The following is a 56,348-nucleotide window of genomic DNA, read 5'->3' on the forward strand; positions in this document are numbered from 1 at the left end:
GCAGGCAGATTCCTCGGAACCCGCCCACCGCATCGCGCATCAAGCGCCCACACTTATCGGCTGTTAGTTTTTAAAGATCGATCCGCCTCACGTGGCGCAGCACCTGCTTCGACTACCCGGCACTGCGTTCCGTTCTGCGTCGCTGCATCTGCAGCAGAGAAGCGGGATTATGGAGAATTTCCGCTACGCCGTCAACAGGTTTTTTTACGTTTCCTGACCTGCCCGACGCGCTGGAAGCCTCGCCACTGCTGGCTTTCCCGCCTCTTCGTGCCCCGAGGTCCGGCGCACGAAAGAGCGAGATTCTAGCGAGCCCGAAGGCGACTTGCAAGCGCTATTTTGACAAGCCTATTAACGGTGCTTGAAAACCGGTTTTCGCTTCTCCACGAACGCGGCCATGCCCTCTTTCTGATCTTCAGTTGCGAACAGCGAATGGAACAGGCGGCGCTCGAAATGTACGCCTTCGGCGAGCGTCGTTTCATATGCACGGTTGACCGATTCCTTCACCATCATCACGGCCGGAAGCGGGAACTCGGCAATGGTCGCTGCCGCGGCGACCGCTTCGTCCAGTAGTGAACCAGCGGGAAGGACACGGGAAACCAATCCCGCACGCTCGGCTTCGTTCGCGTCCATGAAGCGGGCGGTCAGGCACAGATCCATTGCCTTCGCCTTCGAAACCGCACGCGGCAGCCGCTGCGTGCCGCCAGCGCCCGGCATGATGCCGAGCTTGATTTCCGGCTGGCCGAATTTGGCGGTGTCAGCAGCGAAAATTATGTCGCACATCATCGCCAGCTCGCAGCCGCCACCCAGGGCAAAACCCGCGACTGCTGCAATGATCGGCTTGCGAATCGAGCGAACCGCTTCCCAGTTGCGCGTGATGTAGTCGCCCTTGTAGACATCCATATAGGTATAGGTCGACATCATGCCGATGTCGGCACCGGCGGCGAACGCCTTTTCGCTGCCTGTCAGCACTATCGCGCCGATCGCGTCGTCGGCGTCGAACGCGTGCAGCGCACTGCCCAGTTCGTCCATCAACGCGTCGTTCAATGCGTTTAACGCCTTCGGACGATTCAACGTAACCAAACCGACCCGCCCACGTGTCTCAACCAGAATGTTCTCGTATGCCATGGCGCCTCCTATCTCCTAAGGGGTAATCACACGCGAAAACGTTTCGCGTGGCTCTCTTAATGATGCTAACATTCACCAACCAACCGGTCGGTCAATTATTCGACAGTCTTTTCCCCAACGCACAGCCAAGCCCCTCTGCCATGACACATCTGCTATTCACCAAGCACGAAGACACGCTGCAAAAGGCACTTACCGCGATCCAAACGCGCGGCTACTGGACTCCGTTTGCCGAAATGCCGAGTCCTAAAGTGTACGGGGAAACAGCTAATGCCGATGGCGAAGCCGCCTTTAAAGCACTGCTCAACGCGAACTTCGAACTGGACCAGCCCTCGACGGGCGAAACGGTCGGCGCCGAAGTCTCGCCGTTTGGCTTTCTTCTGGGCGTTCGCTATCCAAAAGCCGACCCCCATGCACTGATCGCGGCCGCGGCCGCCGCCCAACGCGACTGGCGCGCGGCAGGCCCGCAGGCATGGATCGGCGTGAGCCTGGAAATCCTCGCGCGACTGAACCGCGCCAGCTTCGAAATCGGTTACAGCGTCATGCACACCACCGGCCAGGCATTCATGATGGCTTTTCAGGCCGGCGGCCCACACGCACAAGATCGCGCGCTCGAAGCGGTGGCGTACGCGTGGGACCAGTTGCGCCGCATCCCAGCCGACGCTCACTGGGAAAAACCGCAAGGCAAAAATCCGCCGCTCGCGATGTATAAGCGCTACACCGTCGTACCGCGCGGCACTGGCCTCGTGCTCGGCTGCTGCACATTCCCGACGTGGAATGGCTACCCCGGCCTGTTCGCCGATCTGGCGACTGGCAACACGGTCATAGTCAAGCCACATCCCGGCGCCATCCTGCCGCTCGCGCTGACGGTGCGAATCGCGCGCGACGTCTTGCGCGAAGCGGGTTTTGATCCAAACGTCGTCACGTTGCTGGCCACAGAACCCGACGACGGCGCACTCGTTCAGGATCTGGCTCTGCGCCCGGAGATCAAACTCATCGACTTCACCGGCAGCACGCAAAACGGCACGTGGCTCGAGCGTCACGCCCACCAGGCTCAGGTTTACACCGAAAAGGCCGGCGTGAACCAGATTGTGATCGACTCGGTCGATGACATCAAAGCCGCCGCCCGTAACATTGCCTTTTCGCTTGCGCTCTACTCGGGCCAGATGTGTACCGCGCCGCAGAATATCTACGTGCCGCGCGGCGGCATTCGCACCTCCGAGGGCACGCTCAGTTTCGATGAAGTCGCGCAGACTATCGCAGGCGCCGTGCAAAAGCTCGTTTCCGACCCCGCGCGCGCGGTAGAACTGCTCGGCGCGATTCAGAACGAAGGCGTCTCGCAGCGCATCGAGGAAGCCGCGAAGCTCGGCCACGTCCTTGTGGAAAGCCGTACGCTGGAACATCCGGTCTTCGCCGGCGCTCGCGTGCGCACACCGCTCATGCTGCAGCTGGACGCCGCCACGGATCACGCGCAGTTCGCCAAAGAATGGTTCGGCCCGATCTCATTCGTGATCGCGACCGACTCGACCGCTCAGTCGCTCGATCTCGCCGGCGCGATGGCCGCCGAGCACGGCGCGCTGACGCTTTCGGTGTACAGCACGGACGAAGCCGTGCTCGACGCGGCGCACGAGGCGTCGATCCGCGGCGGAGTCGCGCTGTCGATCAATCTGACGGGCGCGGTATTCGTCAACCAGTCCGCAGCCTTCTCCGATTTCCATGGCACGGGCGCGAACCCGGCTGCCAATGCCGCGCTAGCCGACGCCGCGTTCGTCGCCAATCGCTTCCGTGTCGTTCAAAGCCGCGTTCATGTTGAACCGAAAGCGGCGCCCGCGGTAGCTGGCTGAATGTTATAGGACGGCGGCATTGGAAAAGCACGGCCTCATTCCTATGCCGTTCGGCCGAATGGACCGGGTCGTGCGCCCGAACTAACATCCAACATCGGATCGGCACTCCTCGCCGCTCCAACAGCAGGAATGCCCATGAACGACGCCTTCATCTGCGACGCGATTCGCACCCCTATCGGCCGCTACGGCGGCGCCCTCAAAGACGTGCGCGCCGACGACCTCGGCGCCGTACCAATCAGGGCGCTCGTCGAGCGCAATGGAGGGGTCGACTGGCGAGCCCTCGACGACGTTATCTACGGCTGCGCCAACCAGGCCGGTGAGGACAATCGCAACGTCGCACGTATGTCAGCGTTATTGGCCGGCCTCCCCACGGACGCCCCGGGCGCAACCATCAATCGGCTGTGCGGCTCGGGCATGGACGCGGTCGGCACCGCCGCACGCGCGATCAAGGCTGGCGAAGCGCGTCTGGTGATTGCTGGCGGCGTCGAAAGCATGACGCGCGCGCCGTTCGTGATGGGCAAGGCAAGCAGCGCGTTTTCGCGTCAAGCGGACATTTACGATACGACCATCGGCTGGCGTTTTGTGAACTCGCTGATGAAGCGCCAATACGGCGTCGACTCGATGCCGGAGACGGCGGAAAACGTCGCCGTCCAGTTCGGGGTGAGCCGCGCGGATCAGGACGCGTTCGCGCTCGCGAGTCAGCAAAAAGCGGCGCGCGCGCAACGTGACGGCACGCTCGCGGAGGAAATTGTCGGCGTCGATGTCGCACAGAAAAAAGGCGACCCCGTTCGCATCGTGCTGGATGAGCATCCGCGCGAAACGTCGCTCGCAAGTCTGGGCAAGCTCAAGGGCGTGGTTCGCCCGGACGGCAGCGTGACGGCCGGCAACGCGTCCGGTGTAAACGACGGCGCGTGCGCACTGTTGCTCGCGAATCAGCAGGCGGCCGAGCAGTATGGGCTGCGCTGCCGCGCACGCGTGCTGGGCATGGCGACCGCGGGCGTCGAGCCGCGCATCATGGGCATCGGACCGGCGCCGGCGACGCAAAAGCTGCTCCTGCAACTCGGCATGACGCTCGAACAATTCGACGCGATCGAACTGAACGAAGCATTCGCGTCCCAAGGGCTCGCGGTGCTGCGGACCCTCGGTTTGCGCGATGACGATCCGCGCGTCAATCCAAACGGCGGCGCCATCGCGCTCGGCCATCCGCTCGGCGCTTCGGGCGCGCGTCTGATTACGACCGCGCTGTACCAGTTGGAGCGGATCAACGGACGGTTTGCTTTGTGCACGATGTGCATCGGTGTCGGGCAAGGCATTGCCCTCGCCATCGAGCGTCTTGCATAGCAACCGCAGAAGCGGCCATCCGCAAAAGAGACTTCGAGGAGACACCCAATGTCATATGAAGCGATTCGCCTGGACATCGACGCATCGAGCCATGTAGCAACCATCACGCTGAACCGGCCGGACAAGCTCAACAGTTTCACGCGTGCAATGCATCAGGAACTGAGCGCCGCGCTCGATGAAGTCGAAGCCTCCGGTGCCCGCGCTCTGGTGCTCACGGGTGCGGGCCGCGGCTTCTGCGCCGGCCAGGACCTCGCCGATCTGGACTTCACGCCCGGCGCCTCGACGGATCTGGGCGATCTGATCGACAAACATTTCAACCCGCTGATTCGCCGTCTGCAAGCGCTGGCTTTGCCGGTGATCGCTGCCGTCAACGGCACGGCCGCCGGCGCCGGCGCCAATCTGGCGCTGGCTTGCGACCTCGTGCTTGCAGCCCGCTCAGCAAGCTTCATCCAGGCGTTCGTGAAGATCGGCCTCGTACCGGACTCCGGCGGCACGTGGTTTCTGCCGCAGCGCGTCGGCATGGCGCGCGCGCTGGGACTCGCCATTACCGGCGACAAGCTCGGCGCTGAACGAGCGGAAAGCTGGGGCATGATCTGGCAGGTGGTCGACGACGCGGAGCTCTCGTTAGCCGCCGCCAAACTCGCTTCCCAGCTCGCGCAGCAACCCACGCGCGCCATCGCCGCGATCAAGCAGGCCATGCGCGCGGGCGCGACGCAAACACTCGATCAGCAGCTCGATCTCGAACGCGATCTGCAACGGGAACTCGGTGCTTCGCACGACTACACCGAAGGTGTGCAAGCGTTTGTGGCAAAACGCGCGCCGCGCTTCGAGGGCCGCTGATATGTCCACTCATGCCAAGAACGCTAACCAGATGACGCCCGACGAACTCGCCCGCGCGACCGCCGCGGCGATGTACGAGAGCGATGCCTGCAGCCGGGCACTCGGGCTCGAAATCCTGGCAGTGCGTGCGGGTTATGCGCGCCTGCGCATGGCGGTGCGCGACGACTTTCTGAACGGCCACCAGATCTGCCATGGCGGCCTGATCTTCACACTCGCCGATTCGGCGTTTGCATTCGCCTGCAACACGTATAACGTCAACACCGTTGCGGCGGGTTGTTCTATCGAGTTCCTGAAGCCCGTGCGAGGCGGCGATGTGCTGACGGCTGAAGCGGTCGAGCAAACGCTGAGCGGCCGCACTGGCATCTACGATATTCGCGTCACCAATCGCGCAGACGAAACCGTCGCCATGTTTCGCGGCAAATCGGCGCAAATCAAAGGCACGCTGATTCCCACGGGCGATTGACAGGCAAACGCGCGGCGAGCCGGTGGCAACGCAGCGGTAAAACCCGCAGCTGCGCGGCGGCAGATGCACGAACCCGTGGCCGCTCACCGGCGCGACATTGCGTATAGCAGCCAGTTTTGTTTTGCGCACCAGCGCACCGTACATCAGACTCACGCATTGAGGCAGCAAGGAGACATTCAATGACGACCGCCCTTCCGCTCGATCCGATCGAGACCGCCAGCCGCGACGAGCTCGCCGCACTTCAACTTGAACGGCTCAAATGGTCGCTGAACCATGCCTATGAGAATTCGCCGGTATATCGGCGCAAGTTCGATGAAGCCGGTGTGCACCCCAGTGAAGTCAAGGCGCTGGCGGACCTCGCGCGCTTTCCCTTCACCACCAAGAAAGATCTGCGCGACAGCTACCCGTTCGGGATGTTCGCCGTGCCGCAGGACCGCATTTCGCGCATTCACGCGTCCTCTGGTACGACGGGTAAGCCGACCGTCGTGGGCTACACCGCGCGCGATATCGACACGTGGGCCAATCTCGTCGCGCGCTCGATCCGCGCCGCTGGCGCGAGGCGCGGCGACAAGGTTCACGTGAGCTACGGCTACGGGCTGTTTACCGGCGGCCTTGGCGCACATTACGGCGCCGAGCGCGCGGGCCTCACGGTGATCCCGTTCGGCGGCGGCCAGACCGAAAAGCAGGTGCAGCTGATTCAGGACTTCCGGCCGGACATCATCATGGTGACGCCGAGCTACATGCTCTCCATTGCCGACGAACTCGAACGCCAGGGCGTCGACCCGGCCAGTTGCTCGCTGCGCATCGGCATCTTCGGTGCGGAGCCATGGACCAACGAGATGCGTCACGCGATCGAAAAGCGCATGGGCATCGATGCAGTCGACATCTACGGCCTGTCCGAGGTGATGGGGCCTGGCGTCGCGTCCGAGTGCGTGGAGACGAAGGACGGCCCGACCATCTGGGAAGACCATTTCTATCCGGAGATCATCGACCCCGAGACCGGCGAAGTGCTGCCCGACGGCGAACTCGGGGAGCTGGTGTTCACGTCGCTGACCAAGGAAGCGCTGCCCATCGTCCGCTACCGCACGCGCGATCTCACGCGCCTCTTGCCGGGCAGTGCCCGCACGATGCGTCGGATGGAAAAGATCACCGGCCGCTCGGACGACATGATGATCGTGCGCGGCGTGAACGTGTTCCCGACGCAAATTGAAGAACTGCTGCTCAAGCAGCATGCTCTCGCGCCGCACTATCAGATCGTGCTGACAAGGGAAGGCCCGCTCGACGTCCTGACGCTGAACGTCGAGCCCTGTCCGGAAACCTCGCCGGATACGGCAGCGTTGAATGCGGCCAAGCAGGCTTTGGCCTATGACATCAAGGCGCTCATCGGCGTGAGCGCGGTGGTGAACGTGCTGGCAGTGAACGGCATAGAGCGTTCGGTGGGCAAGGCGCGGCGGGTGGTGGACAAGCGCAAGTCGGGGCTTTAACCCGCGCGAAAAAAGCGGTCGCAGGTCCAGGCTTACAACCTGGACCTGCGACCGTTTGCAGCAACGCAGCGAAGCTCGCCGTGAGCACAACGGTCGATTCCGTCGGGCACTGCGCGTGTGCAGGCTTCGATCTGCAAATCACGCAGCGGCGGATGCGATCCGAAGGCCACCTTTTCACCACTGCAGCCCCGTTCGATCACGAATTCGGCAGCAACAACCACATCCGGCCACCCTGCTTCATCTTGCCCGCCAGGTCGCCGGCGTCGTCGCCTAGTCCCCAAAAGTAATCTGCACGCACACCGCCTTTGATCGCGGTACCGGTGTCCTGCGCAAACACCAGGCGATTCATCGGCGAGTTCGTCAATGGACGCGTGGTCTGCAAAAACACCGGCGTGCCCAAAGGAATGGCACTCGGGTCGACCGCGATCGACCGCTCCGGTGTCAACGGCACACCGAGTGCGCCGATTGGACCGTCCGCGCCGCCGCTCGCCATGCTTTCGGCGGAAGGCATCTCACGGAAGAACACGAAGCGCGGATTCGTATCGAGCAGTGCATCGACGCGAGTCGGATTGGCGCGCGCCCATGCCTTGATGCCCTGCATGGTCGCCTGCGCCGGCGTGAGCTCGCCCCGATCCAGCAGCCAGCGCCCGATCGACTTGTACGGCTGGTTGTTGGTGCCGCCAAAGCCGACCCGGAGCACGCTGCCATCTTCCATCACGATGCGACCGGAACCCTGCACCTGCAGGAAGAACGCCTCGATCGGATCGTCGACCCACACCAGTTCGTTGCCGTTGAGCACGCCGCTGCGCTCCAGTTGCGCACGCGCGGGCAGCGGCGCACCCCCGCGGTAAGCGCTCGGCCACCGATATAGCGCGGTCTGATACACGCCGTGGCGCGTGCGCGAGCCGCGCAGCAAAGGCTCGTAGTAACCGGTGACGAGACCGTCGAGCGTGCCGTCGTTATTGGCTAGCTGGAAAGGCGTGAAATACGTTTCGAAAAACGCGCGCGCGCTCGTGACATCCAGATCGTCGATTTGCGCGGCGGCCGCACACGCACGCGACCAGTTCGGCTGGCGCGCGAGCCTGACGCAGTTCTGCCGCAGCGCGGCAGTCGCGCCGATCAGCGAGTCGTCCTGCCAGCCCGGCACCTGCCGCCAAGCCACTGCCGTGAGTCGCGTCGCGGCAATCTGACCGGGTATGATCGCCGCACCCGTGGGCGGCGAAACCGACGGCCGCAGCGCACCGCCACCACCGCAGGACGCCAGCAGCACCGCAACTGAAAGTGCCCCGAGCCAGGCTCCGGCCATGCGGACAAAACGCATACAATGTTCGTTCTTGATGGAAACCGCCATGTCTGATCTGTTCGACGAATACCCGATGCTCATCTTCGCGCTGGAGTCGCTCGTCGCGCTCTTTCTGCTCGTCTTCATCGTTGTGTGGACGTCGTCCGGGAAGAAGAAAGCAAATCGCGCCAATGCGAGCGAACACTCCAGGCAGCAAAAACCGCACTAGCGTGCCGCGTCAAAGCGCGCGTTGCAGCGCGTGCTGAACTGGCGACCCACGCGCTCAGCACGCGCTCGACTGTGCTTACAGACCGCGGGCCCGCTCCCCGGTTCAATGCAACGTGCGCGGCATGCGCAGAATGAATTCCGGCACCGGCGCGTCGAAACGCTCGCCGTCTTCCGCGACGCAGAAATAGTCGCCGCGCATGGTGCCGACCGGCGTGGCGATGACCGCCCAGCTCGTATATTCGAAGTGCTCGCCCGGTTTGAGCAGCGGCTGGTGCCCGACCACGCCGAGGCCCTTCACTTCCTGCACGTGGTCCTCACTGTCCGTAATCACCCAATGACGGGCAATCAACTGCGCGGGCACCTGGCCGGTGTTGCGGATGGTCAGCGTGTATGCGAATGCATACTGGCGGCGCTCCGGGTCCGACTCTTCAGGCAGGTATTGCACCTGCGCCGAGACGCTGAATTGATACTGGCTCATCCTGATTCCGGTGTACGAAACGCTGTGGGAAAAACGCGCGAAGCCCCGAATGCCAATGCTTTGCGGCGTATTGGCGAAGCCAGGGCATGGATTGGCATTCTGCTTGATGCGCGGCACGCCCGCAACCCGCCATTACCTTTAGCCAGGGCTCATCAGGCGTTGCGTCACCTGCGCGGCGCCTGGGCGCGGCCGTGAAAACCCAAGCTGCGGTCGGGACCTGCGCGAAACGGTAAAATGGCGCTTTCCTGCTTGCATCCGCTCCCCGCCATGACGCAATTTCGCATCGCCCCCAGCATTTTGTCCGCCGACTTCGCCCGTTTGGGCGAAGAAGTCCGCAACGTCGTCGCCGCCGGCGCCGACTGGATTCACTTCGACGTGATGGACAACCACTACGTGCCGAATCTGACCATCGGCCCGCTCGTGTGCGAAGCGATCCGCCCGCACGTGAACGTGCCGATCGACGTGCATTTGATGGTGCGTCCGGTCGACCGCATCGTGCCGGACTTCGCCAAGGCCGGCGCGAACCTGATCAGCTTCCATCCGGAAGGCTCGGACCATATCGACCGCACGCTGTCGCTGATTCGCGAGCACGGCTGCAAGGCCGGCCTCGTGTTCAACCCCGCCACGTCGCTGAACTACCTCGACCATGTAATGGACAAGCTCGATCTCGTGCTGATCATGTCGGTCAACCCGGGCTTCGGCGGCCAGTCGTTCATTCCCGAGGCGCTGAACAAGCTGCGCGAGGCCCGCAAGCGGATCGACGCGTACAAGGAACGGACCGGCCGCGAGATTCATCTCGAAGTGGACGGCGGCGTGAAGGTCGACAACATCGCCGAAATCGCGGCGGCTGGCGCGGACACGTTCGTGGCCGGTTCGGCGATCTTCGGCCAGCCGGACCACAAAGTCGTGATCGACAAGATGCGCGCGGCGCTCGCCCACATTCAGCACTGAACCGGCAGGCTCCATGACCACTTCCTTCCCCGCTCCAAAGTTCACCGGCCCGCGTCTGGAAGCGGCGATCATCGACCTCGACGGCACGATGATCGACACCGCCGACGATTTCACCGCCGGCCTGAACGGCATGCTTGCGCAGCTCGATGCGCTGGAAACGTCGCGCGAGGAAGTGGTCGGCTATGTCGGCAAAGGCTCGGAGCATCTGATCCGCAGCGTGCTCGCGCCGCGCTTCGAAGCGGATCATGCGCAAGACCGCTTCGACGAAGCGCTCGCCATCTATCAGGCGGAATACGCGAAGATCAACGGTCTGCACACGCGACTTTATCCGGATGTGGAAGCGGGTCTGCGCGCGTTGCGCGATGCCGGCCTGAAGCTCGCGTGCGTGACCAACAAGCCGCATCGGTTCGCGCTGGAACTGCTGCAACAGTACGGGCTCGCGCAGTATTTCAGTGTCGTGCTCGGCGGCGACAGCCTCGCGAGAAAGAAGCCGGACCCGTTGCCGATGCTCACCGCCGCGGCGCAACTCGGCGTCGAACCGCGCAGCACCGTCGCGATCGGCGATTCGGAAAACGATGCGCTCGCGGGCCGCGCGGCCGGCATGGCGACGCTCACGGTGCCCTACGGCTACAACCATGGGCAAGCTATACAAACGATAAAATCCGATGGTATAGTTGCCTCGCTGCTGGACGCCGCCAAGGTGATCGCAGCACATCGATCCACGACTTGAAAAGTCCCTCATCCTCATGTTTCTGAATAAAAAACGGAGTCTGATTAGCATCGACCGGGGAGCCTGGCCCTGGCGTCGCTGGTCGCGCTAACCTCGCCTGAGGTACGCTGAAGCTCGTCTTCGGCAACCGTTTTTTACTTCGCTGCGCTCACGCGTTTTTCCATCGTCTGGTTTTGCGGCATCGGTTGATTCAGCCTGCGTGTACCCGCACACTGAAACCCGCTGCTCGCGCCGATGGGAAACTCGCGCCGGTCGGTATCATCATGTCGACATGTCGACGAACGCGCCGACCGATCGCGCAACGCCCCGCTTTGTCCGACGCACGCCGCGGCCGGACCACCGTACAGGATCGGAACATGACCGAACTCGAATTCCAGTCCCTCGCCAACGAGGGCTTCAACCGCATTCCGCTGATCGCCGAAGCGCTCGCCGACCTGGAAACGCCGCTCTCGCTGTACCTCAAACTCGCGCAGAGCGAGCGCAACGGCGCAAACTCGTTTCTGCTGGAATCGGTGGTGGGCGGCGAACGCTTCGGCCGTTATTCGTTCATCGGGCTGCCGGCGCGCACACTGCTGCGTACCCGCAACGGCGTCTCTGAAGTGGTGCGCGACGGCACGGTTGTCGAAACGCACGAGGGCGATCCGCTCGAATTCATCCAGCAATTCCAGAGCCGCTTCAAAGTGGCGCAGCGCCCCGGGCTGCCGCGTTTCGCGGGCGGCCTCGCCGGTTACTTCGGCTATGACGCGGTGCGCTATATCGAGAAAAAGCTGGCGCACACCGCGCCGCAAGACGATCTGAATCTGCCGGACATCCAGTTGCTGCTCACCGAAGAAGTCGCGGTGATCGACAACCTTGCGGGCAAGCTCTATCTGGTGGTGTACGCCGATCCGACCCAGGCCGAGGCCTACACGAAAGCCAAACAGCGTCTGCGTGAACTGCGCCAGCGTTTGCGCACGACCGTGCAGCCGCCAGTCACCTCGGCCAGCGTGCGCACGGACATCTATCGCGAATTCGCAAAAGACGACTATCTGGCCGCCGTGCGGAAAGCGAAGGAATATATCGCCGCCGGCGAACTGATGCAGGTGCAGGTCGGCCAGCGTCTGACCAAGCCGTACCGCGACAATCCCCTGTCGCTGTATCGCGCGCTGCGTTCGCTGAATCCGTCGCCGTACATGTACTACTACAACTTGGGTGACTTTCACGTGGTCGGCGCGTCGCCGGAAATTCTGGTGCGCCAGGAAAAACGCGGCGACGATCGCATCGTGACGATTCGTCCGCTCGCCGGCACCCGTCCGCGCGGCAACACGCCGGAACGCGACGCGGAACTTGCGACCGAACTGCTGAACGATCCGAAGGAGATCGCCGAACACGTGATGCTGATCGACCTCGCGCGCAACGACGTAGGCCGCATCGCGCAGATCGGCTCGGTAGTCGTGACCGACAAGATGGTGATCGAAAAGTACTCGCACGTGCAGCACATCGTGAGTTCGGTCGAAGGCAAGCTCAAGCCCGGCACCACCAATTTCGACGTGCTGCGCGCGACGTTCCCGGCCGGCACGCTGTCGGGTGCGCCGAAGGTCCGCGCGATGGAGTTGATCGACGAACTGGAGCCGGTCAAGCGCGGGCTGTACGGCGGTGCGGTCGGCTATCTGTCGTTCACCGGTGAAATGGATCTGGCCATCACGATCCGCACCGGCGTGATCGCCAATGGCAATCTGTATGTGCAGGCGGCCGCGGGCGTGGTCGCGGATTCGGTGCCGGAATCCGAATGGCAAGAGACCGAGAACAAGGCGCGCGCGGTCCTGCGCGCCGCCGAACAGGTTCAAGACGGCCTCGATAGCGACTTCTGACCGGAGACACACCATGCTGCTCATGATCGACAATTACGACTCGTTCACCTACAACCTGGTGCAGTACTTCGGCGAACTGGGCGAAGACGTGCGCACCTACCGGAACGACGAAATCACGCTGGACGACATCGCCAGGCTCAACCCCGAGCGCATCTGTCTGTCGCCCGGTCCGAGCAATCCGCAGCACGCCGGCATCACACTCGACGTGTTGCGCGAATTCGCCGGCAAGACGCCGATTCTCGGCGTGTGCCTCGGCCATCAGGCGATCGGCGAAGCCTTCGGCGGCCGCGTGGTGCGCGCGCAGACCATCATGCACGGCAAGGTGAGCACCATCGAAACGGACTGCAAAGGCGTGTTCGCCGATCTGCCGAAGCATTTCGTCGTCACCCGCTATCATTCGCTCGCGATCGAACGGGAATCACTGCCGGATTGCCTGGAAATCTCGGCATGGACCGAGGACGGTGAGATCATGGGCGTGCGCCATAAGGAACTGGCCGTCGAAGGCGTCCAGTTCCATCCGGAATCGATCTTGTCCGAACAGGGCCACGCGCTGCTCGAAAACTTCGTGAAGCAGTCGAAGCTTGCTCGCGGCAATACGTCTCACGGCGCGTCGCAGAGCGCGTCCCAACGCAACGCTTGATAACCAGAGACGAAGCCATGTCGATTACGCCCCAGGAAGCGCTGCAGCGGACCATCGAACACCGCGAAATTTTCCACGACGAAATGCTGCATCTGATGCGGCTCATCATGCGCGGCGAGCTTTCGCCAGTGATGTCGGCTGCGATCATCACGGGTTTGCGGGTCAAGAAAGAGACCATCGGCGAAATCACCGCCGCGGCCACGGTGATGCGCGAATTTGCGCGGCACGTCGACGTGCAGGACAACTCGAACTTCGTCGATATCGTCGGCACCGGCGGCGACGGCGCGCACACCTTCAACATTTCCACCGCCACCATGTTCGTGGCGGCGGCCGCGGGCGCGAAGGTCGCGAAGCACGGCAATCGTGGCGTGTCGAGCAGGTCCGGCAGCGCGGATGTGCTCGAAGCGCTCGGCGTGAATATCGATCTGCAACCGGAACAGGTGGCGGCATCGATTGCTGAAACCGGCATGGGCTTCATGTTCGCGCCCAATCATCATCCGGCGATGAAGAACATCGCCGCCGTGCGCCGCGAACTCGGCGTGCGCACCATCTTCAACATTCTCGGCCCGCTGACCAATCCTGCCGGCGCGCCGAACCAGTTGATGGGCGTGTTCCATGCGGACCTGGTCGGGATTCAGGTGCGCGTAATGCAGCGCCTGGGCGCAAGACACGTGCTGGTCGTGTACGGCATGGACGGCATGGACGAAGTGTCGCTCGGCGCGGCCACGCAAGTCGGCGAGTTGCGCGACGGCGAGGTGCGCGAGTACGAGATTCATCCGGAAGACTTCGGCATGCAGATGGTGTCCAACCGCACGCTGAAAGTGGCCGACGCGAGCGAATCGAAAGCGATGCTGCTCGAGGCGCTGGAGAACAAGCCTGGCGTCGCGCGCGAAATCGTCACGCTGAACGCGGGCACGGCACTCTATTCGGCGAACGTGGCGTCATCCATCGCGGACGGCATTCACCTCGCGCGCGAAGCGATCGCCAGCGGCAAGGCGCGCGCAAAGGTGGAAGACCTGATCCGCTTCACGCAGCAATTCAAGCAGTGATCAAGCAGCAATCAACGTAGCGAGACACTTATGAGCGACATCCTCGACCGCATCATCGCGGTCAAACGCGAAGAAGTCCGCGCGGCCGAACAGAGTGCGCCGCTCGAAGAACTGCGCCTTGAAGCATCGTCGCGCGATATCCGCGATTTCGTCGGCGCGTTGCGCGCCAAGCATACGGCGGGTCTGGCCGCGGTGATTTCCGAAGTCAAGAAGGCGAGCCCGTCCAAAGGCGTGCTGCGCGAGAACTTCGACCCGGCCGCGATTGCGCATTCGTATGAGACACACGGCGCGGCCTGTCTGTCCGTGCTGACCGACGTGCAGTTCTTCCAGGGCAGCGTCGCGTATCTCGAGCAGGCGCGCGCCGCGTGCAAGCTGCCGGTGCTGCGCAAGGACTTCATCATCGATCCGTACCAGATCGTCGAAGCCCGCGCGATGGGCGCCGACGCGATCCTGCTGATCGCCGCCGCACTCGACACCGCGCAGATGCAGGATCTCGAAGCGCTCGCGCATTCGCTCGGTCTCGCGGTGCTGGTCGAAGTGCACGATCGGGACGAACTGAACGAAGCGCTGACGCTGAAGACGCCGCTGATCGGCATCAACAATCGCAATCTGCGCACGTTCGAAACGTCCATCGACACCACCATCGGCATGCTCGACCTGGTTCCCGACGACCGGATCGTCGTCACCGAGTCGGGCATTCTGTCGCGCACCGAGGTCGAACGCCTGCGCGCGATGAACGTGCATACGTTCCTGGTCGGCGAAGCGTTCATGCGCGCGGACGAGCCTGGGGTCGAACTGGCGCGGATGTTTTTCTAGGCACGGCGCGGCGTAACGCGCGAGCAAGCAAGCGAGCGAAGCAGATCATGGGCATGGAACGCGAAATCAAACTGGCGCTGCCGGCCAGCCAGTTGCAAACCGCGACGCGATGGTTCGTCGCGCGGACCGGAGTCGAGGGACGCCCGGTCAAGCTGGTGAACATCTACTTCGATACGCCGCAGCTCACGCTGGCGACATCCAGGAGCGCGCTGCGCCTGCGTCACACACCGGACGGCTGGCTGCAAACCTTCAAGACCGCGGGCAATGCGAATAACGGTTTGCACAGCCGGCACGAATGGGAAATGCCGGTGGCCGAGGAAAAGCTGGAGATCGACGCGTTGCTGCGCGCCTGCGACGAGCCGTCCGCAGCCGATGCACTGCGCAAGGCGGCGCCCACCTTGATCGAACTGTTCCGCACCAACTTCACCCGCACGCTCTGGCTTGTCGACGCAGACGGCGCGCAAATCGAAGCCGCGATCGACCAGGGCGACGTGCTGGCCCAGGTCGACGGCGAGACCCGCCGCGCGCCGATCTCCGAAGTCGAACTCGAACTGAAATCCGGCGACGAAGCCGCGCTGCACGAGCTCGCCGCGCAACTCAGCCAGGAGGTAGCCGGCCTCGCGCCAGACAACATGAGCAAGGCGCAGCGCGGCTATCGGCTGCGCGCGGATTGAGCGGCCTGCCACAGCGCACATCGCCGAACCTTGAGTCAGAGCGCGTTTGCTGCGACACTCCCCCGCCATGACCTCTGCTTCCCGAAACCGCCGCGACCCGTCTCAGGCATCCCTGTTCGGCGATGTCGCATACCCACCGGCCGGTGACACGACCGCCGCGCCGCCGAGCGCCAACGCTGAGCCGACGCTTGAGGCCCAGTTCGCCGCACTGCCGCCGGCATGGCGCACGCATCTGCAGCCGTTCATTGAAAGCGACACGTACGCGCCGCTCTGCCGCTTCGTCGACGACGAGCGCGCGGCGGGCAAAACCGTGTATCCCGCCGACGTGTTTCGCGCGCTGCGCCTGACAAGCCCCGACGAAGTCAAAGTGGTGATCCTCGGCCAGGATCCCTATCACGGCGAAGACCGCGGCACGCCGCAAGCGCATGGGCTCGCGTTTTCCGTCGCGCCGAACGTGCGCACGCCGCCGTCGCTGCGCAACATCTTCAAGGAAATCACCGCGAGTCTCGGCCATGAGCCGCCCCGCCATGGCTGCCTCGACACCTGGGCGAAGCAAGGCGTGCTGCTGCTGAACACCGTGCTGACCGTCGAGCGCAACAACGCCGCGAGTCACGCGAAACGCGGCTGGGAAAAGTGCACCGACACGCTGATCCATGAACTAGCGATGCGCCACGAGGGGCTCGTGTTCATGCTGTGGGGCGCCCATGCGCAAGCCAAGCGCGCGCTGCTACAGGGCAAATCGCATTGCGTGCTGGAGGCGCCGCATCCGTCGCCGCTGTCCGCGCATCGCGGCTTCCTCGGCTGCGGGCATTTTGCGAAGGCCAACGAATATCTCGTGCAGCACGGCCGCGCACCGATCGACTGGCGTCTGCCCGACCAGGCGCAAATGCTCGCGTAACCGCGCGATCGGCGCCCCAATAACAAAACGCCACGAACTCACGTTCGTGGCGGATTTCATTGCACCGCTATCAACCGCAATTGAAGCGGCAACACCTTACGCAGCGGCGATTGCCTCGCGCGCGGCAGCCAGCGCTGCGTCCGCTGCATCCGCGCCCATGTTCAGGCCTTCAGCGTAGATGAAGTTCACGTCGGTCATGCCGAGGAAGCCCAGGAAGCTCTGCAGATACGGCGTCTGGCTGTCGTTCGGCGTACCGAGGTACTTGCCGCCGCGTGCCGACACGACATAAACCTTCTTGCCCTTCACGAGACCTTCAGGGCCGTTCGCCGTGTACTGGAACGTGATGCCGGCGCGCGCGATGAAGTCGAAATACGTCTTGAGCTGCGACGAGATGCCGAAGTTGTACATCGGCGCGCCGATCACGACGATATCGGCGGCTTGCAGTTCGGCGATCAGCGCTTCGCTGCGCGCGGCGATCGCGGCTTGCTCGGCGGTGCGCTGGTCGGCCGGCGTGAAGAACGCGCCGAGGACGGCGTCGTCCAGGTGCGGCAGCGGTTCAGCTTGCAGATTGCGCACGACGACTCGCGCGCCCGGATTCGACTGTTGCAGCTTTTCGGTCAGCTCGTTGACGAGCAGCGTCGAGTTGGCGCCTTGCGAGCGGGCTGCCGAGTTGATTTGCAGGATCGTGGTCATGGTTGACTCCAGTAGGGGCGCGCAATGTTGCGCGAGTTGAGCCATTGTGGTTTTTTACCGGCGCGGGAAAAAGCCCTCCGACGGCGACGGATTGTTGCACTGATAGGACAATCCGCCACGCTCGTCCGTTAATTCATTACGGCGTCGATTACGATCAGCTTGCCAGCCAGCGATCGAGCGCCTTGCGCGCAGCCGGCCGCTTGTCGCTGACGGCGAGCTTGTAGCGCGCGGCCTCAGGCCCGTCCAGCTTGACTTGCGTGGCGCGCAGTTCGTCGCGGCGGAACGCGTGGACCTCGACTTTCGCGCCCGGCCGATAGCGCGCGAGCAGGCCGTCAAGATTCGAGCCGGTCACACGCAGGCCGTCGAGCGCGATCAGCACGTCGCCGGCCGAGAGTCCCGCTTTCTGCGCGGCGCTGCCTTCATGGACCGCTGCCAGCGTGCAATCCGCGCCGCCGCGCAGCCGCGCGCCGAGCGACGGCTTGCCGTTCTTGTCGAATTCCGGCGCGAGCGAAACGCCGAACGGCGCGAGCAGCGCGTCGAGCGGCAGATCGCGGGTGCCGTGCACGGCCTGCGCGAACAGTTCGCCGAGCTGCGCGCCGGTCGCTTCCGCGAAAATCGCCTCGATCTGACTCTCCTCGACACCGACCGCTTTGCCACGATAGAAGTCGCGGCCGAAGCGATGCCACAGCAGACGCATCACGTCGTCGAGCGATTTGCGGTTGCCGGTCTGCTCGCGGATCGTCAGATCGAACGCGAGCGCGACGAGCGAGCCCTTGGTGTAATAGCTGACGATCGCATTCGGCGCGTTCTCGTCCTGCCGGTAGTATTTGACCCACGCGTCGGTCGAGCTTTCGGCGACGCTTTGCTTCAGTCGCCCGCTGCCGCGCTGCACGCCGCCGATTACCTTGCCGAGCATGCCGAAGTAGTCGTCGCGCGAAATCAGGCCGCTGCGCACCAGCGTCAGGTCGTCGTAGTAGGACGTAAAGCCCTCGAAGAGCCACAGCAGCGACGTGTAATTTTCGACGCTCAGGTCATAGGGAGCGAACACGGCGGGCTTGATGCGCTTCACGTTCCACGTGTGGAAGTATTCGTGGCTGCACAGACCGAGATAGGTGCGGTAGCCTTCGCTCATCGCGTCGCGGCCTTGCACCGGCAGGTCGCCGCGATTGCAGATCAGCGCCGTCGACGCGCGGTGCTCCAGCCCGCCATAGCCGTCGGTGACGGCCTGGGTCATGAAAACGTAGCGATCGACTGGCGCTTTCTTCGACCTCGGCTCGAACAATGCGATCTGCGCTTCGCAGATGCGCTTCAGGTCTGCGCACAGACGTGCCATGTCCAGCCCGATCACGCGCCCTGCGATCACGATGTCGTGCGGCACCCCATGCGCATCGAACGTTGCGAGCTCGAATTGGCCCAGCGTGACCGGGTGATCGATCAGCTCGTCGTAGTTCTGCGCGCAGTACTCGCCAAAGCCGTAGCGCTTCGTGCCGCGCGCTTCCTGCAGCGCGGTCGCGAGGCGCCAGTTGCGATACGCCGCGCCCGCCGGCTTCTGGATATCCACCACGCACTGCGCTTGCTCATGCCCGAGCGGCAACAGAAAGACGCTCGTGCCGTTGAAAAACCCGGTCGTATCGTCCAGATGTGCGGCGCGCACCGACAGGTCCCACGCATACACCTCGTAGCGCAGCGTCAGTGCGCCCTTGACCGGTGCGGCCTGCCACGTGTGCTTGTCGGTTTTCTCCACGCGCACTTTGCGGCCCGCGTCGTTCACCGCGCGCAATGTGACGATGTTGCGCGCGAACTCGCGCACCATGTAGCTGCCCGGAATCCATACCGGCAGCATGAAACGCTGGCCGGCCGGATCGGGATCGGCCACGGTCACGGTCACTTCGAACAGGTGGGCGGCGGGTTGCTTCGGAACGATGGTGTAGCGGATCGGCTTCATCGGCGGCGATTTGAGGTGGGGGGCGGGAAAAGTACCCGCTTGATGTGAAAAGAGGCGCCCTGCGCGCCTCCTCGTTCTGGTTGTGCCGCGTGCTCAATGCACTGCGGACATTTCCTTGTCGAGCCGCTCGGCCGGCACGGCGCCCGGCAGACGACGGCCGTCCGCGAGGAATACGGTGGGCGTGCCCTCCACGTTCATCGCGCGGCCGAGTGCCAGGTTCTTGTCGATCGCGGCGGTGTCGCAGGTAGCGGCGGCGGTGGGCGCTTGATGGTCCTGCATCCACGACAGCCATGCTTTCGCGCGATCCGCCGAACACCAGATCGACTTCGACTTGGCCGTCGAGTCCGGCGACAGCACCGGATACAGGAACGTGTAGACCGTTACGTTGTCGAGCGACTTCATCGATGTTTCGAGCTGCTTACAATACGGGCAGTTCGGGTCCGAGAACACGGCGATCTTGCGTGCGCCGTTGCCGCGCACGACCTTCACCGCGTTTGCAAACGGCAGGCTCGCGAAATCGATCCGGTTGCTGTCCGACAAACGCGCTTCGGTCAAATTCTTGCGCGTCTTCGCGTCGACCATATCGCCCAGCACCAGGTAATCGCCGTTCGCGTCGCTATACACGATTTGCGTGCCGAGGTTCACCTCGTACAGCCCGGCGATCGGCGACTTCGTGATGCCCTTGATCTGCACGTCGGCCAAACGCGACTGCAGTGTGGCTTTGAGCTTGTCGGTGGTCTGGTCGGCCCGTGCCAAGCAGCCGAACGCGACGGCGGCGATTGCGAGCGCGCCGGCCATCATGCCGAAGGTCTTTTTCATGCTGAATTCCTGATTTCGAGCGCGCGTCCTGCGCGGTGTGTCACATGTCCGGTCCGGCTGGAGCGGTGTCGATGCGTTCATGATACCTGTGTTGCCAATGACCGCCGCCGGCGCCGCGCTTCAGCCGAGCGCGGCCGACACCAGCCAGCGCTTGATGAACGGCTGCGCGCCGACAAAAGCCATGCCGCTGTTGCGCAGCGCCTTGGCGAGCGGACCGGGGACGGCGAAGAGTTTTTGCAGGCCATCCGTGGCGATCATCAGCGCGCGGATGTCTTCGCGGCGTGCACGTTCGTAGCGGCGCAGCAGCACCATGTCGCCGAGATCGCGGAACGATTCCTTGCCGATGATCGTGTCGGCGAGCGCCGCGACGTCGCGCAAGCCCAGGTTCATGCCTTGGCCCGCGAGCGGGTGAATCAGATGCGCGGCATCACCGACCAGCGCGACGCGCGGCGCGACCAGCCGGTCCACGGTTTGCAACGCGAGCGGGAAACCTTGCGCGGGTGTTACGCAGTCGAGCACGCCGAACTGGCCGGCGCTCACGCGTTCCACTTCGGCGGCGAGTTGGGCCGGATCGAGCGCCAGCAACTGCGCGGCATGCTCGGTGCGCGCCGACCAGACCAGCGACAAATGACCGTCCGGCATCGGCAACAACGCGATGATCTCGCCATCGCGGAACCATTGGTACGCGGTTTCGCCGTGCGGCTTGCTCGCCTTGAAGTTGGCGACCACGCCGGTTTGCCGGTAATCGCGCCGAATCACCTTCGAGCCGATCTGCGCGCGCACCCACGAATGCGCGCCGTCCGCGCCGACCACCAGATCGGCTTCGACGACATGGCCGTTCGCGAGACCCACACTCGCGCTTCGCGCAGTGAAGTCCAACGCCTGAGCGCGCGCGTCGATCCAGGTGAGATTCGGCTGAAAGCGCAGCGCCGCATCCAGCGCGCGCTCGATCACCGACGATTCGACGATCCATGCCAGTTGCGGCACCGACGCCTGGAACGCTGAGAAATGCAGCTCGGCATGCGCGTCGCCGTACACGCGCATGTCGTAGACGGGCCCGAGCCGCGACAGATCGAGCGCCTGCCAGACCCGCAAGCGCTCCAGCAACGCCTGCGAACTCGCGGACAACGCGTAGACGCGCGAGTCGTACCCGGCGCCCGCGGGCAGGGCCGCGCACGGCTGCGCGAGCAGCGCCACGCGCAGGCCGCCTTGCGTGAGCGCCAGCGCCGCAGTCTTGCCGACGAGCCCGCCGCCGATCACGGCGGCGTCAAAGGTCTGGTGATGTGCGTTCATTCGCGCATTATAGCTGCGGGGGTCGCGGGGGACGGATCGGCGGGTGTGGCGTCTGCGGCCCGAAAGTCGCGTCGCGCAGGCTGCGGCGCAGCCGACGCAAGCGCGCCCTCCGCGTCGCACAGGGGCATGAATTTGCCGTCCCATCACAGGATGATTCATGCGCGTTCCCTGAACCGGCTTTTGCCTGTGAGCAGCGTAGTGCTGGCGGGATCGCGACCGCCGCCCGGCCCTTCTGGCTTTCGCGCCGCCGCACCGGTAAGCCGATCCGAACGGGTTACAATTGCGTTTTCCGTGAAAACTCGCACGCAATCGTTGAGCCAACGCCCCGATTCCGTGACTTGTCCCGCTCCGCCACGATTGCCGCGCCGCCAGAGGCGCGCTGGCTTCCCGAATCCGCACACGGCGTCGAGCGCATCACGCAACTTACTGATTCACTGAAGGATTCCCATGAGCCTCAAATGCGGCATCGTCGGCCTGCCCAACGTCGGCAAGTCCACTCTGTTCAATGCGCTGACCAAGGCGGGCATCGCCGCCGAAAACTACCCGTTCTGCACGATCGAGCCGAACGTGGGCGTCGTCGAGGTGCCCGACGCGCGTCTGAAGGCGCTCGCCGATATCGTCAAGCCCGAGCGCATTCTGCCGGCGGTGGTGGAATTCGTCGACATCGCCGGTCTTGTGGCGGGCGCGAGTAAAGGCGAAGGCCTCGGCAACCAGTTCCTCGCGAACATTCGCGAAACGGATGCGATCACGCACGTAGTGCGCTGCTTCGAAGACGACAACGTGATTCACGTGGCAAACAAGATCGACCCGCTGTCGGATATCGAAGTGATCAATACGGAGCTGGCGCTGGCCGACCTTGCCACCGTCGAAAAGGCGCTCGCGCGCTATTCGAAGGCCGCCAAGTCGGGCAACGACAAGGAAGCCATCAAGAACGCCGCCGTGCTCGAAAAGGTACGCGCGCAGCTGGACCAGGCCCGGCCGGTCCGCGCGCTCGATCTGACGGACGAGGAAAAGGCGACGCTCAAGCCGTTCTGCCTCATCACGGCGAAGCCGACCATGTACGTCGCGAACGTGAAGGACGACGGGTTCGAAAACAACCCGCATCTGGACGCGGTCACGAAGTTCGCGGCGACCGAAAACGCGCCGGTGGTGGCCGTGTGCGCGGCCATCGAAGCGGAAATCGCCGACCTCGACGAAGCCGACATGGAAGTGTTTCTCGCCGACATGGGCATGCACGAACCGGGGCTAAACCGGGTGATCCGCGCAGGCTTCAAGCTGCTCGGCCTGCAGACCTACTTCACGGCCGGCGTGAAGGAAGTGCGCGCGTGGACGATCCATGTCGGCGACACTGCGCCGCAAGCGGCGGGCGCGATTCACACCGACTTCGAGCGTGGCTTCATTCGCGCTCAGACGATCTCTTTCAATGACTTCATCACCTATAAGGGTGAACAAGGCGCGAAGGAAGCGGGCAAGATGCGCGCGGAAGGCAAGGAATACGTCGTGCACGACGGCGACGTGATGAACTTCCTGTTCAACGTCTAACTGACGACAAACGTCCAACGAAATCCGACAGGTTCTGCAGAGTCCGCCCAAAGCCCGCGCGGAGCGGGTTCTGTTGTGTAAGGTCGTTCGAAGCCTTCCACCCGCATCCGAGTGCGTTCCGCATAAAAAGCCGTATACAATGAGCGCTTGTTCCCAAACAAACCGTATACGCCGCCGGAACCATGCCCAAGCTGAACGATACACAGTGCCGAAACGCCAGACCTGAAGTCGACGCGGCTGGGATACTGAGGCCGACTCGACTCTCCGACGGTAACGGACTGCATTTAGAAGTAAAGGCGAAAGGAGCGGGAGTATGGCGATACCGCTTCGAAATCGACGGAAAGGCGGGCATCTACACCCTCGGTACTTATCCCCACATAAGCCTCTCTGATGCCCGGAGGGAGCGCGAACGTGTACGCGAGCTAGTTAAGCAAGGCGTGAACCCCGTCCAAGATCGTCGAGCGGCAAAGGCGAACCGGATTCTCGAAAATGCCACGACGTTCGAGGCAGTAGCGAAAGAGTGGCTGGATTTGAAAGACTGGCAGGCAGAGACAAAAGCACGACGTCTTGACATGTTTGCGCGGGTCGTGTTTCCGTCGATTGGGAAGCTACCAATCCGATCTATCACTTCGCCCATATTGTTGGACCTTCTTCAAAATGCCGCCAAAAAAAATGGACCTACGGTAGCGGCAGAAGCCAAACGTTCCATATCCGGCGTGTTTGAATTTGCGGTCGCCACACTGCGAGCGGAAACTGATCCGGTGTACCCGATTCGCAGAGCGTTACCTACGAACAAGACGCAGCACAAGCGCCCCCTGACAACGGCTGAAATCGGTGAGCTTTTGCGCGATCTTGATGGATATGACGGAAACTTTCAAACGGTCATAGCGTTCCGCTTGATGTGGATGACCCTGTGTCGGCCGGGTGAAGTCATCGAAGCAGAGTGGGCGGAATTCGACCTCAACGCTAGCATTTGGCGCATACCGGCCGCTCGCATGAAAATGCGGAAACGTCACGTGATTCCGTTGCCGCGCCAAGCAGTGGAAATGCTGCGCGTGATTCACGGAATGACGGGTAATCGCCGGTACGTATTTCCGCATCGCGATGACAAATCAAAGCCCATGACTACCCCCGCTCTTCGCCAAGCGTTGAAATCTTTAGGTTGGTCTGGGAAATACAGTCCGCACGCAACACGCACAACCGGCAGCACGCGCTTGCACGAATTGAACTATTCGACCGATTGGATTGAACGGCAACTCGCACACGTTGAACAAAATAGAGTACGACGGACTTATAACCAGGCGGAACACCTCGAAGGCCGAGCGAAGATGATGCAGGATTGGGCGAACATGCTCGACGCATTGCGCGACGGTGCTCAGGTGCTGCCGGTGAATCTGGCGCGCTTAGCTGCCTCCTACTAGTCGATCTTATGCGCGCGCGTATACATCGCGCGCGATGTATACGACGAAGTGCTCTCTGTGAACCACGGGGGCCGCTTGCGAGAATCAAAAGTACCGCCCGAGAAAATTTTCGACATTCCGAAGCGTGAATCGGCTTTGCTTCAGTAAATACAAAAGTAAGACCACCCCGCTTGGGGGTGACCGACTTTTGTCAATATCCTGAGGTACGAATGACTCACAACGCAAGAAATGTCGAACCAAACGAATTCTCGATTCTTCGGCTGCCTGATGTGAAGCGCCGGACCGGTCTTGGGCGCTCAACAATTTACGCAGCCATGCGCGAAGGTAAATTCCCGCGAAGCATCAGATTGACGGCGCGATGCGTCGGGTGGTCGACCTCCTCGATCGAAGCTTGGGTGCGAGACCGGATCGAAGCCCGCTAATAGGAACGTCGGGAGCGTCGCTTCTCGCAATTCTCCCGGCTTTTGATAGCAACACCATTCCAACGTTTTACTGTCAAATGCGATCAACTGTCAAATGTATCTAGGCCGCTTCTTGGCCCTTAATGACATCTTTCTCGATTTTAACGTATCTCGATCCTCTTTGACACCTCCGCCAGTCTCTAATAAGGGGGTAACAGCTTTAATAAGGGGGTAACAGCTCTAATAACGGGTAACAGCAATGTTGGCATCGGCGAGAAAATACAGACTCCAACAAGATGACATTTCTCTCCTCCATTAGGATAGAGATCGATCCAGACAGAATTCACATTGACTAGTGAAGTTCACATTGACTATTGAAGGTATGAAGAACCCGCTTCCTGTTGTTCAAAAACCTGTCATTGACAACCTTGCTTTTGTATTGCAGTGGGCTGCCGACTCTACAAAAGAAGAGCAAAATCGGCTGCTTTCTCCAGTTCGAGAACGCATTCGCGATGCGATTGCCCAAGGGGTATGCAATCGCGCATATCCTAACGGAAACCGGTATATCGAGAATCTTTTCATCCCCTTCGAACCGAAACGCTCTGCATTCGTCCAGATCGGAGCAGTGCAACCGGAACGCCAGAACGGGGGTATTCGGATTTCAGTCAATCCTGCGAAATTTCGTGACGGAGATTCTGAATATCTCCACGACGTCATAGCGGAGTTGATCGGCGCCAAGCAGCGGAAGCTTTGGTCGAATCCTTTGCTGAATCGGATCGACCTAGCAGTCGACGTCCTTTACGCGAATCTCGACGGCATGCTGGTCAGCTACAGCAACTCGCAGCGTAGAACGATTTTTGGAAAACGTATCAACGGTTGTGCTCGTATTGAGACATACAATTTTGGTAGCGTAAGCAGCGATTACCTATCCGCAGTTTACGACAAACGCGTGGAACAGGTTGACGCGGCCATTCGCAGCTTAGCTAAAAACAGCGACAAAAGCGAAAACTTGCGCGAGAACGCCATCAGACAAGTGCACCGCAATCGTGATGCACCGGACATGGTGCGTGTCGAGATTCGTGGAAGGAAGATGCGCGGTCTTCGTCTCTGGGAACTTGAGAGTCTACCAAACCGATTTACGAGGTTCCATTTCGCTGATCTCAGTCAGGGAGAAGCAGATTTGCACAGGCTGGTGAAGCAATCGTTTCTGGCTATGTGCCGCCAAGACGGCGTCAGAGCTGCGCTCGCCGAATTCAAGGGAACTCGCCATGAAAAGGAAGTTCGAGCCTTTTGGCAGTCGCGGCAGGCGTTATGGTGGCAACCCGACGCATTGTGGGCCGATGCTTGCCTAGCGCTACGTGGATCAGGGTTATTTCCACATAACGCATTTAACAAGCCAAAAACCATTAACCTCGCCGCCATTTGAAGCGTCTCGTCACGCGCTGGGAAGCAGGCGGGACAGCTCAGATGCTGCTGATGTGAGGCTGCCAATGTCGATCATCTCCGTGCTTTCTTCGCGCGAGAAAGGCGAGCGCACATCGCAGCGACCCAGTTCCTGATGAATTCGCGATCGTCTTCGGGAAGCTCGTTGATCAGAAGCGACACGTCAAGACCGGGATCAAGGGCACGCCCTGCCCCGCCAGCCACCAGCGTTTCCGGTAACACCCCATAAAGCGACGCCAACTCGAAAAGGCGACCGAGCGGTGGCAGCGTGTGACCACGCTCGAATCGACTGATCGTCTCCGTATTGACGCCCAGTCTTTCTGAAACTTGCTCTTGCGTCATCTCTGCCGCGTTACGAGCTTCCGCCAACGCTTGGCCAATGCGCTTGCCAAAACGCTCCTCCCGAGTCGCGGCCTTCCGCATACAACACCCCGTGTCGAACACCACAAAAAATCAGTTGTCGATACTGGCCTTGTATGAAAAATTCGGTAACACCTTAAAATGTCGACAACAACACTAAATGTTGCCTTTAATTTGCCGTTAAACAGGAAGATGTGTGGGGCGTTCGGGTGCAGACGCCCTGACAATTCCACAATGGTTTTCGGAAAAAGGACTGAAAAATGCGCACTATCGGAAACGTCATCTGGTTCTGCTTTCTTGGGGGATTCTGGGCGTGGCTACTTTGGCTCGTGGCTTCGGCCCTCTGCTTTGTCTCCATTATGGGAATCCCGTGGGGCCGCGCGTGCTACAACATTTCTGAACTCGCGGCATCGCCGTTCGGCAAGGAAGCGATCAACCGGCGCGAGTTGACGCTGAAACGCGACGTGGGCACATCTGCGCTTGGCACCGTTGGGAATCTCGTCTGGCTGCTAATCGGGATATGGATCGCACTGGCGCACACAATCGCTGGCGTCGCCTGCTGCGTCACCATCCTCGGAATCCCGTTTGGCCTGCAGCACTTCAAGCTTGCAGGCCTTGCCATCGCCCCTATCGGCAAGTCCATCGTTTCGAAAGAACTCGCGGCCGAAGCACGGCAGGCGAATGCCAAGTCCAATCTCGAAAAGGTTCGAACGGGTACGCGTGTCGCTGCGATCGCGGACTACGAGGATTGACCAACAACAGTGCGGCAACGCCCGCTCGTGCTTTGCACCTTGTCCACATGCCGACAAGCGATATCCAAAGAGCATCGAATTTTTCCGCATGCGCGGAGCAAACATTTGAGGGAAGGAAAATGAGAAAAACAGGCCAAATTCTGATGCTCGGGACAGCAGCGCTCATCGTCAGCGCACAGGCAGCTCACTCGCAGCAAGTGCCGCCCGCGTGTGAGCAGTACGTACGAGCAATGGACGCATGTTCAAAGAATGCAATTCGATTCTTCGAACGGACTGATCCAGATTCCGCCGAAAAAATCCGTCAACAAAATGCGGGGCCGACGCTTGAGAATATGTTCAAGCGCGCTGTAGAAAAGAACGGCGCGCTTGATGTGGCGAAGCGGTGCGTTGATCCTCAGATAAAACAGACGATGCTGACTCAGGTGACGAACGTGGTCACAATCCTGGGCATGAACCAGGCACTTGACCAAAATTGCCTGAATGCGATGAATGCAATCCGCTGATTCGATACTTGGCAAATCTTGTTTTGGCCTCAGCGGAAACTTACGGACCTCAGTACCGACGAACTATCTCAGATAACGCCGCACCCCGCACTCATACATTGCAGGAACGTGCTTCGCCAACAAATCAATGACGTCTAACGCGTTCAGCCTAAAACTCGTCGGCGGCGATCAAGTAGGTACGGTCGTCGCGGCACTTGTCAACAACGTACCCGCGTAAGGTTGAGGGATCGACGCATGATTTCAACGGCCCAAACATATCATCGAAGAACCGCATCAATTGCCGCCTCGTGACCAGCACATGAATCTCCAGACCGTCGTCGCCTGGGTATTTAATCCCTACCCCCTCCTTCTTTGCCCACCCCCGTACGTGAGTAATCCAATAGGGACTTGGTGGCGGAGGGAGAACGCGAAAGCGCGGTGACTGCGCCAAGAAAGCGGCAAACTCCTGATCGTCGACTGAGTCGATCCAAGCATCGCTGAAAGTCACGGTGATTCCCCAAATTTAGTATCGGCTTGATTTGTCTGCGAGCACACTCTGACCATATAGAAGCTCGCCTATATCGATCCTACTCCGGCAACCCGTCGTTTGCACTCCATGATGGATGGGAATGAACGTGACCAGTGACCACGGCCCAAGGAAGTACTCGGTAGCGCTGGACTCGGTCCGATGCGACCCGCTCAGGTCGACCCTTTGCCGTCATTCCGATCACCGTCAGTGGGTATTTTGTTTGCCACGTTGACCGCGCTGAAGCGCGCTGTCTGGGCCGCCGCGACACCGAGGATTCCGATATTCGGCGAGCGCCCGAGGTATCGGGTGAACCCACGCACGATGCGCAGATAGTTGGCTTGCGTCCTGGGGGAATCCACCAAAAAAAACGCCCGCAAGTTAGTCGCTTGCGGGCGTTCTATACCTAGTACTGAATTCTGCCCCTCGCCACCTCTGTGACTATCAGTTTTGTGCGGTATCCAAGCGAGCCGCCACGTTCCGAGTTTGCTCAATGAGTGCCATCGTATTGAGTTGATACGTGTACCAAGTATTCAGACAGGCGACGTCGTTACAGTGCTTCTCCCTAAAGTTCCACTGTCCACGCATCCGTTCTTTCAGCGCATCCAAATCGCTCGGGTTAATTGCGGTTTTGGCTCCCGTTACCGCGTTGGCGAGCTTCACGTCTGCGCCAGCAAGTGTGGGCGTGTGGCAAATCAAATATTCATTCTGCGAATGGCTTTGCCCGCAGTCAAAACTCGTCCCGTAGACCTGATTTGGGGTTGTGTTCAAGTCAGCAGCAGGGTCTGCCTGTTGATTAGCACCGGCCTGCGTAGACTGCTCCTGAGCAGGCGGTTGCTGCTCCTGCGCCTGTGCCGCGTTTGCCTGAGCCGCTGCTGGTTGCGAAGGTCCCGCCGTCGCTGCTTGCGGAGACGCCTCAGCCGCTGCTTGCGCTGTCGGATTTGCCCGAGAGACAAGGCGATAGACGAAAGCGTCTCCGACTTTTAAATGCCACGCGTCGGCATTGAACGCGTCTTTGCCGACTTCAAAAGCCTTGACAGATGTAGTCGCAATCCCCGGATTCAAATCACTGAGGATTTTGCTATTATCACCAAAGATACTTGCCGCCGCACTAGATGCATCAATGTCCGACGAGTATTTGTTACCGTTGCTGTCGACCAAATTAATGCGAGGCATGTCGAAGGAATTGATAGGCTTCGATCCTACATTCTTCTCCTTTACGATAACCACGACGTATTGCCCACCTTCGGACGCCGTCTTGGTCTCAAATGAACTGTTGATGGTCGTCCCTGTCTTCACGGCACTTAAAGTTACCTGAAGTTGACCGTTTTCCAATGTATCGCCAACATAGAATTCCTGTGGCGCCGGAGGCGTCGGTGGTGTAGTTGCTGCTTCCTGGGTGACAGATGGACTTGCCGATTGCACTGCTTGGGTTGGGTTATTATCACTGGAATTGTTGCAAGCGCCCAGCGACACAAGGACAAATGTTGAAGTCACTACAAGCATGGATTGAATGTGACTGAAACCCCGTCCCAGTTTTGGTCTTATAGATTTCTTCTGCTCTTGGCTCATTCCTTACTTTCCCCTAAACGGTGTGGTGGTTGGTCGTATATCGGCCAAATAATTCCCTTTCTTTAGCGTTTTTTGCCCTCGTCCATCCTTTTCACGACACTCGCGCAATTTATGCGAAATAGATCAAAGAAGCGAGCATCCTGCGTCCCATCAAGAGCGGCAAAGGGCAAGTGATTGCTAGAGGCACGAACGGTTGCTGGAACCCGGACGGTCACTTGAAACTCCCCCTCGTCAGCGGGTGCTATGGCCGACAACGCGTTGAGCATCGGGCGGGTTTCGGAGTGAATCCGCCGATCCACTGATCGCTACATCGCTCAGGCGAGCGGCGGAAAGTGGCCGAAACGGGAAGTTCGGCAGTTGCCCATTAGCGGCGAGTCCAGCTTCGGCGCGATCAGACTAGACGCTTCATGCGCATCTCTGTATTTGAAGCAGTCGCGTTTGCGCCACACACCGAAGCCCCAAGCTCGGTAACAAATCAATGGATATGTTTGCGCGAGCAAAGTTTGATCCGAGTGGATGGACGTGATGAATCGTTGCTAAGCTATCAACCAATATTGGACCTCGCGCTCCCTCGATCTACCGTCGCATGCATTTACGGGAGCAGCGAAAGCTCGGCCAATTACGCGATGAGGGCCGCAGCCTTCGTAATGGTCGGATGGCTCACACCATACTCTTTCGCGAGTCCGCGTGCGGTCGCGCCCGCTCCAAGCTTCACTTTGATTTCGGCGCGTTGCACGGCCGTCAGCGCCAACGGGCGGCCGGAAATCTTGCCTTCGGCCTTGGCCCGTGCGAGGCCAGCGTGCGTGCGTTCCACCAATTGGTCGCGTTCGAACTGAGCAAACGCTGCAAACATGCGCATAACGAGATCACCGGCCGCGCTCGTCACTTCCATCACTGGCAGGTCCAACACAATGACTACGACCTTCATGTCTCGCAACATCGCAACCGTCGCATCTATGTCGCGCGCGTTCCGTCCGAGTCGATCCAGCTTTGTGACCACAAGGTTGTCGCCTTCGTCGAGTTTGCCGACCAGCTTGGCAAACATCGGCCGATCCATAGCCGCGACCGTACCGCTGATCGTCTCTGCATACACGTGACGATCAGCGACAACGTAACCCGCCTTCTCGGCCAACAACACCTGATTCGCAGTCGTCTGCTCACTAGTGCTGACTCGGGCATACAGGAAGGTCTTGGACATGGCGCGCTCAGTGGAAAGACAACGTGGAAATAATATCATGTGCAAATAAACCTTGGAACAAGGACTTTATTTCCACATTTCCGACGTGTTCTGACCCGGCAAGAAAACGGTCGATTAATTACCGCAGCGAGCAGAAGGAACCACCCGAACCACTGAAACCGATCGAGCACGACCTTAAACGCCTGACCTGAAGAGATTGAACCATGGGACCTAACGACAAACTGATTTCGGCGCTGTCCGACAAACTGGTGGATCAGCCAACAACCACGTTCTTTGACGGGAACGACACGGGCTCGCATAAGGGCGGATGGGGCGAAGACAACCGCACACAGCGCGGAACTCGACCGGGGCCACGCGCCTGCAATACGAGGGGCTTAGCTGGCTTGAGCGAATCCTGACGATTGGCGAGGGAAACTCGCAGTACCGTCTATACGGTATTACTGTTTTGAGAATTAAAAAAGACTGCCTAATGATGGCAGTAGCACTGCGCTACACGTTTGGGCGTAGGACCGGACGGGATGCGTAAGGGACGTCGCACTATTGCAACCATTCAATAAGCCTACCAAAATACTGCCCCTACGCGGCTGGCGAGTCCTTCCCATAGATGCCTTACGCGCGTGAACGCAATCGATCTGCGCGACGCCTTCTCACGCACCAAAACATTTATCTCTTGCTGTTGCAGCGTCGGACTCGTACCCCTGCGCATGCGGCCACATTCAGTTAGCGCGTAGGCGCAACGGCACCGGTACACGACGGAACGCATTATGTCTCCGGTCGCCGGGACGACTCGAATCGACTCACGCGAATTAAGCAGAATCGGATAGGGCCGACCTTCCGGAGCCTCAAACTTGATAACGCTATTGGGATCGTCACGGCGTTGCAACCCGACCTCACCCACATAGACCGGGAACCCACTCAAATTGATCACTTGGACGCGGATTTCATGCGAGTCTCGATCATCGCCACGCGCAGACCCAGCCTGCGGAATTGTCGGCACGACCATCAACGATACGCGCCGCGCCCGCACCAACATGAAGGCGTTGAAGATACCAAGAACGACATTAATCGCCGTAGCAACCTTGCTCATTTTGATTCCCCGGACGTACGAACAGCCCGCCTAGTACGGTAGCCAAGACGTATCGTTACATGACCAAATGCGCGGCATGGCGGGAGAGCACGCAGTTAGGCACGACTTGTAGTTGCTCATCTCGTCGGGCGCGTTTGTGCTGGGCACCTTACATTGCGATCCGCATTGCGACACCTCAGGACTTTGCAATTGCAATGTGTCGTTCGCCCCGCGCTTTTCAGCAATCGCGATCTGCATCGTTTGATCTGCCATCAGCTTGGGCAGAACGTATGCGCGCAGGCGATCTAGTCGATCATTCTGCTCGGCCAAGTTCTGACGTATCACCGCGCCAGCAGGGAGAGTATCCTGGTGAGTGGCCTGCACTTCGGCCCACATTTCGCTCGCAATTGGCTGAGTAGTTTTTGTCACCCCTAGGCAATACGCTGCCTTTAATTCAACGTCGGTTGGCCCAGTCTGCGCTGTTGCGCGCCCAGCCAGCACGATCAAGACCGCGAAAATTGCTGAGCAGGTAAGTCGCATGAAGCTCCCCCGATATTTTTGCTTTGGCAACGGCGAGTCTCGCATATCTCAGCGGAATCCCGCAACGGAGCTAAAGACGAGCAGACCGGGCCGAGCTCGGGCAGTTGCAGACGCGCGCGGCAAGGCCGGAATCCCTCGTGGGACGCAAGTAGGACGTTACTCAGCCAAAGACCTTCAGCGCGAAGAGAAACACCGCGATGACCGCAGCGCCGTATTTGAGTTGTGTCTGCGTTTGGGGGCGCCTCCAATATGACTCTTCGGTTTGACTCTTTAACGTAGGGGCCAACTGTTCTGCGCGGTTTTCGGAGCGACTGATAATCGCCAAGCAACCAAGGATCATGGCGTTACTCCACTCGACCGGCATAGCGGAGGCGTGCTTTGTCAGTATGTGGAAATTTTGTCGATACGCACGGAGGTTCTCATAGACATAAGCGACCTCCTTTGCTGTTTCCGCGCCTAGTGCACCGATCTTCGCTGCGTTCTGATCGAAGATCGGGCTTGGCGGCATCGGCCATTCCGGCAAGTCGAGCTTTTTCCCGTTGCGTGTTTGCTCCCCATGATCTCAAGACCCTCTCTGATCCTTGGAATCGGAACGGTGTGCGATTCGAGTTCGCCAGCAAGCGCACCAGCCAAAGCTTGGCCGTCCCGAAAGCGTCCGTAATCTTCGGCCAGAAAATTGTTGAAGTAGCCACCCGTCATAACGCCTAGAAAACCGATGAGTGCGGCGCTGATATCCGCCATGTTCGTCCTTATTCGAATGGGCACGGCTGAGTGTAATCGAACCACGGTGCTATGCTGAAGCGCTATTAAAACACCTGATAACACCGGTCAGCCGAGAGGCCGCACATGCAAATCCCCGCAGAACATACCGCACTGGTCGATCTTGTCCAATGGATTGACGTACAAACTTCCGGCCTTTCCCTCCCTGGGGATGAGCGTTCGCTAATCGCTATTGGCTGCTTGGATGTCGCGATTGAGCATCAAGCTGCTATTGCTCTGCTTCATTCTTCGGAGCTTTACGGCTCGTCTTTTGCGTTGCTTAGAGTTCTGTCGGAGGCGCTTGTTAGAGGGCTTTGGTTGCACGCGTGCGCGTCAGAAGAAGAGCTAGCCAAGTTCAAAAAGGGGCGTATCGACAAAAAGTTCGCGACATTGATAGAGGAATACGAGAGTTATATGGGTACGCCAAATGGTGTCCTCACTGATTTCAAGTGTTCTGCGTGGTCCCAAATGAATGACTTTACGCATACTGGATTCATACACGTTGGTCGTAGGCATCGGCCAGGGCGTGTCGAGGCAAACTATTCAGAGGAAGACTTGAAAAACGCTCTTGGTGCGGCTGGTGCACTTGGGCTCGTCGCTGCCGGATATCTGATTGCACTTGCTGAGCGTAGAGACCTGCTGCCATTGTTCTACGAAAAAATGTCTTCGTACGCAACGCCAGCGCGGAACGGCTAGTTCATGGAGACTGCCTTGCGGAATGATCGACGGGACGCGTCAATGGCTCGACTGCGCTAAAACCGTCTGAGAGCCTTTGCGCAGCGCCGCACGTCCCTGATCCGGCGACAAGTGAGCGTATCGCTCCGTCACGGGTACGGACGAGTGACCCAACAAACCCTTCACGATGTAGAACGACACGCCGCCATCACCAGCCATCTCGCGAACATATGCGGCAAGTCAATGATTATCCATGCCTTTTTCGGCTCGACTAGGTGCCCTGACTCGCCCGAGCCGGGAAACATAAACTGAGAGTCCGCACACGCCGCCAACTTCTTACGTGCCGGAAGAATTTCCACTGCGTCGGGCACTAGCGGGACGCTCTGCGACGTCCCATTCTTGGTTTCGGGAATGCGCCATTCGCCCCGCTCCAGATTCACCTCGTCCCAACTCATCGCCAATTCGTTGGGGCGGCGTGCGCCGGTCAGCAAGCTGAGCAATATATGCGCACCGTCGCGTTCGGATAAGCCAGCACCTGCTCAAAAAATTTCGGTAATTCGTCCGGCTGCCGCAAGAGCCGTAGACTCTTCACTCGGTAATCGCCAAAGCCCTTGCAGAGATTTCTCTGGGCCCTAAACAGCAGTCGATCGCTCGGCCAACGGTGTGCTGACGAAGACAATCACGCGCCAACAGAGCCGTATACAAAACCGTATATCGTTGAGCAATTGTCCGCGACAACCCTATATCCAAATGGCTATTCCGGCCAAATTTTCCGTTTAACGTCTGAGTTCAAGTTTCGACCAGGCAGCATGCGTTGAAAAAGCCCGCTTCGAGCGGGCTTTTTGTTGGCGTCGCGGGATTCGTGGCAGCGCGAACGACACGCACGCGCCTGCTAGTGGCGCGCAGCCTGTCCCCGATTGTTTTCCTTTCCTGACAGCCGATGTTAAATTGCGGCTTCCAGCGCTCGTCGAACGCGGCCACGCCGATTCGCGCACGACGCCGGATTGTCATTGAACACAAATAGAATCGCCGATTCGCATTCGCGCCACTTGGGTACCGGCGGGGATTTGAGTAAGCGCTAAAGCGCTAACTCCGATCGACCGCGTTGCATGGGATCGGAGTAAGCGCTAAAGCGCTAACTCCGATCGACAGGAGACCAACTATGAATTGCAAGCCGCTGTTCCGTTCGCTATCCGTTGCCGCCCTACTGGGTATCGGTTTAAGCCAGGCCGCCCAGGCCGCCACCGAAATCCAGTTCTGGCACGCAATGGAAGCCGCCCTCGGCGAACGTCTGAACGACATCGCCAACGACTTCAACGCGTCGCAAAGCGACTACAAGATCGTGCCGGTCTTCAAGGGGACCTACGACCAGACACTCGCGGCCGGCATCGCCGCATATCGCAGCGGCAACGCGCCGGCCATACTGCAAGTCTACGAAGTCGGCACCGCCACGATGATGCAGGCGAAAAAGGCCGTGGTCCCGGTCACGCAAGTGTTCAAACAAGCGGGCCTGCCGCTCGACCAGAAAGCGTTCGTACCGACCATCGCGAGCTATTACAGCGACGCGAAAACGGGCCAGTTAATTTCGATGCCGTTCAACAGCTCGACACCGGTGCTCTATTACAACAAGGACGCGTTCAAGAAAGCCGGCCTCGATCCAAACCAGCCGCCGAAAACCTGGGCCGAGTTGCACACCGACGCGCAAAAGCTGAAAGCGTCCGGCATCGCGTGCGGCTATTCGTCCGGCTGGCAGAGCTGGATTCAGCTCGAGAACTACAGCGCGTGGCATGCGGCCCCGTTCGCGTCGAAGAACAACGGCTTCGACGGACTTGACTCGCAACTCGAATTCAACAAGCAGTTGCAGGTCGCGCACATCCAGTTCCTGCAGGACATGCAGAAAGACGGCACCTTCACTTATGTCGGCCGCAAGGACGAACCGGTCTCGAAGTTCTATAGCGGCGACTGCGGGATCATCACGAACTCGTCCGGCTCGCTTGCCACGATCAAGAAGTACGCCAAGTTCAATTTCGGCACCGGCATGATGCCCTACGACGCGAACGTTAAGGGCGCCCCGCAGAACGCGATCATCGGCGGGGCAAGCCTTTGGGTGTTGTCGGGCAAAGACCCGGCGGTCTACAAGGGCGTGGCGAAATTTCTCGCGTATCTGAGCTCGCCGCCGGTAGCCGCCAAGTGGCATCAGGACACGGGTTACCTGCCGGTCACGACCGCCGCTTACGACCTGACCCGCCAGCAAGGCTTCTACGAGAAAAACCCGGGCAGCGACACCGCGATCCGGCAGATGCTCAACAAGCCGCCGCTGCCGTTCACCAAGGGCTTGCGTCTGGGCAACATGCCGCAAATCCGCACCGTGATCGACGAAGAACTCGAACAGGTCTGGTCGGAAAAGAAAACGCCGCAACAGGCGCTCGACGCATCCGTATCGCGTGGCGACGAGCTGCTGCGCCGCTTCGAAAAAGCCGGCAACTAAGGCATTCGTCGGCAGGGTCGCGGCGCGCTCGCGCCGCAACCCTGGCTTGAACCCCACCCGGAAATCCTCGATGGAAAAGCGCTCCCGCTTCGGCACCAGCCTGCTGCCCTATCTGCTCGTCGCGCCGCAACTCGCTATCACGGTGCTGTTCTTCCTGTGGCCGGCGGGCGAGGCGTTGTGGCAATCCACGCAAAGCCAGGATGCGTTCGGTACATCGAGCCAATTCGTCGGCTTCGAGAACTTCAGGCAACTGCTCGCCGATCCTCTCTATCTGTCGTCCTTCAATACGACGATCATCTTCTGCGCGTTCGTCACCGTGTCCGGGCTCGCGATCTCGCTGTTGCTCGCCGTCTGCGCGGATCGGGTGACGCGCGGCGCGAAGACCTACCAGACGCTGCTGATCTGGCCTTATGCCGTCGCGCCCGCTATTGCCGCAGTGCTGTGGTCATTCCTGTTCAATCCGAGCATCGGCCTCATCACGTATGCGCTGGCGAAGTACGGCATCGTCTGGAATCACGCATTGAACGCGGGCCAGGCCATGTTTCTGGTGGTGCTCGCGTCAGTCTGGAAACAGGTCAGCTATAACTTCCTGTTTTTTTATGCAGGCTTGCAGGCAATTCCTCGCTCGCTGATCGAAGCGGCAGCGATCGACGGCGCGGGTCCCGTGCGGCGCTTCTTCGGCATCGCGCTGCCGTTGCTGTCGCCGACCAGTTTCTTCCTGCTGGTGATCAACATCACCTATGCGTTCTTCGACACTTTCCCCGTGATCGACGCGGCCACCGGCGGCGGCCCCGCGCAAGCGACCCGCACGCTGATCTACAAGATTTTCGCCGAAGGTTTCCAGGGACTCGACATCGGCAGCTCCGGCGCCCAGTCGGTGATCCTGATGGTGATCGTCGTCGCGCTGACGGTCGTGCAATTTCGCTTCATCGAACGCCGGGTTCAATACGCATGATCGAGAATCGCCGCGGTTTCGACCTGTTCTGTCACGCGGTGCTGATACTCGGCGTCGTGCTGGTGGTGTTTCCGGTATACGTCGCGTTCTGCGCCGCGACGATGAGCGAGCAGCAAGTGTTCACGGTGCCGCTGTCGCTCGTGCCAGGCACGCATCTGTTCGAGAACATCGCGTCCGTCTGGTCGCACGGCAGCGGCAATGCGGCGGCGCCGTTCGGGCGCATGCTGTTCAACAGCCTGGTCATGGCGCTGGTGATTTCAATCGGCAAGATCGCGGTGTCGATGATCTCCGCGTATGCGATCGTGTTCTTTCGTTTCCCGTTTCGCAGCTTCGCGTTCTGGCTGATTTTCGTCACGCTGATGCTGCCGGTCGAAGTGCGCATCTTCCCGACCGTGCAGGTCGTCTCGTCGATGCATTTGAGCAATACGTACAGCGGTCTGACGTTGCCGTTGATCGCGTCGGCCACTGCGACGTTCCTGTTTCGCCAGTTCTTCATGACGCTGCCGGACGAACTGATGGAAGCGGCGCGCATCGACGGCGCAGGCGCCATGCGCTTCTTCTGGGATATCGTGCTACCGCTGTCCAGAACGAACATGGCGGCGCTCTTCGTGATCACGTTCATTTACGGCTGGAATCAGTATCTGTGGCCGATCCTGATTACGAGCCAGCAGTCGCTGACCACCGCCGTCGTCGGCATCCGCAGCATGATCGCGTCGGGCGACACCGCGACCGAATGGCATCTCGTCATGACCGCCACGCTGCTCGCTATGCTGCCGCCACTCGCCGTCGTGCTGACCATGCAGCGCTGGTTCGTGCGCGGACTGGTGGACTCGGAGAAGTGATCCGCGGGGCCGGCGCGAGCGTCTTCGCACATTCGAATACCCAACACCGCGCGAACGCGGCAAGCAACGAAAGGCTAATACCGCATGGCTGCACTGACTCTGCAAGGCGTTAAAAAAACCTACGACGGCAAACAGTTCGTGCTGCATGGGATCGACGTGGACGTGGCCGACGGCGAGTTCGTCGTGATGGTGGGTCCATCGGGTTGCGGCAAGTCTACCTTGCTGCGGATGGTCGCCGGACTCGAACGCATCTCCGACGGGCGTATTTCGATTGCGGGCAAAGTGGTCAACGACCTGGAGCCGAAGGATCGCAACATCGCGATGGTGTTCCAGAACTACGCGCTGTACCCCCATATGAGCGTCGCCGAGAACATGGGCTACGCGCTGAAGATCGCAGGCGTGGAGCGCGCGCAGATCGCAAGGCGCGTCGAAGCCGCGGCGCAGATTCTCGAACTGGAAGCGCTGTTGCAGCGCAAGCCACGCGAATTGTCCGGCGGCCAACGCCAGCGCGTCGCGATGGGCCGGGCCATCGTGCGCGAGCCGGCGGTGTTTCTGTTCGACGAACCGTTGTCGAATCTCGACGCGCGTTTGCGTGTACAGATGCGCCTCGAAATCCAGCGTCTGCATGCGCGGCTCGCGACCACGAGCCTGTACGTCACGCACGATCAGATCGAAGCGATGACGCTCGCGCAGCGCGTGATCGTGATGAACAAAGGTCACGCCGAACAGATCGGCGCACCGACCGAGGTCTATGAGCGGCCGGCCACGGTGTTCGTCGCGAGCTTCATTGGTTCGCCGGGGATGAATCTGCTCGAAGGCCGCTTGTCGGATGACGGCGCGTCATTCGATGTCGCGGGCAACGGTCCGAGGCTGCCGCTGACGGGCGCGGCGTCGATTGGCCGCGAAGTCGCCAAGGGGCGGGACTGGACGCTCGGCATTCGCCCGGAGCATATGAGCCCGGATCAGGCGGACGCAGCACACGCCACCCTCATCGTCGACTCGTGCGAACTGCTCGGCGCGGACAATCTCGCGCACGGTCGCTGGGGCAAGCACGACGTGACGGTGCGTTTGCCACACGCGCATCGGCCCGCGGCGGGCGACGCGCTGCACGTTGCGCTGCCGGCCCGTCATCTGCATTTCTTCGATCCGGCGACGGGGCGTCGCGCGAACTGAGACGCGAGCCATCACGACACCTGCCCGAACCGTGACGGCAACACCGTGCACGCGCGGCCCGTTCGCCGTCGGGCAACCTGCCGCAACGCGCGAGCGCACGTTGCCGCGCTGGCACTGACAGCTTCAGCCGTCATCCCAGCGACACCTGCTCGCGACCCCGCGGCGTCGCCAACGGGCGCTGAGCGTCGCGACGTCCAGCAAACGGCGCGCTGACCCGGCTGCGGGAATTCGCGCGCCGCCCTCTGCCGCCCCGATTGCCCCGCGAAGTACAATGCCTCCTGAAACAACCGCCCGCGCGCGGCGTCGTTGAACCTGCCGCCGCGCCGGCCGGCGCCGGGTGCTCCGCCCGGCCTCGACACCGATTACCCATCCACCCACGACTGCCCGCCCCCGCGCGGCCGGCGTCGTCAACGTCTATTGCAAGCAAATGGCCCAATACGTCTTCACCATGAACCGGGTCGGCAAGATCGTGCCGCCCAAGCGTCAAATCCTGAAAGACATTTCGCTGTCGTTTTTCCCTGGCGCGAAGATCGGCCTGCTCGGCCTGAACGGCTCGGGCAAGTCGACGCTGATCCGCATCATGGCCGGTGTGGACAAGGACATCGAAGGCGAAGCCACGCCGATGCCGAACCTGAACATCGGCTATCTGCCGCAGGAACCGCAGCTCGATCCGAACAAGACGGTGCGTGAAGCGGTCGAGGAAGGCCTCGGCGATGTCTTCAACGCACAGAAGAAGCTCGACGAAATCTACGCGGCGTACGCGGAGCCGGACGCCGACTTCGACGCGCTCGCCGCCGAACAGGCGAAGTACGAAGCGATCCTCGCCACGTCGGATGGCGGCAGCGCCGAGCAGCAGATCGAGATCGCCGCCGATGCACTGCGCCTGCCGGCCTGGGACGCGAAGATCGAGCATCTGTCGGGCGGCGAAAAGCGCCGCGTCGCGCTGTGCAAGCTGCTGCTCGAAAAGCCGGACATGCTGCTGCTCGACGAGCCGACCAACCACCTCGACGCGGAATCTGTCGAGTGGCTCGAGCAGTTCCTGACGCGCTTCCCGGGCACCGTCGTCGCCGTCACTCACGACCGCTACTTCCTCGATAACGCCGCCGAGTGGATTCTCGAACTCGACCGCGGCCACGGCATTCCGTGGAAGGGCAACTACAGCAGCTGGCTCGATCAGAAGGAAGAGCGCCTGAAGCAGGAAGAGTCGTCGGAATCGGCGCGTCAGAAGGCGATCAAGAAAGAGCTGGAATGGGTGCGCCAGAATCCGAAGGGCCGTCAGGCGAAGTCGAAAGCGCGTATCGCCCGCTTCGAGGAACTGAACAGCCAGGATTACCAGAAGCGCAACGAAACGTCGGAGATCTTCATCCCGGTCGGCGATCGGCTCGGCAATGAAGTCATCGAGTTCAAGAACGTCAGCAAGTCGTATGGCGACCGTTTGCTGCTCGACGACGTCAGCTTCAAGATTCCGGCGGGTGCGATCGTCGGCATCATCGGGCCGAACGGTGCGGGTAAGTCCACGCTGTTCCGCATGCTGACCGGTCGTGAACAGCCGGACTCCGGCGAGATCGTGCAAGGCCCGACCGTCAAGCTCGCTTACGTGGACCAGAGCCGCGACGCGCTCGACGGCTCGAAGACCGTGTTCGAGGAAATTTCAGGCGGTGCCGATGTGCTGACGGTCGGCAAGTACGAAACGCCGTCGCGCGCTTACATCGGCCGCTTCAATTTCAAGGGCGGCGATCAGCAGAAGATCGTCGGCAATCTGTCGGGCGGCGAGCGCGGCCGTTTGCATCTGGCGAAGACACTGATCGCGGGCGGCAACGTCCTGCTGCTCGACGAACCGTCGAACGACCTCGACGTCGAAACGCTGCGCGCACTGGAAGACGCGTTGCTCGAGTTCGCGGGCTCCGTCCTGGTGATCTCGCACGATCGCTGGTTCCTTGACCGCATCGCCACGCACATCCTCGCGTTCGAAGGCGATTCGCAGGTGACTTTCTTCGACGGCAATTACCAGGAATACGAAGCGGACAAACGCGCGCGTCTCGGTGAAGAAGGGGCGCGTCCGAAGCGTCTACGTTATAAGCCGATCACGCGGTAAGGTCGGACGCTGCGGCCTGCTCTTGTGGATGGGAGCGGGCCGTGATCTGTTGTGGGTCCGCTTCTTTTCAGAACCGCGTTGACCGTCGTTCGGCCGCGGCGCCGCCAACGGTTTTGCGTGTCGCCCTTCCGGGAGCGCCGCAGCCGGTTCTTCAGATCAGAGCGGGCGCTACCCATCTCTCCCCGCGACGAAGTCCGCGCCACAAGCGGCATGACTGGAATGCGCGCTGGGGCACACGTATTGCGTCGCGCAGCGTGGTAAATGTCGGCGTTTGGCCCACCGCAGCCGGTGGGCGAAAGTCCGCGTGCGTCGCCGCAACGCGCGCAATAGTCAGGCGCAGCCCACCACCGAGGTGATGACGAGGAGGCAAGCATGGCGATGTCGAAAGGCAAGCGCTGGATCGTCGCCGCGGGCGGCGTATTGCTGGTGTTGATCGTCGCGGCGATCGGCGGCTTGCGGTTCGTGCAGCAGCAGGTCAAGGATCGCGTGGTGGCGGCACTCGGGCCGCTAGGCAGCGCGCAAAGCGTCGACGTCGGCCTCACCGCCGTCCATCTCACCAACGTCCTCCTCAAGGCGCCGCCCAACTGGCCGGCCGGCGCGCCGCTGCGGGCCGACGAGATCACGCTCACTCCCGACATCCACGACCTGCTGGCGCGGCGCATGCATATCCGCAGCGTGGTGGTGCGCGGCTTCGACCTCGCCGTGCTGCGCACGAAGGACGGCTCGCTCAGACTGCTGCCGAACCTGCGCGAATCGCTGAACCGTACCGATGACGAAGTCCACGGCCGGGCCGCACCCGCTTCGCGCGACAAGCAGGTCGATCATATCAGCTTCGAGCACGGCAACTTCCATTTCTACGACATGACCGTCGGCCCGCCCGCGTTCAAGGTGACGATCAGCAACGCCAACGCGAGCGTCGACAACCTCAAGTTGCCCGCCCTCAGCGAGCCGACGCAGGTCAGCGTCAGCGGCGCGGTCAAAGGTCCGGCGCATACCGGCGCGGTGTCGTTCGGCGGCTGGATCAAAATCGCCAGCCGGGATTCGCAGACCACGACCACACTGCGCGGCGTCGACGTCGCGACGCTCGACCCGTACCTGTTGAAAAAGACCGGCGCAAGAACCCGGGCGAGCGGCGGCACGGTCGACCTGACAGTCGAGTCGACCGTGCGCAACTATCGGCTGCACGCGCCCGGCACGGTGACGGTCCACAATCTGCAGCTCGCCGATAGCGGCAATCCGCTCGATACGTTCATGTCGATTCCGACCAAGGCAGTCGTCGCCGCGCTCAAGGCGCACAACGGCGACATCACGCTGCACTTCGTTCTGGATGGCGATTTGCGCGACCCGAAGTTTTCCGTGCGCGACGGCATCATGACGCGCATCGGCGAAGGTTTCGCGAAGGCGCTAGGCGTGAGCATTGAAGACGTCGGGAAAGGCGCGGGGGAGACAGTGAAGGGGCTAGGTAACGCGTTGAAGAATCTGTTGGGTCAGTAGGTCGCACACCAACCCGACACCGCGCAAACCGCACGCGCCGTGCGCGGCATTCATCAGCGCCGGTTCTCAAACCGGCAACCCCAGTTCGCGCAACGCCGCTTCGGTTTGCGCGGCACTCGTGTGATGTACGCCGTGCCAGCCAAGCGCCGCCGCGGCTTGCGCGTTCTTCGGGTTATCGTCGATGAAAACGAGTTCGCCGGGCTGGATGCCCGGGATTTGCGCGTCGATTCGCTCGCGCATGGCCGCGAAGATCGCCGGATCGGGCTTGACCAGCTTGACCTGACCGGACACGACAATGTCGCGAAACCGCCGCAGCACCGGGTAATGCTCCCACGCATAAGGAAAGGTCTCGGCCGACCAGTTGGTCAGCCCGAACAACGGCACGCCGGCGGCTTCGAGCTTTTCCATGATCCCGACGCCCTCTTCCAGCAGGCCGGCCACCATCTCGTGCCAGCGCTCGTAGAACGCGCGTATCAGCGCGGCGTGATCGGGAAACTGCGCGATCAGCTCGTCGGTGGCCTCGGCGATCGGCTGGCCGCCGTCCTGACGGATCACCCAGTCCATCGAGCAGACGTGGGTCAGAAACCAGCGGCGCTCGGTTTCGTCAGGAATCAGCTCGCGATACAGATACTCAGGACTCCAGTCGATCAGCACGCCGCCGAAATCGAACACCACTGCCTTGATCGCCATGCATTCTCCATTAGCGAAGTGATTGCCGCGCCGCTCAGATAGGCTGGGTGCGCAGCTCCAGCCATGCTTTCGCGTCGCCGCGGACATGCGGCGACAGCCGCGCGCGCACCGTCTCGTGATATGCGTTCAGCCACGCGCGTTCATCCTCGCGCAGCAGCGACCGGTCGAGGCAGCGCGTGTCGATCGGACACAGTGTCAACGTCTCGAACTTGAGGAAATCGCCCAGCTCGGTCTTCGCGGCCGGCACGTTCAGCACGAGGTTTTCGATCCGCACGCCCCACTTGCCCGGCCGGTAGATGCCCGGTTCGACCGACGTGATCATTCCCTCTTCCATCGCGGTCCACGGTTCGGCCGACGCGTAATGCGAGATGACCTGCGGCCCTTCGTGCACGTTCAGAAAGTAGCCCACCCCGTGGCCGGTGCCGTGGCCGTAATCCGCGCCGGCTTCCCAGATCGGCGCGCGGGCGATCGCGTCCAGCATCGGCGAGCGGATGCCACGCGGGAATTGCGCGCGCGACAACGCCATCGTCCCTTTCAGCACGATCGTGAAATCGCGCCGCTGCGCGTCGCTGGGGGTGCCGATCGGCACGACGCGGGTGATGTCGGTGGTGCCGCTCAGGTACTGCGCGCCGGAGTCGATCAGCAACAGGCCGTTGCCCTCGATCACCGAATGCGCTTGTTCAGTGGCGCGGTAGTGCGGCATCGCGCCGTTCGCGTTGAAGCCAGCAATGGTCGCGAAGCTCAGCGACACGAATCCCGGGCGACGCGCGCGCGCGGCCGTCAGGCGTTCGTCGATGGTCAGCTCGGTGATGGTCTCGCGGCCCAACGCGCTTTCGAACCACGCAAAGAATTCGGCCAGCGCCGCGCCGTCCTGCTCCATCGTCGCGCGCACGTGCCCGGTTTCCGCCGCGGTCTTGCACGATTTGAAGAAGGTGGACGGATTGACGGCTTCGACCACCTTGACCGTCGACGGCACCGATTGCAACGAGCCGTACGTGATGCGACGCGGGTCGATCAGCAGCGTGCTGCCGGCGGGCAGCGCGGCAAGGGCGTCCGCGGCCTTCGCATACGGCTCGACCGTGATGCCGTCGCGCGCGAGTGACTTCGCGAGTTCCGGCGACACCTTGCCCTGGGCGACGAAGAGCGACACGCGATCGGCGCCGATCAACGCGTGCGCGACGAACACCGGGTTATAGCTGACGTCGGCGCCGCGCAGGTTCAGCAGCCACGCGAGATCGTCGAGCGTGGAGATGAAATGCCACTGCGCACCTTTGTCCGCCATCGCCTGGCGAATGCGTGCGAGCTTGTCGGCACGCTCGACGCTCGCGTGCGGCGCGGCGTGTTCGAAGACGGCGGCAGCCGGCAGCGATGGCCGCTGCGGCCAGATGGCATCGAACAGATCGAGATCGGTGCGCAGTCGCACGCCGCGCGCGCTCAGCGCCTCGCTCAGCACTCGCGCTGCCGCCACGCCGAGCACGGCGCCGTCCACGCCGACCGTGCCGCCCGCCGGCACATTCTGCGCGAGCCAGTCGACATGCGGCGCGCTTTGCTGGCCGCCGGTCATCTTCATCAACTGAACGCCGGTGCCAGCGAGTTGTGCGTTGGCCTGCTCCCAATAGCGGCTGTCCGTCCAGACGCCTGCGAAGTCGGCTGTAACGACCAGCGTGCCGGCCGAACCGGTGAAGCCGGACAGCCACTGACGCCCCTGCCACCGCTCGGGCAGATACTCGGACAGATGCGGATCCGCGGACGGCACCAGGTAGGCGGCCACGCCTTCGCGCGTCATCGCGCTGCGCAAGCTCGCGAGACGTTCGGGAATGGAGGAAGTTTCGGGGAGTCGGGCATTCATAGGCGTCACCTGCAAGTATTTATCGACGGGACAGCAAGCCGACCGTCGCGGCGACCGCGATCATCGCGATGGCGGTGCATACCGGCCATTCGAGGATACCGCCGTCATGAAAGAGACCGGTCACGTTGCCGGCCATGCGCGCGACCGCCGCGCCGAGCAGCCCGGCCAGCACCGCCATCCACCAGCGGGCGCGGCTTGCCCGGCGCAGCGGATGGAGCCACGATCCAGCGAGACCGATTGTCACGCCCAACACGACGATGCCCGGCCACCCCATCAGCGAGCGACTCCGTGCATTTTCAGATTCGTCTTATCGTCGCAACAGCTCTGCACAGCTAGCATTTTTGTCTCATTAACTCTGAAGCTCAGCATGGCGCTTTCCGCATAGCGGTTGAGTTTAGGGGTCGGTGTGATGTTAGGCAAGCTGGCCGGCCTCACGAAAAGCCGGCTCCCGGTCGTCGCCACCCTGAAGCCGCCTGATGCGAATCGCCCTTATTGAACCGGATGTCCAACATGCCAAACTGGTCGATCGGCTGATCTTCGCCGGCGGCCATGCGTGTCAGCATTTCGCCACCAGCGCGTCGTTCCTCCAACACGCCGCCGATGCATTCTTCGACCTTCTCATCACCGAAACCTGGGCCGGCGACCTCCCGGCCGAGGACGTGATTTCGCGTGCGCGCTCCATCCTGCCGGGCCTGCCGGTCATCGTGCTGATGTCGGCCCCGCGCGAGAGCCAGATCGTCGCCGCCCTGCACGCCGGCGCCGACGATTGCATGAGCAAACCGGTGCGCGGGCCGGAAATGCTGGCCAGGGTCGACGCGCTGCTGCGCCGCGCGGGCCTGCGGCGGCCGGCGAACCGACGGCGCGACGTGATCGGCGGTTATGTGTTCGACGCGGCGCATTACGCCGTTAGCTACCGCAACAAAACGGTGACCCTCACCCCCAAAGAATTCCGCCTTGCGCTGATGCTGTTCAACAATCTGGCGCGTCCAGTGTCACGCGCGCATATCCTTGAAACGGTGTGGGCGCGCCGCCGCGACGTGAAGTCGCGCACCATCGACACCCACGCGTCGCGCGTGCGCAGCAAACTGGAGCTGCGCCCGCAGTTCGGCTATAGCCTGACACCGGTCTACGGCTACGGCTATCAGCTCGACGCCATTGCGCAGGACCTCCCGCCGCGGCCGGATGACGCGCCTAAGGATGTGGGAGCTGTGGAAACGCTATAATATTGCGCTAAACCATCGCTCCCCCAAATGCAGCTTCTAACGATCGGAATCAATCACCACACTGCGCCTGTCGCCTTGCGCGAACGCGTGGCGTTTCCGCTCGAACAGATCAAGCCTGCGTTAGACACGTTCAAGGGTGTCTGGCTCGGCCGCACGGCTCGTGCGGCGCCGGAAGCGGCGATTCTGTCCACCTGCAATCGCACCGAACTCTACTGCGCCACCGACGACCAGACCGCGCGCGAAGCCGCGATCCAGTGGTTTTCGAAGTACCACAGCCTGCCCATCGACGAGCTCGCGCCGCACGTCTACGCGCTGCCGCAGTCGGAGGCCGTACGCCATGCATTTCGCGTCGCCTCGGGGCTCGACTCGATGGTGCTGGGCGAGACGCAGATCGTCGGACAAATGAAGGATGCGGTGCGCACGGCGTCCGAAGCCGGCGCATTGGGCACCTACCTGAACCAGTTGTTCCAGCGTACGTTCGCGGTTGCGAAGGAAGTGCGCAGCACGACCGAAATCGGCGCTCAGTCCGTTTCCATGGCGGCGGCCGCGGTGCGACTCGCGCAGCGCATCTTCGACAAGATCTCGAATCAGCGCGTGCTTTTCATCGGCGCGGGCGAAATGATCGAATTGTGCGCGACCCACTTCGCCGCGCAGCACCCGCGCGAGCTGGTGGTCGCCAATCGCACCGCCGAGCGGGGTTCGCGTCTTGCCGAACGTTTCAACGGCCGTGCGATTCCGTTGTCCGAACTGCCCGCGCGGATGCACGAGTTTGACATCATCGTGTCGTGCACTGCGTCCACGTTGCCGATCATCGGCCTGGGCGCGGTCGAGCGGGCGGTCAAGGCGCGCCGTCACCGGCCCATCTTCATGGTCGACCTCGCCGTTCCGCGCGATATCGAACCCGAAGCGGGCCAGCTGGAAGACGTGTTCCTGTACACCGTCGACGACCTCGGCGCGATCGTCCGCGAAGGCAATGCGTCGCGCCAGGCGGCGGTCGCGCAGGCCGAGGCGATCATCGAAACGCGCGTGCAGAATTTCATGCAGTGGCTCGACGCACGCAGCATCGTCCCTGTGATCCGTCACATGCATACGCAGGCCGACGTACTGCGCCGCGCCGAAGTCGAACGCGCGCAGAAAATGCTGGCGCGCGGCGACGATCCGGCCGTCGTGCTCGAAGCGCTGTCGCAAGCGCTCACGAACAAGCTGATTCACGGGCCCACGCACGCGCTCAACCGCGCGAGCAGCGAAAACCGTGACACGCTCATCGAACTGATGGGCGGTTTCTACAAGCACTCCGGTTCCACGGAGCGTTAGCGGCGCGATCAGCGCCGCGTGGTTGCGCCGCCCGCCAGTGGCGCGCGCCATGCTTCCGTCCAGGGCATCCGCCCACTTCCCTAGTCGCCGTCCTTGCCGGAGCCCGCTCCGAAACCCGTCCGATGAAAACGAGCATGCAACGCAAGCTCGACCAGCTCACCACCCGGCTGGCCGAACTGAATGACCTGTTGAGCCGCGAGGACGTCACAGCGAATCTCGATCAATATCGCAAGCTCACGCGCGAACATGCCGAGCTTGGTCCGGTAGTCGAGCATTACGCGCTGTGGCGCCATGCAATGAACGACGCCGAAACCGCGCAGGAACTGCTGGCGGACACGTCCATGCGCGACTTCGCGGAAGACGAAATCCGCGCGGCGCGCGAGCGCATGGACAAGCTCGGCGCCGAGTTGCAGAAGATGCTGCTGCCCAAAGATCCGAACGACGAGCGCAACATCTTCGTCGAAATTCGCGCGGGCACGGGCGGCGACGAGTCCGCGCTGTTCGCGGGCGATTTGCTGCGCATGTACCTGCGCTTTGCGGAGCGCAATCGCTGGCAGGTCGAGATGATGTCGGCGAGCGAGTCGGATCTGGGCGGCTACAAGGAAGTGATCGTGCGGATCGCCGGTGAGGCCGTGTATTCGAAGCTCAAGTTCGAATCCGGCGGCCATCGCGTGCAGCGCGTGCCGGCCACCGAAACCCAAGGCCGCATCCACACGTCGGCCTGCACGGTCGCGGTGATGCCGGAAGCCGACGAAATCGGCGAAGTCGAAATCAATCCGGCCGATCTGCGCATCGATACCTTTCGCGCGTCCGGCGCGGGCGGTCAGCACATCAACAAGACCGACTCCGCAGTGCGCGTCACGCACCTGCCGACCGGCATCGTCGTCGAATGTCAGGACGACCGTTCACAGCACAAGAACAAAGACCGCGCGCTGAAGGTGCTCGCCGCGCGCATCAAGGACAAGCAGTCGCACGAGCAGCAGGCGAAGGAAGCGGCCACCCGCAAGCACCTGATCGGCTCCGGCGACCGTTCGGAGCGGATTCGCACGTACAACTTTCCGCAGGGGCGTCTGACCGACCATCGGATCAATCTGACGCTGTATCGCCTCGACGCAATCATGGACGGCGACCTGGACGAGCTGATCGCAGCGCTGGTCAGCGAGCATCAGGCTGAATTGCTGGCCTCGCTGGGCGACGCCGACTAACCCCGCCAATGATGCCCGCCACGTCAGACAACCCCGCCACACCGGCGCCTTTTACCACGCCCGAGGCGCTGTTGCGCGCATCTGCGCTGCCGCCGTTGGAAGCACGGATTCTGCTCACGCATGTGCTGGGCTGGCGGCGCACGCAGCTGATCACGCGCGGCGACGAGCCGCTCGAACGCGCGAGCGTCGAGCATTACCACGCGCTGGAACTGCGGCGCATAGCGGGCGAGCCGGTCGCGCAACTAGTCGGCGCACGGGAGTTTTTCGGTCTCGAGTTTGAAGTCACGCCCCATGTGCTGATTCCACGACCGGAAACCGAATTGCTGGTCGAGACCGCGCTGGCCGCGCTCCGGCACATCTCGCGGCCCCGGGTGCTCGATCTGGGCACCGGCACCGGTGCGATTGCCGTGGCAATTGCGGCGGCGCGGCCCGACGCGCAGCTGTGGGCGCTCGACCGTTCCGCCGAGGCGCTGGCCGTTGCCGAGCGCAACGCCGCGCGCCTGCTGGATGTGCAACGCCCGGGCGGCGCCGTCGTTTTGCAGCACAGCGACTGGTACGACTCACTCGACGCCGCCCTGCGCTTCGACGCGATCGTCAGCAATCCGCCTTATATTGCCTGCGGCGATCCGCATCTGTCGCAAGGCGACCTGCGCTTCGAGCCGCGCAGTGCGCTCACCGACGAAGCCGACGGCCTGAGCGCGATCCGCGAGATCGTCGCCGGCGCGCCCGCACGCCTCGCCGCGAACGGCGTATTGTGGATCGAGCACGGCTATGACCAGGCTCAGGCCGTGCGCGCTCTGCTCGCCGCCCAAGGCCTCGCGCGGGTGGGCTCGCAACGCGATCTCGCGGGTATCGAGCGGATCAGCGGCGCTCAGCTGGCCGGCTAGCCCACGGCACGGTCTCAATGCACACGGCCACAGGCGGCAAGACGTCCTTCGGCCGGGCACACCGAAATCCGCTATCATTTCAGCCTAACCCCTACACATCACGGAACCGCAAGGTCAGTCATGGATACGCAACAACGCATCAAGCAAATCGTCGACGATAACAACGTCGTCCTCTTCATGAAGGGCACAGCCCAGTTCCCGATGTGCGGCTTTTCGGGCCGGGCTATCCAGATTCTGAAAGCGTGCGGCGTCGGCGAAATCAAAACCGTCAACGTGCTCGAAGACGACGAAGTCCGCCAAGGCATCAAGGCGTTCTCGAACTGGCCGACCATTCCGCAGCTTTACGTGAAGGGCGAATTCATCGGCGGCTCGGACATCATGATGGAAATGTACGAATCGGGCGAACTGCAGCAACTGTTCGCGTCGGCCTGAGCGGCCGCGGTCCGCATATCCGCCTTATCGAGGCGCCGCGAGCCATGGAAGCACGTGTCGCGGCGCCACGCCGGCTGATCGTCGCGATCACCGGCGCAACCGGCGCCATCTATGGCATGCGGTTGCTGGAGACGCTGCGTCGGCTCGGCGGCGTCGAGAGCCACCTGCTGATTTCGAACGCAGGCTGGCTCAATATCCAGCATGAACTCCGATTCAACAAAGAACACGTGCATTCGCTCGCCGATATCGTCCATTCGGTGCGCGACGTAGGCGCCAGCATTGCGTCCGGCTCCTTCGCCACCGACGGCATGGTAGTCGCCCCCTGCTCGATGAAGACGCTTGCGAGCGTCGCGCACGGCCTCTCCGACAACCTGATCACGCGCGCCGCCGATGTCACGCTCAAGGAGCGCCGCCGCCTCGTGCTGCTGGTGCGCGAAACGCCGTTCAATCTCGCGCATCTGCGCAATATGACAGCCGTCACCGAAATGGGCGGGGTGATCTTTCCGCCGCTGCCCGCGTTCTACAACCGACCTGCGTCGATTGACCAAATGGTCGATCACACGGTGGCGCGCGTTCTGGATCTGTTCGCGCTCGGGCCGGCTTTGTCGCCGGCGTGGGCGGGCTTGCGCGGCGCTGAGGAATAGCCCCTGCGTAATAGCCCCTGCGTTCTTGCGCGGTGCGCGTACGCATTGATAACAGCGACGACACAATCAATTCTGCTTTGAGCCGTTTATGAAACGGCAGTGCGAGCCTATAGTGGTAGTCATCCTACCTCTACGCCGCGCCTGCGGCTGTGTTGCTGCCATGAACCGTCTACCCTCGCTCTTCCTGTCCCACGGCGCGCCCACCTTGCCGATCGACCCGTCGATGCCGTCCGCAGAGTTCGGCGCGCTCAGCGCCCAACTGCCGCGTCCGCACGCCGTTCTGATGCTGTCGGCACACTGGGGTACCGCCGAGCCGCTGGCCAGCAGCGCCACCGCGCCAGAAACCATCCATGATTTCTATGGCTTTCCGCGCCAGTTGTACGAAATCCAGTACCCGGCGCCGGGCGCGCCGGAAGTGGCACGCCGCGCCGCCGCGTTGCTCGGTGAGAGCGGCATCCTCGCAGATGTGCAGCCGCACGGGCTCGATCACGGAGCATGGGTGCCGATGCTGCTGATGTTCCCTGCCGCCGACGTGCCGATCGCGCAGTTGTCGATCCAGCCGCACAAGGACGCCGCCCATCACTACCGCGTCGGCCGCGCGCTGCGGGCGCTGCAGGACGACGGCGTGATGGTGGTCGGCTCAGGGCAGATCACGCATAACCTGCGCGCCGCCGACTTCGCCGCTCGCCCCGAAGACGCCGACCCGCGCGTTACCGAATTCACTGACTGGTTCGAGGCGAAGCTAGGCGCGCACGACATCGACGCCCTGCTGGACTACCGGCGCCAGGCACCGCACGCCGTGCTGATGCATCCGACCGACGAGCATCTGCTGCCGGTCTTCGCCGCCTTGGGCGCGGCGGACGACGACTATGCGCTGACGATCCAGTCGCTCGGCACCTTCCAGCGCTCGCTCGCGATGACCAACTACGTGTTCGGCACCGCCTGACTGCGCCCGAACAAGCGGTGACAAAAAAGCCCGCCTGAGCAACCCAGGCGGGCTTTTTACCGTCCGGACCGAAGCCCGGTGGAACCGACAAATGGCGCGCGGCGCTTAATGCGCGGCGATCCCTTCGAGCACTTCGTCGTGGACCTCACGCTCGTCCAGATACTCCGAGCGATAGCCGCTATTGACGCCCCAGTAGTAGAAAACCACCGCGAAAGCGATCACCACCAGCATATCCCAGCCGTACGGCAGGATGCCGAAGCCGCCGAACTGCTTGCTGCCGATCAGCGACAGAAGGGCCATGATCGGCAGGTAAGCGACCAGCCACCATGCCGCCTTCAGATCGCGGCCCCAGCCGGCAAAGCCGGACTTCGTCTGGAAGTAGAAATACACCGGCAGTGCGACGACCATCAGCAGAATGATTTCGCCAGTGAGCGGCCACCGGGCCCAATAGAGGATCAGCGACGCACACACGAACGCGAACGGCGCGATCAGCTTCATGCCGGCGATATGCAGCGGACGCTCCAGATCGGTCGCAGCGCGGCGCAACGCCATCAGACTGATCGGCCCCGTCAGGTACGAGATCACCGTAGCGACCGAAATCACCGCCGCGAGCGAACTCCAGCCACGGAAGAAGAACAGGAACAGGAACGACACGAACAGGTTGAAACACATCGCCTGACGCGGCACGCCATAGAACGGGTGGACGTTGCCGAACATCTTCGGCATCGTGTTGTTGCGCTCCATCGCGTAGATCATGCGAGTGGTGGTCGCCATATAAGTCGTACCCGTACCGCTGGGACTGACGAATGCGTCGACGTACAGCAGGATCGCCAGCCAGTTCAGGTTCAGCGCAATTGCGAGCTCCGCGAACGGCGACGCGAAGTTGAAATACTTCCAGCCCTTCGCCACGTCGCCCGGGTTCACCCCACCGATATAGGCGATCTGCAGCAGCACGTAGATCACCAGCGCCAGCAGAATCGAGCCGATCACCGCGAACGGCACGCTCTTGGCGGGATTGCGGGCTTCACCGGCGAGATTGATCGGGCTCTGGAAGCCGTTGAACGCGAACACGATGCCGCTCGTCGCCACCGCGGTCAGCACGGAGGACCAGCCGTACGGGGCGAAGGTACTCACTTCGCCGAAGTTTTCCTTGTGGAAGCCCGTTAGCATCAAGCCGAGGATCGTCGCGCCCGGAATCACGAACTTGAAGATCGTAATCGCCGAATTGGCGCGCGCGAACAGCTTGACACCCCAGTAATTGAGCAGGAAGTAGATGATCACGAGGGCGGCGGACAGCAATAGTCCGTTCGTCGTCAACGATCCCCCGACGAATAGAGCATGCGCCCAAGGATAGGGCCAGGTACTCATGTACTGAATCGACGCTTCCGCTTCGATCGGAATCACCGAGACGATCGCAATCCAGTTGGCCCATGCGCTGATAAAGCCAACCAGCGCACCGTGCGAATAGCGCGCGTAACGCACCATGCCGCCGGATTCCGGAAACATTGCGCCGAGTTCCGCGTAGGTCAATGCAATCGCGAGAATCACGACCGCGCCGATGATCCAGGCGCAAATCGCCGCTGGACCTGCAATTTTCGCCGCCTTCCACGCACCGAACAGCCAGCCCGACCCGATGATCGAACCCAGGCCGGTCAACAGTAGTGCGAACGGCCCGATGTTCCGTTGTATAGAACTTTTCACGTCTTCTCCTGTATCAGAACTCTGCCGGCACCGCGTGACACCGCTTGCGGCGGCGAAACGGGCGTCGCGCATGCATGCGCGACGGATCCACTGTGGAAAGGTGCAACCGACGCGCGGCGCGTAGTTTAACGGTTGCACCGCCTCGCGGTCATCGAAATTAAGGGTTCTCCCTGGCAAGAATTTCTTGACGCATGGCAAGGTTTGTCAGTAAATGCGGCAACAACGTCTGGCCACCTGGAAAGATTCGAGCCGAGTGTTGACCTTCTTTCAAAATCGCCGTATAACGTTCGGGCAGGATTTCAAGCGGCGAGTGAATTGGTCTTTCGTAGTTCGCCCATCAACGGTACTCCGGTTGGTCCCATTACCCCCTTCCTTGATTTTCATGCACTCAGTTGGGCTTCGGCCTTATTTACCCATTTTTAGGAACAAGTAATATGGAAACCGGTACCGTCAAGTGGTTCAATGACGCAAAGGGCTTTGGCTTCATCACGCCGGACGGCGGTGGCGAAGATCTGTTCGCGCATTTCTCGGAAATCCGCACGGAAGGCTTCAAGACGCTGCAAGAAAACCAAAAGGTTACGTTTGAAGTGAAGACGGGCCCGAAGGGCAAGCAAGCCGCCAACATCAAGCCGGTGTAAGCGCTACGCTTCCTTCCGGACGCAAAAAACCCCGCCTCGGCGGGGTTTTTTTATATGCGTAGCAACTGAATGCGCCGATTAACTTCGCAGTATGCTGCGGATTAGTTTGTTGATCATCCGAACAAACGGCGCGCGTGAATGCCGAGTCCCGTCGCGACGCTCGCGAGGCGATCGCCGAATACCGCCTTCGCCTCCGGAAACGCCGCCGTCAATGCGCCGGATAGAAACGCCAAACCCGTCGAGCCGCCCGTGAAGTAAATCGCGCTGAGTTCCCGCGCCCCGACCCCGGCCGCTTGTACCGTGTCGCGCGCCGCCTGTACGATGCGTTGCGTTTCGTCCCGGCCGGCCTCGATCAATTGCGCTTCGTCGAACGCGAGGCGCAGGTCCTCCTCCACTTCGTCGAGGTCGATCAAAGTCTCGCCCCCCGCCGCCACGCCGATCTTCGCCTCTTCCGCATGTGCCGCCAGCGCATGCCCGAGGCGGCGTTCCACCACGCGCATCAGGCGGTCGTGGTGCCTGGCATCGGTGAACAGGTGCCGCATCAGCGTGAGTTCGCTGACGCGCTTGGGCGCATAGATCGTGTTGATCAGATGCCAAGTTGCGAGATCGAAATACGTACGGTTCGGAATCTCGCGCCCTTGCGGATCGAGCGACTGATAGCCGAGCTCGCGCAGGATCGTCGCCAGTTCGACGCGGCGGTCGAAGTCGGTGCCGGCGACGTGCACGCCGTGGTGTGCCAGCACGTCGTCCTTGCGCTCGACGCGCGTCATCCGCTGCGGCCCCACCCGCACCAGCGAAAAGTCCGACGTGCCCCCGCCGATATCGGCCACCAGCACGAGCCCCTCCTGGGTCAGATGCGATTCGTAGTCGAACGCGGCTGCGATCGGTTCATACTGGAAGTGAATGTCCCGCAGACCGACCGAGCGCGCGGCGGCTTCGAGCTGCTGCTGCGCCATCTGATCGGCGCGCGGATCGTCGTCGACGAAGAACACCGGGCGGCCCAGCACCGCGCGCTCGATCGGAGCGCCGGCGCTCTGCTCGGCCGAGCGCTTCAGATGATCGACGAAAATCGCGATCACGTCCGTGTACTTGATCGCGGAGCCGTCGCCCAGATCCGTGGACGTCTCGGCGAGCGGCGAGCCGAGAATGCTCTTCATCGAGCGCATCAGTCGGCCGTCGAAACCGTCGATGTAGGCCGCCAGCGCCGCCCGCCCGAATTCGCGGGTGTTTTCGTCGGTATTGAAAAAGACCGAGGTGGGCAGCGTCGTGTACGCACCCTCGACCGGCGCGAGCTTGAGCAAAGCGCCGTCAGGCACGGCCACGGCCGAGTTGGAAGTACCGAAGTCAATCGCGCAATAGTTCATGGCAGGCATCGCCGCTCACGCTGGCGCGGACAGAAAGGGGAGCGGCTTTGTAACACGAAAGGTCGATCAGCATCAACTTGGGTTTTCACGTCCGTCAGGGTATTGCAATGTATCGACCGAACGGAACGGATATTGCTCTTGCGCACAGGATACGTCGCCAAATTACAGATCGAGGAGACTTCCAGCGATGAGCGCACCGCCGACTGCCGCTGCTCACAAAAAGAAAACCGA

The 56,348-nt window shown here is 61.6% G+C and carries 55 protein-coding genes (1 of these 55 running past the window's edge); 37 read left to right on the forward strand and 18 right to left on the reverse strand.

Going from position 1 to position 56,348, the window contains the following annotated elements; all coding sequences use genetic code 11:
* Positions 1-348: 348 nt before the first annotated feature.
* Positions 349-1,125, reverse strand: a complete 777-nt coding sequence (locus ABQJ48_RS23480) for an enoyl-CoA hydratase (RefSeq protein WP_367840398.1) — start codon at positions 1,123-1,125, stop codon at positions 349-351.
* Positions 1,126-1,265: 140 nt separating this feature from the next.
* Here ABQJ48_RS23480 and paaN point away from each other — a divergent pair, with 140 nt between their 5' ends.
* The 5 genes from paaN to paaK all read left to right on the forward strand — a co-directional run bounded on the left by paaN (position 1,266) and on the right by paaK (position 7,094).
* A complete protein-coding gene (gene paaN / locus ABQJ48_RS23485) occupies positions 1,266-2,966 on the forward strand; it encodes a phenylacetic acid degradation protein PaaN (protein ID WP_367840399.1) in 1,701 nt (566 codons plus the stop codon).
* Positions 2,967-3,101: 135 nt separating this feature from the next.
* Positions 3,102-4,307, forward strand: a complete 1,206-nt coding sequence (gene pcaF / locus ABQJ48_RS23490) for a 3-oxoadipyl-CoA thiolase (protein WP_367840400.1) — start codon at positions 3,102-3,104, stop codon at positions 4,305-4,307.
* A 48-nt stretch (positions 4,308-4,355) separates the two neighbouring features.
* Positions 4,356-5,147 (forward strand): 2-(1,2-epoxy-1,2-dihydrophenyl)acetyl-CoA isomerase PaaG, encoded by a 792-nt coding sequence (paaG, locus tag ABQJ48_RS23495; protein ID WP_367840401.1) that lies wholly within the window; start codon positions 4,356-4,358, stop codon positions 5,145-5,147.
* 1 nt (position 5,148) lies between these two features.
* A complete protein-coding gene (paaI, locus tag ABQJ48_RS23500) occupies positions 5,149-5,610 on the forward strand; it encodes a hydroxyphenylacetyl-CoA thioesterase PaaI (protein ID WP_367840402.1) in 462 nt (153 codons plus the stop codon).
* Between the two features lie 179 nt (positions 5,611-5,789).
* Entirely contained in the window at positions 5,790-7,094 is a 1,305-nt protein-coding gene (gene paaK, locus ABQJ48_RS23505) for a phenylacetate--CoA ligase PaaK (RefSeq protein ID WP_367840404.1), read from the forward strand.
* A 196-nt stretch (positions 7,095-7,290) separates the two neighbouring features.
* Here the strand turns inward: paaK and mltA are convergent, their stop codons facing one another.
* Positions 7,291-8,415 carry a murein transglycosylase A gene (mltA, locus tag ABQJ48_RS23510; protein WP_367840405.1) on the reverse strand — a complete coding sequence of 375 codons (1,125 nt, stop codon included), beginning with the start codon at positions 8,413-8,415 and terminating at the stop codon, positions 7,291-7,293.
* A 28-nt stretch (positions 8,416-8,443) separates the two neighbouring features.
* Between mltA and ABQJ48_RS23515 the strand changes: the two genes are divergently transcribed.
* Positions 8,444-8,605, forward strand: coding sequence for a hypothetical protein (locus ABQJ48_RS23515; protein ID WP_367840406.1), 162 nt, complete (start codon positions 8,444-8,446; stop codon positions 8,603-8,605).
* A 102-nt stretch (positions 8,606-8,707) separates the two neighbouring features.
* Here the strand turns inward: ABQJ48_RS23515 and apaG are convergent, their stop codons facing one another.
* Positions 8,708-9,082 carry a Co2+/Mg2+ efflux protein ApaG gene (gene apaG / locus ABQJ48_RS23520; protein ID WP_367840407.1) on the reverse strand — a complete coding sequence of 125 codons (375 nt, stop codon included), beginning with the start codon at positions 9,080-9,082 and terminating at the stop codon, positions 8,708-8,710.
* A gap of 267 nt (positions 9,083-9,349) precedes the next feature.
* Here apaG and rpe point away from each other — a divergent pair, with 267 nt between their 5' ends.
* The 8 genes from rpe to ABQJ48_RS23560 all read left to right on the forward strand — a co-directional run bounded on the left by rpe (position 9,350) and on the right by ABQJ48_RS23560 (position 16,690).
* Complete coding sequence (gene rpe / locus ABQJ48_RS23525; RefSeq protein ID WP_367840408.1) at positions 9,350-10,033, forward strand: ribulose-phosphate 3-epimerase; 684 nt, start codon at positions 9,350-9,352, stop codon at positions 10,031-10,033.
* Positions 10,034-10,046: 13 nt separating this feature from the next.
* Entirely contained in the window at positions 10,047-10,763 is a 717-nt protein-coding gene (locus ABQJ48_RS23530) for a phosphoglycolate phosphatase (protein ID WP_367840409.1), read from the forward strand.
* 356 nt (positions 10,764-11,119) lie between these two features.
* Positions 11,120-12,613, forward strand: coding sequence for an anthranilate synthase component I (gene trpE / locus ABQJ48_RS23535; protein ID WP_367840410.1), 1,494 nt, complete (start codon positions 11,120-11,122; stop codon positions 12,611-12,613).
* A gap of 13 nt (positions 12,614-12,626) precedes the next feature.
* Entirely contained in the window at positions 12,627-13,253 is a 627-nt protein-coding gene (locus tag ABQJ48_RS23540; RefSeq protein WP_367840411.1) for an aminodeoxychorismate/anthranilate synthase component II, read from the forward strand.
* A gap of 17 nt (positions 13,254-13,270) precedes the next feature.
* Positions 13,271-14,302, forward strand: coding sequence for an anthranilate phosphoribosyltransferase (trpD, locus tag ABQJ48_RS23545; RefSeq protein WP_367840412.1), 1,032 nt, complete (start codon positions 13,271-13,273; stop codon positions 14,300-14,302).
* 30 nt (positions 14,303-14,332) lie between these two features.
* Positions 14,333-15,118, forward strand: coding sequence for an indole-3-glycerol phosphate synthase TrpC (trpC, locus tag ABQJ48_RS23550; protein ID WP_367840413.1), 786 nt, complete (start codon positions 14,333-14,335; stop codon positions 15,116-15,118).
* 47 nt (positions 15,119-15,165) lie between these two features.
* Entirely contained in the window at positions 15,166-15,792 is a 627-nt protein-coding gene (locus ABQJ48_RS23555; protein ID WP_367840414.1) for a CYTH domain-containing protein, read from the forward strand.
* Between the two features lie 67 nt (positions 15,793-15,859).
* Positions 15,860-16,690, forward strand: coding sequence for a uracil-DNA glycosylase (locus ABQJ48_RS23560; protein ID WP_367840415.1), 831 nt, complete (start codon positions 15,860-15,862; stop codon positions 16,688-16,690).
* Between the two features lie 96 nt (positions 16,691-16,786).
* Here ABQJ48_RS23560 and ABQJ48_RS23565 read toward each other — a convergent pair whose 3' ends face one another.
* From ABQJ48_RS23565 to ABQJ48_RS23580, 4 genes are all read right to left on the reverse strand, one after another.
* The gene (locus tag ABQJ48_RS23565) at positions 16,787-17,383 is read right to left on the reverse strand and encodes an FMN-dependent NADH-azoreductase (protein ID WP_367840416.1); all 597 of its coding nucleotides are present in this window, start codon (positions 17,381-17,383) and stop codon (positions 16,787-16,789) included.
* A gap of 154 nt (positions 17,384-17,537) precedes the next feature.
* Complete coding sequence (locus tag ABQJ48_RS23570) at positions 17,538-19,328, reverse strand: M61 family metallopeptidase (protein WP_367840417.1); 1,791 nt, start codon at positions 19,326-19,328, stop codon at positions 17,538-17,540.
* Between the two features lie 93 nt (positions 19,329-19,421).
* Positions 19,422-20,147: a DsbC family protein gene (locus ABQJ48_RS23575; protein ID WP_367840418.1), complete on the reverse strand. Its 726-nt coding sequence runs from the start codon at positions 20,145-20,147 to the stop codon at positions 19,422-19,424.
* 120 nt (positions 20,148-20,267) lie between these two features.
* Positions 20,268-21,440, reverse strand: coding sequence for a UbiH/UbiF family hydroxylase (locus ABQJ48_RS23580; RefSeq protein WP_367840419.1), 1,173 nt, complete (start codon positions 21,438-21,440; stop codon positions 20,268-20,270).
* Between the two features lie 447 nt (positions 21,441-21,887).
* On the opposite strand from ABQJ48_RS23580, the gene ychF reads away from it, so the two are divergent.
* The 4 genes from ychF to ABQJ48_RS23600 all read left to right on the forward strand — a co-directional run bounded on the left by ychF (position 21,888) and on the right by ABQJ48_RS23600 (position 26,230).
* Entirely contained in the window at positions 21,888-22,982 is a 1,095-nt protein-coding gene (gene ychF / locus ABQJ48_RS23585) for a redox-regulated ATPase YchF (protein WP_367840420.1), read from the forward strand.
* 182 nt (positions 22,983-23,164) lie between these two features.
* Positions 23,165-24,403, forward strand: a complete 1,239-nt coding sequence (locus tag ABQJ48_RS23590; RefSeq protein WP_367840421.1) for a tyrosine-type recombinase/integrase — start codon at positions 23,165-23,167, stop codon at positions 24,401-24,403.
* 209 nt (positions 24,404-24,612) lie between these two features.
* Positions 24,613-24,825, forward strand: coding sequence for a helix-turn-helix transcriptional regulator (locus ABQJ48_RS23595; protein WP_367840422.1), 213 nt, complete (start codon positions 24,613-24,615; stop codon positions 24,823-24,825).
* Positions 24,826-25,171: 346 nt separating this feature from the next.
* Positions 25,172-26,230 (forward strand): hypothetical protein, encoded by a 1,059-nt coding sequence (locus ABQJ48_RS23600; protein WP_367840423.1) that lies wholly within the window; start codon positions 25,172-25,174, stop codon positions 26,228-26,230.
* Positions 26,231-26,301: 71 nt separating this feature from the next.
* Here ABQJ48_RS23600 and ABQJ48_RS23605 read toward each other — a convergent pair whose 3' ends face one another.
* On the reverse strand, positions 26,302-26,670 hold the full coding sequence (locus ABQJ48_RS23605; protein ID WP_367840424.1) for a helix-turn-helix domain-containing protein: 369 nt from the start codon (positions 26,668-26,670) through the stop codon (positions 26,302-26,304).
* A 197-nt stretch (positions 26,671-26,867) separates the two neighbouring features.
* Here ABQJ48_RS23605 and ABQJ48_RS23610 point away from each other — a divergent pair, with 197 nt between their 5' ends.
* Positions 26,868-27,359 carry a YccF domain-containing protein gene (locus ABQJ48_RS23610; RefSeq protein WP_367840425.1) on the forward strand — a complete coding sequence of 164 codons (492 nt, stop codon included), beginning with the start codon at positions 26,868-26,870 and terminating at the stop codon, positions 27,357-27,359.
* Positions 27,356-27,862 carry a hypothetical protein gene (locus ABQJ48_RS23615; RefSeq protein ID WP_367840426.1) on the forward strand — a complete coding sequence of 169 codons (507 nt, stop codon included), beginning with the start codon at positions 27,356-27,358 and terminating at the stop codon, positions 27,860-27,862. The genes ABQJ48_RS23610 and ABQJ48_RS23615 overlap by 4 nt, the downstream gene beginning before the upstream one ends.
* A gap of 949 nt (positions 27,863-28,811) precedes the next feature.
* Here ABQJ48_RS23615 and ABQJ48_RS23620 read toward each other — a convergent pair.
* From ABQJ48_RS23620 to ABQJ48_RS23635, 4 genes are all read right to left on the reverse strand, one after another.
* Positions 28,812-29,939 (reverse strand): DUF4352 domain-containing protein, encoded by a 1,128-nt coding sequence (locus tag ABQJ48_RS23620; protein ID WP_367840427.1) that lies wholly within the window; start codon positions 29,937-29,939, stop codon positions 28,812-28,814.
* Between the two features lie 619 nt (positions 29,940-30,558).
* Positions 30,559-31,137 (reverse strand): recombinase family protein, encoded by a 579-nt coding sequence (locus tag ABQJ48_RS23625; RefSeq protein WP_367840428.1) that lies wholly within the window; start codon positions 31,135-31,137, stop codon positions 30,559-30,561.
* 559 nt (positions 31,138-31,696) lie between these two features.
* On the reverse strand, positions 31,697-32,224 hold the full coding sequence (locus ABQJ48_RS23630) for a hypothetical protein (RefSeq protein ID WP_367840429.1): 528 nt from the start codon (positions 32,222-32,224) through the stop codon (positions 31,697-31,699).
* A 679-nt stretch (positions 32,225-32,903) separates the two neighbouring features.
* Positions 32,904-33,251 carry a hypothetical protein gene (locus tag ABQJ48_RS23635; RefSeq protein ID WP_367840430.1) on the reverse strand — a complete coding sequence of 116 codons (348 nt, stop codon included), beginning with the start codon at positions 33,249-33,251 and terminating at the stop codon, positions 32,904-32,906.
* A 338-nt stretch (positions 33,252-33,589) separates the two neighbouring features.
* On the opposite strand from ABQJ48_RS23635, the gene ABQJ48_RS23640 reads away from it, so the two are divergent.
* The gene (locus ABQJ48_RS23640) at positions 33,590-34,198 is read left to right on the forward strand and encodes a DUF6988 family protein (RefSeq protein WP_367840431.1); all 609 of its coding nucleotides are present in this window, start codon (positions 33,590-33,592) and stop codon (positions 34,196-34,198) included.
* Between the two features lie 161 nt (positions 34,199-34,359).
* Here the strand turns inward: ABQJ48_RS23640 and ABQJ48_RS23645 are convergent, their stop codons facing one another.
* The gene (locus ABQJ48_RS23645; protein ID WP_367840432.1) at positions 34,360-34,677 is read right to left on the reverse strand and encodes a site-specific integrase; all 318 of its coding nucleotides are present in this window, start codon (positions 34,675-34,677) and stop codon (positions 34,360-34,362) included.
* 662 nt (positions 34,678-35,339) lie between these two features.
* Here ABQJ48_RS23645 and ugpB point away from each other — a divergent pair.
* From ugpB to ABQJ48_RS23680, 7 genes are all read left to right on the forward strand, one after another.
* On the forward strand, positions 35,340-36,665 hold the full coding sequence (gene ugpB, locus ABQJ48_RS23650; RefSeq protein ID WP_367840433.1) for a sn-glycerol-3-phosphate ABC transporter substrate-binding protein UgpB: 1,326 nt from the start codon (positions 35,340-35,342) through the stop codon (positions 36,663-36,665).
* Positions 36,666-36,735: 70 nt separating this feature from the next.
* Entirely contained in the window at positions 36,736-37,620 is an 885-nt protein-coding gene (ugpA, locus tag ABQJ48_RS23655; RefSeq protein WP_367840434.1) for a sn-glycerol-3-phosphate ABC transporter permease UgpA, read from the forward strand.
* Positions 37,617-38,462, forward strand: coding sequence for a sn-glycerol-3-phosphate ABC transporter permease UgpE (gene ugpE, locus ABQJ48_RS23660; protein ID WP_367840435.1), 846 nt, complete (start codon positions 37,617-37,619; stop codon positions 38,460-38,462). Before ugpA ends, ugpE begins: the two co-directional genes overlap by 4 nt.
* A gap of 84 nt (positions 38,463-38,546) precedes the next feature.
* A complete protein-coding gene (locus ABQJ48_RS23665; protein ID WP_367840436.1) occupies positions 38,547-39,635 on the forward strand; it encodes a sn-glycerol-3-phosphate import ATP-binding protein UgpC in 1,089 nt (362 codons plus the stop codon).
* 77 nt (positions 39,636-39,712) lie between these two features.
* The gene (locus tag ABQJ48_RS37890) at positions 39,713-39,817 is read left to right on the forward strand and encodes a DUF3761 domain-containing protein (protein WP_473094176.1); all 105 of its coding nucleotides are present in this window, start codon (positions 39,713-39,715) and stop codon (positions 39,815-39,817) included.
* 245 nt (positions 39,818-40,062) lie between these two features.
* A complete protein-coding gene (gene ettA, locus ABQJ48_RS23675) occupies positions 40,063-41,730 on the forward strand; it encodes an energy-dependent translational throttle protein EttA (RefSeq protein ID WP_367840437.1) in 1,668 nt (555 codons plus the stop codon).
* A 372-nt stretch (positions 41,731-42,102) separates the two neighbouring features.
* The gene (locus tag ABQJ48_RS23680) at positions 42,103-43,224 is read left to right on the forward strand and encodes a DUF748 domain-containing protein (protein ID WP_367840438.1); all 1,122 of its coding nucleotides are present in this window, start codon (positions 42,103-42,105) and stop codon (positions 43,222-43,224) included.
* Positions 43,225-43,290: 66 nt separating this feature from the next.
* On the opposite strand, the gene ABQJ48_RS23685 is transcribed toward ABQJ48_RS23680, so the two are convergent.
* From ABQJ48_RS23685 to ABQJ48_RS23695, 3 genes are read right to left on the reverse strand one after another with little or no spacing between them, the layout of a single operon-like run.
* Entirely contained in the window at positions 43,291-43,914 is a 624-nt protein-coding gene (locus ABQJ48_RS23685; RefSeq protein WP_367840439.1) for an HAD family hydrolase, read from the reverse strand.
* 34 nt (positions 43,915-43,948) lie between these two features.
* Positions 43,949-45,763: an aminopeptidase P family protein gene (locus ABQJ48_RS23690; protein WP_367840440.1), complete on the reverse strand. Its 1,815-nt coding sequence runs from the start codon at positions 45,761-45,763 to the stop codon at positions 43,949-43,951.
* Between the two features lie 19 nt (positions 45,764-45,782).
* A complete protein-coding gene (locus ABQJ48_RS23695; protein WP_367840441.1) occupies positions 45,783-46,037 on the reverse strand; it encodes a hypothetical protein in 255 nt (84 codons plus the stop codon).
* 202 nt (positions 46,038-46,239) lie between these two features.
* Between ABQJ48_RS23695 and ABQJ48_RS23700 the strand changes: the two genes are divergently transcribed.
* The 7 genes from ABQJ48_RS23700 (at position 46,240) to ABQJ48_RS23730 (ending at position 52,414) form a co-directional block, all read left to right on the forward strand.
* Complete coding sequence (locus ABQJ48_RS23700; protein ID WP_367840442.1) at positions 46,240-46,986, forward strand: response regulator transcription factor; 747 nt, start codon at positions 46,240-46,242, stop codon at positions 46,984-46,986.
* A 27-nt stretch (positions 46,987-47,013) separates the two neighbouring features.
* Positions 47,014-48,300, forward strand: a complete 1,287-nt coding sequence (gene hemA, locus ABQJ48_RS23705; RefSeq protein WP_367840443.1) for a glutamyl-tRNA reductase — start codon at positions 47,014-47,016, stop codon at positions 48,298-48,300.
* 122 nt (positions 48,301-48,422) lie between these two features.
* A complete protein-coding gene (gene prfA, locus ABQJ48_RS23710; protein WP_367840444.1) occupies positions 48,423-49,505 on the forward strand; it encodes a peptide chain release factor 1 in 1,083 nt (360 codons plus the stop codon).
* An 8-nt stretch (positions 49,506-49,513) separates the two neighbouring features.
* Positions 49,514-50,392: a peptide chain release factor N(5)-glutamine methyltransferase gene (gene prmC, locus ABQJ48_RS23715; protein WP_367840445.1), complete on the forward strand. Its 879-nt coding sequence runs from the start codon at positions 49,514-49,516 to the stop codon at positions 50,390-50,392.
* Positions 50,393-50,512: 120 nt separating this feature from the next.
* Positions 50,513-50,824, forward strand: a complete 312-nt coding sequence (grxD, locus tag ABQJ48_RS23720; protein ID WP_367840446.1) for a Grx4 family monothiol glutaredoxin — start codon at positions 50,513-50,515, stop codon at positions 50,822-50,824.
* A 44-nt stretch (positions 50,825-50,868) separates the two neighbouring features.
* A complete protein-coding gene (locus tag ABQJ48_RS23725; RefSeq protein ID WP_367840447.1) occupies positions 50,869-51,468 on the forward strand; it encodes a UbiX family flavin prenyltransferase in 600 nt (199 codons plus the stop codon).
* 160 nt (positions 51,469-51,628) lie between these two features.
* On the forward strand, positions 51,629-52,414 hold the full coding sequence (locus ABQJ48_RS23730) for a DODA-type extradiol aromatic ring-opening family dioxygenase (RefSeq protein ID WP_367840448.1): 786 nt from the start codon (positions 51,629-51,631) through the stop codon (positions 52,412-52,414).
* 105 nt (positions 52,415-52,519) lie between these two features.
* Here the strand turns inward: ABQJ48_RS23730 and ABQJ48_RS23735 are convergent, their stop codons facing one another.
* Positions 52,520-54,115, reverse strand: a complete 1,596-nt coding sequence (locus tag ABQJ48_RS23735; protein ID WP_367840449.1) for an APC family permease — start codon at positions 54,113-54,115, stop codon at positions 52,520-52,522.
* 434 nt (positions 54,116-54,549) lie between these two features.
* Here ABQJ48_RS23735 and ABQJ48_RS23740 point away from each other — a divergent pair, with 434 nt between their 5' ends.
* Positions 54,550-54,753, forward strand: a complete 204-nt coding sequence (locus tag ABQJ48_RS23740; protein WP_007180251.1) for a cold-shock protein — start codon at positions 54,550-54,552, stop codon at positions 54,751-54,753.
* 113 nt (positions 54,754-54,866) lie between these two features.
* Here ABQJ48_RS23740 and ABQJ48_RS23745 read toward each other — a convergent pair whose 3' ends face one another.
* Positions 54,867-56,117, reverse strand: a complete 1,251-nt coding sequence (locus tag ABQJ48_RS23745; RefSeq protein WP_367840528.1) for an Hsp70 family protein — start codon at positions 56,115-56,117, stop codon at positions 54,867-54,869.
* Positions 56,118-56,304: 187 nt separating this feature from the next.
* Here ABQJ48_RS23745 and ABQJ48_RS23750 point away from each other — a divergent pair, with 187 nt between their 5' ends.
* Positions 56,305-56,348, forward strand: the 5' portion of a protein-coding gene (locus ABQJ48_RS23750; protein WP_367840450.1) for an MFS transporter. It continues 1,432 nt past the right edge of the window; 44 of the gene's 1,476 nt are visible here — the first part of the coding sequence; the start codon lies at positions 56,305-56,307; its stop codon lies off the right edge, out of view.

Origin of the sequence: Paraburkholderia suaedae (genome assembly GCF_040812055.1) — a bacterium.
Lineage (GTDB): Bacteria > Pseudomonadota > Gammaproteobacteria > Burkholderiales > Burkholderiaceae > Paraburkholderia.

What these genes read in the sequence shown, in the direction of transcription:
- ABQJ48_RS23555 (WP_367840414.1), top strand. Translation starts at nt 15,166, where the DNA reads ATGGGCATGGAACGCGAAATCAAACTGGCGCTGCCGGCCAGCCAGTTG.
- ABQJ48_RS23700 (WP_367840442.1), top strand. Translation starts at nt 46,240, where the DNA reads ATGCGAATCGCCCTTATTGAACCGGATGTCCAACATGCCAAACTGGTC.
- ABQJ48_RS23560 (WP_367840415.1), top strand. Translation starts at nt 15,860, where the DNA reads ATGACCTCTGCTTCCCGAAACCGCCGCGACCCGTCTCAGGCATCCCTG.
- ABQJ48_RS23530 (WP_367840409.1), top strand. Translation starts at nt 10,047, where the DNA reads ATGACCACTTCCTTCCCCGCTCCAAAGTTCACCGGCCCGCGTCTGGAA.
- ABQJ48_RS23690 (WP_367840440.1), bottom strand. Translation starts at nt 45,763, where the DNA reads ATGAATGCCCGACTCCCCGAAACTTCCTCCATTCCCGAACGTCTCGCG.
- hemA (WP_367840443.1), top strand. Translation starts at nt 47,014, where the DNA reads ATGCAGCTTCTAACGATCGGAATCAATCACCACACTGCGCCTGTCGCC.
- ABQJ48_RS23730 (WP_367840448.1), top strand. Translation starts at nt 51,629, where the DNA reads ATGAACCGTCTACCCTCGCTCTTCCTGTCCCACGGCGCGCCCACCTTG.
- ettA (WP_367840437.1), top strand. Translation starts at nt 40,063, where the DNA reads ATGGCCCAATACGTCTTCACCATGAACCGGGTCGGCAAGATCGTGCCG.
- ABQJ48_RS23640 (WP_367840431.1), top strand. Translation starts at nt 33,590, where the DNA reads ATGCAAATCCCCGCAGAACATACCGCACTGGTCGATCTTGTCCAATGG.
- grxD (WP_367840446.1), top strand. Translation starts at nt 50,513, where the DNA reads ATGGATACGCAACAACGCATCAAGCAAATCGTCGACGATAACAACGTC.
- pcaF (WP_367840400.1), top strand. Translation starts at nt 3,102, where the DNA reads ATGAACGACGCCTTCATCTGCGACGCGATTCGCACCCCTATCGGCCGC.
- ABQJ48_RS23725 (WP_367840447.1), top strand. Translation starts at nt 50,869, where the DNA reads ATGGAAGCACGTGTCGCGGCGCCACGCCGGCTGATCGTCGCGATCACC.
- ABQJ48_RS23605 (WP_367840424.1), bottom strand. Translation starts at nt 26,670, where the DNA reads ATGCGGAAGGCCGCGACTCGGGAGGAGCGTTTTGGCAAGCGCATTGGC.
- paaK (WP_367840404.1), top strand. Translation starts at nt 5,790, where the DNA reads ATGACGACCGCCCTTCCGCTCGATCCGATCGAGACCGCCAGCCGCGAC.
- ABQJ48_RS23740 (WP_007180251.1), top strand. Translation starts at nt 54,550, where the DNA reads ATGGAAACCGGTACCGTCAAGTGGTTCAATGACGCAAAGGGCTTTGGC.
- ugpB (WP_367840433.1), top strand. Translation starts at nt 35,340, where the DNA reads ATGAATTGCAAGCCGCTGTTCCGTTCGCTATCCGTTGCCGCCCTACTG.
- ABQJ48_RS23685 (WP_367840439.1), bottom strand. Translation starts at nt 43,914, where the DNA reads ATGGCGATCAAGGCAGTGGTGTTCGATTTCGGCGGCGTGCTGATCGAC.
- ABQJ48_RS23745 (WP_367840528.1), bottom strand. Translation starts at nt 56,117, where the DNA reads ATGAACTATTGCGCGATTGACTTCGGTACTTCCAACTCGGCCGTGGCC.
- prmC (WP_367840445.1), top strand. Translation starts at nt 49,514, where the DNA reads ATGATGCCCGCCACGTCAGACAACCCCGCCACACCGGCGCCTTTTACC.
- paaN (WP_367840399.1), top strand. Translation starts at nt 1,266, where the DNA reads ATGACACATCTGCTATTCACCAAGCACGAAGACACGCTGCAAAAGGCA.
- mltA (WP_367840405.1), bottom strand. Translation starts at nt 8,415, where the DNA reads ATGCGTTTTGTCCGCATGGCCGGAGCCTGGCTCGGGGCACTTTCAGTT.
- prfA (WP_367840444.1), top strand. Translation starts at nt 48,423, where the DNA reads ATGAAAACGAGCATGCAACGCAAGCTCGACCAGCTCACCACCCGGCTG.
- ABQJ48_RS23565 (WP_367840416.1), bottom strand. Translation starts at nt 17,383, where the DNA reads ATGACCACGATCCTGCAAATCAACTCGGCAGCCCGCTCGCAAGGCGCC.
- trpE (WP_367840410.1), top strand. Translation starts at nt 11,120, where the DNA reads ATGACCGAACTCGAATTCCAGTCCCTCGCCAACGAGGGCTTCAACCGC.
- ABQJ48_RS23630 (WP_367840429.1), bottom strand. Translation starts at nt 32,224, where the DNA reads ATGAGCAAGGTTGCTACGGCGATTAATGTCGTTCTTGGTATCTTCAAC.
- ABQJ48_RS23625 (WP_367840428.1), bottom strand. Translation starts at nt 31,137, where the DNA reads ATGTCCAAGACCTTCCTGTATGCCCGAGTCAGCACTAGTGAGCAGACG.
- ugpA (WP_367840434.1), top strand. Translation starts at nt 36,736, where the DNA reads ATGGAAAAGCGCTCCCGCTTCGGCACCAGCCTGCTGCCCTATCTGCTC.
- ABQJ48_RS23610 (WP_367840425.1), top strand. Translation starts at nt 26,868, where the DNA reads ATGCGCACTATCGGAAACGTCATCTGGTTCTGCTTTCTTGGGGGATTC.
- ABQJ48_RS23595 (WP_367840422.1), top strand. Translation starts at nt 24,613, where the DNA reads ATGACTCACAACGCAAGAAATGTCGAACCAAACGAATTCTCGATTCTT.
- ABQJ48_RS23580 (WP_367840419.1), bottom strand. Translation starts at nt 21,440, where the DNA reads ATGAACGCACATCACCAGACCTTTGACGCCGCCGTGATCGGCGGCGGG.
- apaG (WP_367840407.1), bottom strand. Translation starts at nt 9,082, where the DNA reads ATGAGCCAGTATCAATTCAGCGTCTCGGCGCAGGTGCAATACCTGCCT.
- ABQJ48_RS23695 (WP_367840441.1), bottom strand. Translation starts at nt 46,037, where the DNA reads ATGGGGTGGCCGGGCATCGTCGTGTTGGGCGTGACAATCGGTCTCGCT.
- paaI (WP_367840402.1), top strand. Translation starts at nt 5,149, where the DNA reads ATGTCCACTCATGCCAAGAACGCTAACCAGATGACGCCCGACGAACTC.
- ABQJ48_RS23635 (WP_367840430.1), bottom strand. Translation starts at nt 33,251, where the DNA reads ATGCCGCCAAGCCCGATCTTCGATCAGAACGCAGCGAAGATCGGTGCA.
- ABQJ48_RS23515 (WP_367840406.1), top strand. Translation starts at nt 8,444, where the DNA reads ATGTCTGATCTGTTCGACGAATACCCGATGCTCATCTTCGCGCTGGAG.
- ABQJ48_RS23575 (WP_367840418.1), bottom strand. Translation starts at nt 20,147, where the DNA reads ATGAAAAAGACCTTCGGCATGATGGCCGGCGCGCTCGCAATCGCCGCC.
- ychF (WP_367840420.1), top strand. Translation starts at nt 21,888, where the DNA reads ATGAGCCTCAAATGCGGCATCGTCGGCCTGCCCAACGTCGGCAAGTCC.
- ABQJ48_RS23665 (WP_367840436.1), top strand. Translation starts at nt 38,547, where the DNA reads ATGGCTGCACTGACTCTGCAAGGCGTTAAAAAAACCTACGACGGCAAA.
- ABQJ48_RS23620 (WP_367840427.1), bottom strand. Translation starts at nt 29,939, where the DNA reads ATGAGCCAAGAGCAGAAGAAATCTATAAGACCAAAACTGGGACGGGGT.
- ABQJ48_RS23590 (WP_367840421.1), top strand. Translation starts at nt 23,165, where the DNA reads ATGCCCAAGCTGAACGATACACAGTGCCGAAACGCCAGACCTGAAGTC.
- paaG (WP_367840401.1), top strand. Translation starts at nt 4,356, where the DNA reads ATGTCATATGAAGCGATTCGCCTGGACATCGACGCATCGAGCCATGTA.
- ugpE (WP_367840435.1), top strand. Translation starts at nt 37,617, where the DNA reads ATGATCGAGAATCGCCGCGGTTTCGACCTGTTCTGTCACGCGGTGCTG.
- trpD (WP_367840412.1), top strand. Translation starts at nt 13,271, where the DNA reads ATGTCGATTACGCCCCAGGAAGCGCTGCAGCGGACCATCGAACACCGC.
- ABQJ48_RS23480 (WP_367840398.1), bottom strand. Translation starts at nt 1,125, where the DNA reads ATGGCATACGAGAACATTCTGGTTGAGACACGTGGGCGGGTCGGTTTG.
- trpC (WP_367840413.1), top strand. Translation starts at nt 14,333, where the DNA reads ATGAGCGACATCCTCGACCGCATCATCGCGGTCAAACGCGAAGAAGTC.
- rpe (WP_367840408.1), top strand. Translation starts at nt 9,350, where the DNA reads ATGACGCAATTTCGCATCGCCCCCAGCATTTTGTCCGCCGACTTCGCC.
- ABQJ48_RS23540 (WP_367840411.1), top strand. Translation starts at nt 12,627, where the DNA reads ATGCTGCTCATGATCGACAATTACGACTCGTTCACCTACAACCTGGTG.
- ABQJ48_RS23680 (WP_367840438.1), top strand. Translation starts at nt 42,103, where the DNA reads ATGGCGATGTCGAAAGGCAAGCGCTGGATCGTCGCCGCGGGCGGCGTA.
- ABQJ48_RS23570 (WP_367840417.1), bottom strand. Translation starts at nt 19,328, where the DNA reads ATGAAGCCGATCCGCTACACCATCGTTCCGAAGCAACCCGCCGCCCAC.